Source organism: Burkholderia sp. Bp8991, from assembly GCF_003853795.1.
Lineage (GTDB): Bacteria > Pseudomonadota > Gammaproteobacteria > Burkholderiales > Burkholderiaceae > Burkholderia.
The window spans coordinates 1-43098 of sequence record NZ_QTQJ01000048.1 but is presented as its reverse complement, the minus strand read 5'-3'; the positions used below and the strand labels follow the sequence as shown (position 1 = coordinate 43098).

At 62.8% G+C, this 43098-nt stretch carries 36 protein-coding genes and 1 pseudogene; 24 read left to right on the top strand and 13 right to left on the bottom strand.

Annotation, left to right across the window (positions count from 1 at the left end; all coding sequences use genetic code 11):
* The 7 genes from DIE02_RS33255 to DIE02_RS33225 all read left to right on the top strand — a co-directional run.
* Positions 1–492 (top strand): transposase (locus DIE02_RS33255; RefSeq protein ID WP_148093148.1); only part of this gene is annotated, 492 nt, incomplete at its 5' end.
* Between the two features lie 66 nt (positions 493–558).
* Positions 559–1455 (top strand): hypothetical protein, encoded by an 897-nt coding sequence (locus DIE02_RS33250; protein WP_260441553.1) that lies wholly within the window; start codon positions 559–561, stop codon positions 1453–1455.
* Between the two features lie 231 nt (positions 1456–1686).
* Positions 1687–2598, top strand: a complete 912-nt coding sequence (locus tag DIE02_RS33245) for a 5'-nucleotidase (RefSeq protein ID WP_124530248.1) — start codon at positions 1687–1689, stop codon at positions 2596–2598.
* Complete coding sequence (locus tag DIE02_RS33240) at positions 2595–3422, top strand: Sir2 family NAD-dependent protein deacetylase (RefSeq protein WP_124530247.1); 828 nt, start codon at positions 2595–2597, stop codon at positions 3420–3422. The genes DIE02_RS33245 and DIE02_RS33240 overlap by 4 nt, the downstream gene beginning before the upstream one ends.
* A gap of 176 nt (positions 3423–3598) precedes the next feature.
* The gene (locus DIE02_RS33235; RefSeq protein WP_124530246.1) at positions 3599–4351 is read left to right on the top strand and encodes a hypothetical protein; all 753 of its coding nucleotides are present in this window, start codon (positions 3599–3601) and stop codon (positions 4349–4351) included.
* A gap of 944 nt (positions 4352–5295) precedes the next feature.
* On the top strand, positions 5296–5943 hold the full coding sequence (locus tag DIE02_RS33230) for an EcsC family protein (protein ID WP_124530245.1): 648 nt from the start codon (positions 5296–5298) through the stop codon (positions 5941–5943).
* A gap of 435 nt (positions 5944–6378) precedes the next feature.
* Complete coding sequence (locus DIE02_RS33225; RefSeq protein ID WP_124530244.1) at positions 6379–8016, top strand: ATP-dependent helicase; 1638 nt, start codon at positions 6379–6381, stop codon at positions 8014–8016.
* A gap of 104 nt (positions 8017–8120) precedes the next feature.
* Here DIE02_RS33225 and DIE02_RS33220 read toward each other — a convergent pair whose 3' ends face one another.
* From DIE02_RS33220 to DIE02_RS33200, 5 genes are all read right to left on the bottom strand, one after another.
* A complete protein-coding gene (locus DIE02_RS33220; protein WP_124530243.1) occupies positions 8121–8264 on the bottom strand; it encodes a DUF445 family protein in 144 nt (47 codons plus the stop codon).
* Between the two features lie 148 nt (positions 8265–8412).
* Entirely contained in the window at positions 8413–11880 is a 3468-nt protein-coding gene (locus DIE02_RS33215) for a helicase-related protein (protein WP_221623428.1), read from the bottom strand.
* The gene (locus DIE02_RS33210; RefSeq protein ID WP_124530242.1) at positions 11877–13877 is read right to left on the bottom strand and encodes a hypothetical protein; all 2001 of its coding nucleotides are present in this window, start codon (positions 13875–13877) and stop codon (positions 11877–11879) included. The genes DIE02_RS33215 and DIE02_RS33210 overlap by 4 nt, the downstream gene beginning before the upstream one ends.
* A complete protein-coding gene (locus DIE02_RS33205; protein ID WP_124530241.1) occupies positions 13874–15136 on the bottom strand; it encodes a hypothetical protein in 1263 nt (420 codons plus the stop codon). The genes DIE02_RS33210 and DIE02_RS33205 overlap by 4 nt, the downstream gene beginning before the upstream one ends.
* 202 nt (positions 15137–15338) lie before the next feature.
* On the bottom strand, positions 15339–16490 hold the full coding sequence (locus tag DIE02_RS33200; protein WP_311766919.1) for a WYL domain-containing protein: 1152 nt from the start codon (positions 16488–16490) through the stop codon (positions 15339–15341).
* A gap of 69 nt (positions 16491–16559) precedes the next feature.
* Between DIE02_RS33200 and DIE02_RS36270 the strand changes: the two genes are divergently transcribed.
* On the top strand, positions 16560–16928 hold the full coding sequence (locus DIE02_RS36270; protein ID WP_260441552.1) for a 5'-nucleotidase: 369 nt from the start codon (positions 16560–16562) through the stop codon (positions 16926–16928).
* A gap of 28 nt (positions 16929–16956) precedes the next feature.
* Positions 16957–17184: a 5'-nucleotidase gene (locus DIE02_RS36265; protein ID WP_260441551.1), complete on the top strand. Its 228-nt coding sequence runs from the start codon at positions 16957–16959 to the stop codon at positions 17182–17184.
* A gap of 139 nt (positions 17185–17323) precedes the next feature.
* Here the strand turns inward: DIE02_RS36265 and DIE02_RS33190 are convergent, their stop codons facing one another.
* Positions 17324–17800, bottom strand: coding sequence for a helix-turn-helix domain-containing protein (locus DIE02_RS33190; protein ID WP_260441550.1), 477 nt, complete (start codon positions 17798–17800; stop codon positions 17324–17326).
* 557 nt (positions 17801–18357) lie between these two features.
* Here DIE02_RS33190 and DIE02_RS33185 point away from each other — a divergent pair.
* Together DIE02_RS33185 and DIE02_RS33180 are read left to right on the top strand one after the other, a co-directional pair.
* Positions 18358–18768: a hypothetical protein gene (locus tag DIE02_RS33185; RefSeq protein ID WP_124530239.1), complete on the top strand. Its 411-nt coding sequence runs from the start codon at positions 18358–18360 to the stop codon at positions 18766–18768.
* 66 nt (positions 18769–18834) lie between these two features.
* The gene (locus DIE02_RS33180) at positions 18835–19647 is read left to right on the top strand and encodes a GTP-binding protein (protein ID WP_011880309.1); all 813 of its coding nucleotides are present in this window, start codon (positions 18835–18837) and stop codon (positions 19645–19647) included.
* Here DIE02_RS33180 and DIE02_RS33175 read toward each other — a convergent pair.
* Positions 19634–19837: a hypothetical protein gene (locus tag DIE02_RS33175; protein ID WP_124530238.1), complete on the bottom strand. Its 204-nt coding sequence runs from the start codon at positions 19835–19837 to the stop codon at positions 19634–19636. The two genes, DIE02_RS33180 and DIE02_RS33175, sit on opposite strands and share 14 nt — an antisense overlap.
* A 22-nt stretch (positions 19838–19859) precedes the next feature.
* On the opposite strand from DIE02_RS33175, the gene DIE02_RS33170 reads away from it, so the two are divergent.
* From DIE02_RS33170 to DIE02_RS33155, 5 genes are all read left to right on the top strand, one after another.
* Positions 19860–20120 (top strand): hypothetical protein, encoded by a 261-nt coding sequence (locus DIE02_RS33170; RefSeq protein WP_124530237.1) that lies wholly within the window; start codon positions 19860–19862, stop codon positions 20118–20120.
* Positions 20121–20162: 42 nt separating this feature from the next.
* Positions 20163–21950, top strand: coding sequence for a dynamin family protein (locus DIE02_RS33165; protein ID WP_185702679.1), 1788 nt, complete (start codon positions 20163–20165; stop codon positions 21948–21950).
* Positions 21937–23478, top strand: coding sequence for a GTPase (locus DIE02_RS33160; RefSeq protein ID WP_124530235.1), 1542 nt, complete (start codon positions 21937–21939; stop codon positions 23476–23478). The genes DIE02_RS33165 and DIE02_RS33160 overlap by 14 nt, the downstream gene beginning before the upstream one ends.
* 118 nt (positions 23479–23596) lie before the next feature.
* Entirely contained in the window at positions 23597–23749 is a 153-nt protein-coding gene (locus DIE02_RS35745) for a hypothetical protein (protein ID WP_165487683.1), read from the top strand.
* Positions 23750–24064: 315 nt separating this feature from the next.
* Positions 24065–25126 carry a YafY family protein gene (locus DIE02_RS33155; RefSeq protein ID WP_124530234.1) on the top strand — a complete coding sequence of 354 codons (1062 nt, stop codon included), beginning with the start codon at positions 24065–24067 and terminating at the stop codon, positions 25124–25126.
* Between the two features lie 21 nt (positions 25127–25147).
* Here the strand turns inward: DIE02_RS33155 and DIE02_RS33150 are convergent, their stop codons facing one another.
* Positions 25148–25678 (bottom strand): hypothetical protein, encoded by a 531-nt coding sequence (locus tag DIE02_RS33150; RefSeq protein WP_260441549.1) that lies wholly within the window; start codon positions 25676–25678, stop codon positions 25148–25150.
* 46 nt (positions 25679–25724) lie between these two features.
* Between DIE02_RS33150 and DIE02_RS36260 the strand changes: the two genes are divergently transcribed.
* The 7 genes from DIE02_RS36260 (at position 25725) to DIE02_RS33115 (ending at position 38818) form a co-directional block, all read left to right on the top strand.
* The gene (locus DIE02_RS36260) at positions 25725–26096 is read left to right on the top strand and encodes a hypothetical protein (protein WP_260441548.1); all 372 of its coding nucleotides are present in this window, start codon (positions 25725–25727) and stop codon (positions 26094–26096) included.
* Between the two features lie 273 nt (positions 26097–26369).
* A complete protein-coding gene (gene recC / locus DIE02_RS33140) occupies positions 26370–29999 on the top strand; it encodes an exodeoxyribonuclease V subunit gamma (protein WP_124530233.1) in 3630 nt (1209 codons plus the stop codon).
* A gap of 8 nt (positions 30000–30007) precedes the next feature.
* On the top strand, positions 30008–33799 hold the full coding sequence (gene recB, locus DIE02_RS33135) for an exodeoxyribonuclease V subunit beta (RefSeq protein ID WP_260441547.1): 3792 nt from the start codon (positions 30008–30010) through the stop codon (positions 33797–33799).
* A complete protein-coding gene (gene recD / locus DIE02_RS33130) occupies positions 33796–35919 on the top strand; it encodes an exodeoxyribonuclease V subunit alpha (protein ID WP_124530231.1) in 2124 nt (707 codons plus the stop codon). Before recB ends, recD begins: the two co-directional genes overlap by 4 nt.
* A gap of 32 nt (positions 35920–35951) precedes the next feature.
* Positions 35952–37475 (top strand): hypothetical protein, encoded by a 1524-nt coding sequence (locus DIE02_RS33125; protein WP_124530230.1) that lies wholly within the window; start codon positions 35952–35954, stop codon positions 37473–37475.
* A gap of 90 nt (positions 37476–37565) precedes the next feature.
* The gene (locus DIE02_RS33120) at positions 37566–37979 is read left to right on the top strand and encodes a hypothetical protein (RefSeq protein ID WP_124530229.1); all 414 of its coding nucleotides are present in this window, start codon (positions 37566–37568) and stop codon (positions 37977–37979) included.
* A 14-nt stretch (positions 37980–37993) separates the two neighbouring features.
* Positions 37994–38818 (top strand): Sir2 family NAD-dependent protein deacetylase, encoded by an 825-nt coding sequence (locus DIE02_RS33115; RefSeq protein WP_124530228.1) that lies wholly within the window; start codon positions 37994–37996, stop codon positions 38816–38818.
* Between the two features lie 75 nt (positions 38819–38893).
* Here DIE02_RS33115 and tnpC read toward each other — a convergent pair.
* The 5 genes and pseudogenes from tnpC to DIE02_RS33095 form a co-directional block, all read right to left on the bottom strand.
* Positions 38894–39753, bottom strand: a pseudogene (gene tnpC, locus DIE02_RS33110) (IS66 family transposase).
* Positions 39754–39861: 108 nt separating this feature from the next.
* Positions 39862–40149: a hypothetical protein gene (locus DIE02_RS36255; RefSeq protein WP_409364378.1), complete on the bottom strand. Its 288-nt coding sequence runs from the start codon at positions 40147–40149 to the stop codon at positions 39862–39864.
* A gap of 65 nt (positions 40150–40214) precedes the next feature.
* On the bottom strand, positions 40215–40997 hold the full coding sequence (locus DIE02_RS33105) for a hypothetical protein (protein WP_124530227.1): 783 nt from the start codon (positions 40995–40997) through the stop codon (positions 40215–40217).
* A complete protein-coding gene (locus DIE02_RS33100) occupies positions 40994–41308 on the bottom strand; it encodes a hypothetical protein (RefSeq protein WP_043292655.1) in 315 nt (104 codons plus the stop codon). The genes DIE02_RS33105 and DIE02_RS33100 overlap by 4 nt, the downstream gene beginning before the upstream one ends.
* Before the next feature lie 53 nt (positions 41309–41361).
* Positions 41362–42486 carry a hypothetical protein gene (locus tag DIE02_RS33095; protein ID WP_124530226.1) on the bottom strand — a complete coding sequence of 375 codons (1125 nt, stop codon included), beginning with the start codon at positions 42484–42486 and terminating at the stop codon, positions 41362–41364.
* A 132-nt stretch (positions 42487–42618) separates the two neighbouring features.
* Between DIE02_RS33095 and DIE02_RS33090 the strand changes: the two genes are divergently transcribed.
* Positions 42619–43068, top strand: a complete 450-nt coding sequence (locus DIE02_RS33090; protein ID WP_185702678.1) for a hypothetical protein — start codon at positions 42619–42621, stop codon at positions 43066–43068.
* Positions 43069–43098: the final 30 nt, after the last annotated feature.

The window sequence follows — 43098 nt, the reverse complement described above, 5'->3', positions numbered from 1 at the left end:
TACGGCCGCGAAGTAATCGATCGGGTGCGGGTCGATCAGGCCAATCAACTCCGACATGACAAGCCAGCCCGCAAGGTCCTGAAGTCCAGCCGCTGGCTGTTGCTGCGCAATCGCCACAACCTCAAACCGGATCAGGCCGTGCACCTGAAGGAGTTGCTGGCGGCCAATCAGTCGCTGTTATGCGTCTACGTGTTACGCGACGAACTCAAGCGGCTCTGGTTCTACCAAAAACCGGCCTGGGCGCAAAAGGCTTGGGAGCAATGGTTCGAGCAGGCTCAACAAAGCGGGATCGCTGCCCTGCAAAAGTTCGCCGAGCGCCTGCAGGGCTACTGGCACGGAATCGTTACTCGCTGCCGCCATCCGCTCAATACCAGCGTCGTTGAAGGCATCAACAACACCATCAAGGTCATCAAGCGTCGGGCTTACGGGTACCGCGACGACGAATACTTCTTCCTCAAGATCCGCGCCGCGTTCCCCGGTAATCCTCGATGAACCTTAAAATTGCCGCCTTGGGAAGGGCTGGCGTTGAGTCCGTTCCTTGAGGAATTGAAGCGACGAATGGAAGCAAAGGCAGTGCGGCTGCAAATGCTTTTGCCGGGTATCACTCCCGAGACCAGCCGTGACGCCATCGGCCGCGCGAGCGTGATGCTGAGCTGGCGCCGGGTTGAAGAGGTACTCAGCCACATCCAGACTCAGCAGAACCTTGAAGAACAGGCATGGGACCTGATCGACATGCTTCCGGCATGCTACGAGCCGGACGAATCCGATACCCCGCTCGCCGCGTTGCCCAGGGTGAGCGTCCGAACCTTCGCTAGTCGCCTTGAGGGGGCGTTGCGGCTTGACGCACCTCATGCTTATCAGTTGACTGCGGAGCTCTTCGGATCAAGAGACTGGCTGACGCTTGCCGGGCCAAAGCCGTTTCTTCCGATTGCAGAGCCGCTTTACCGCTACCGCAACGGTGTTGTCGCTGGTCGGGAATATGCGTGGATCGACCCTTGCGAAGCTGCCCGTCGCGCGGACGAGGAATTCGAGGCCATGGCGCAGTTGCGCCAGGAGATTTTCCAGGCGGACCTCGCCCAGAACGAGTTCATCGACCAGCCCGGCTTGCTGTGTGCTGGGTCGGTCGGCGCCGCTTCGCATCTTGTCAACCGCGAATACGATATCGCTGAATGGAAGGCTCGCTCGACGCTGCAGGCCATCGATGATGGCTTCCCAGGCGAATGTCGGCGGGCTCTGGCCCCGGGGCGCAGGACGCATCTATTTTACATCCGCCTCAGGGCGGTGCTGTACGCCGCACTTGTGCACTCGGGAAAAAGTGACGAGGCCGAACTGGAGCGCGAATGTCTCATTATGCGCGGCCGGGAATACCTTGTGGAATACGAGCGATTGCTTAAGGAGTGGGCACCGCGACGCGCGAAACCTCAACACCGAACTGCCCTACGCGTCGTCAGGTGATTCGGCTGGGACAACCGCGACTGAACCTGGCTTTGCGGGAAAGGGGAGCGCGGATGGCTATCGCTCTTGAGCCGGTGGGGACCCACCCGGGATGCGCGCATTGTCTTGCGGCGGCGACATCGGCACACGCCCGCAAGCGGTTGGGCCGAGGGTAACCGACGTTTCGAACGAGACATGAAATGTCTCAAATCCGCAGTACGATGACTTTGCCGTGCGTCGAGGGAGGTGCGAATGATTCCAGGCGAAAAGGTGATGGTCGCAGTGTCGGCGAGGGCGCTGTTCGACTTCGAAGAGGAGAACCAGGCATTTCGAGAGGACGACCCGTCCGCGTATCTTGCGCTGCAAGAAGGGAGGCTCGACCTACCGGCTCGCCCGGGCGCCGCGTTTCCGCTCGTGCGCAAACTCCTCGCCTTCAACGGCGGCGGTGCTGACAATGTCGAAGTCGCGATCCTTTCACGCAATGACCCCGTAACCGGCCTGCGGGTTTTCGCCTCGGCCCGGCATCATGGATTGCCCATCGGACGCGCCATTTTTACCAGCGGGGCGGCGCCGCATCGTTATCTCGGTCCGCTCGGAGCGAATCTCTTTCTGTCGGCGAATGCGGTCGATGTTCGTGCGGCCATGGCAGCAGGTTTTCCTGCCGCCCAAGTTTATCCCCAGCCTTCGGCTGCAACACGCCTGCAGGACGACGGCGAATTGCGTATTGCTTTCGATGGCGATTCCGTGCTGTTTAGTGACGAGGCGGAGCGCATCTTCAGATTGATGCAACTGGAGCAGTTCATCGACCATGAAGTGCGCAATGCACGCACACCGTTGCCGCCGGGCCCGTTGAAGCCTTTCCTCGATGCGCTTTGCTGGCTGCGGAACGGGGTCAAGTTGCCCGTTACCGTGCGGACGGCGCTTGTCACGGCGCGAAGCGCGCCTGCACACGAGCGCGCGATTCGGACGCTGATGTCGTGGGGTGTCGCGGTCGACGAAGCGATGTTTCTCGGCGGTCGGCCGAAAGCCCCTTTCCTTGCCGAATTTGGACCGGACATTTTCTTCGATGACCATCTGCGCAACTGCGAGTCGGCGTCGCGGCACGTCACAACGGGGCATGTGCCTTATGGAATCAACAACGAGCCGGAGGTTGCATTTCGATGATGGTGGACGCTGAATTGCTCGAGCGGGCGGCCGGCTGGTTACACGAAGCAGACGGCCTGCTTATCACCGCCGGCGCGGGAATGGGCGTGGACTCGGGCTTGCCGGATTTTCGCGGCAACCAGGGACTGTGGGCCGCTTATCCTGCACTCGGCGATGCGCGCATCGGGTTCGAGGGCATTGCGAATCCGGATGCGTTCAGGACGAACCCAGCACTCGCCTGGGGGTTCTACGGTCATCGCCTTGCACTGTACAGGCACGTCGAGCCTCACCCGGGCTTTGCCGTCCTTCGGCGCTGGGCCGGCCGGATGAAGAACGGGGCGTTCGTCTATACCAGTAACGTGGACGGCCAGTTCCAGAAAGCTGAATTTTCGGAAAGTGCCATTGCCGAATGCCACGGGTCCATCCACTACCTCCAGTGCATGGAGCCTTGCTCGGCCAACATCTGGCCGGCAGACGGACTTGTGCCGGACGTGGACACACGCGCGTGTCGGCTACTGAACGGATTCCCGCGCTGTCCGCGCTGCGGAGGACTGGCCCGACCCAATATCCTGATGTTCTGGGATTCGGGTTGGCTGGCGGACCGCACGGACAGTCAGCTCGTGAGACTTGACGGATGGCTGCGAGGTGTTAAACAACTTGTCGTCGTGGAACTCGGCGCCGGCACTTCGCTGCCTACGGTCAGGCGCTTCAGTGAGCGACACGGTCCGCGCGTTATCCGCATTAACGTGCGGGAACCGCACATAGATGCTGCGGATGTCATTGGCCTTCGCGGGACGGCGCTCGAGACGCTCGAGGCGTTAGACAGAGTTTTGCGTGGCGCCTGACGGGTATGGACGATTGAAGACAACTTCTCGCTTCGAGTAATCGGCACGCGCTCGTTCGCAACGGCGGCAAGGGGGCATCAATCAAGCTGATTGCTGGTTGGTCACGCAGGAAATGTTGTGTTCGCGTCGACGAAATATCGCGGTACAAGCCAAACACGAATTAAACAGGAGGACCCGTGGGGGAACTAACGTTGACGGCAGGCGGCAAACTCGAATATGCCGCACGGGTGCAGAATGAAGGGGGGGACGAACGCGCCTACGTCGCGCTCGACGTTACTGACAGCGCGGTTGCGTATGTGATGGAGCCGGTACGCTTTGTCGGGGAGATTTACGTACGTGACATCTTCTCGCTGCTTGACCGCAATCCCGTGTTAGTCGAAATGTTCAGCCGGGCATATGCGGCCGAATATCTGCGGGAGGCAAAGAAAGGAAACACACAGGCCTACACGGGCGATTACGACCCCGAAGGCATCGAATACCTCGAGTTGTTCTACGACTGGGAAAAGGACAGCCAAACGGAAGAGCTTCGCGGAGTTCACCGGCTGTGGGTTGGCGGTGCGGGTTACGAATTGCGCGATGACGTAGTCGAGGATGGTTCTCTTCGATACACAAAGGGAACCCGCATCCGGTGGGCCATCAAGTTTTCACCGGTCGGTCATATTTTTAACCTTCCCCTGCGGGTTAACGCCGAGGTAACCGTTGCCGACAGTCAGGACATTACGCGTACGCTTCACACATTTCAGGTGCCGAGTCCGACGCTCGCACAGGTTATCCATGCTGTGCTGTGGGAACTGTCGTGGGCGGGGAATCCCGAGGATACGGACGAGTTCGTGGAAATGATTCACGATGCTGCAGATGAGGCGAAAATGTCCGAGCCGATGACCGCAGAAGCTCTTATCGAGTGGCTCAAGGGAATGGATGCAGAATAGACCGCTGCACCGGGGCAATCGAGCGCAAGCTCCGCGATGTGGGAGTTGCCAGACGCTGCGTCGACAGGAGCGGTGGAAGTAGGCCTCCCGTTGATTTCGTTGCGTTTTACAGGAGTAGGATGGTCAAGCTGTGACAAGGCCTAGCGGAGAGTCCTCAAAATAGCGACCAGTGAAGAAATCTATTACCAACTACAGCGTCATCATTGCGCCAAACCAGCTGGCCGGAAAGTACGCCTGACCTTAGTTGCCACGACCGGCGTGAATCTGCTGACTTTCCAGATGCGAATGCACTCGCGATGTGGCGCGCGGGGTAGGCCGGCCCGCCCGCTCGCCAAGCGGTCGAACGAGCCCTTCTGGACCGCATCGGAGCAGGGCGATCGGCCCGAGGCGTGCTCGGTGGGATGCACCGCCGCCTCATGCAGATGGTCCGGCAGGTCGGCCGGCTCGATCTCGCGGACGTCCGACGCATCCCGACGATGAGCATTTTGGGGAGGCGAAAGCGGTCGAAGCGCTGCGCCACGCCCGCGAAAGACCCTGCAGATCAGCGACGCCTCACGACTGGTAGGCGCTCGGCTCCTGGGTAGGGCAACGGAATTCACGCTGCATTGCATTTCACGGCGCACAACCTCATGTTTTCGCGCGCCGCGCCGTTAACCTCGGTAACGCAATCGTGAGCCGCACATTTCACTTGGAATAGCGGACATACCCAAGCAGGCCACTGACAGAAACATCGCTGTCGATATTTGAGGAGGGCGAGGCCGATCTTGATGGAGATGTCAACGTTGTTCTAGAGGCTGCTCATTCGGGGTCCGCCAATCGGAAACGGATTTGCGGCGTGCCTGGAGGCGATCGTGTGCGCCAGCACAATTTCTGGCTGGGTTTCATTTTGATGTTTTTGTTATTAATTCTGCATTTTCCAGCCTTTTAAATTTCCGGGAAAAATCTTGGGCGATCTTATTACGCAAGAAAAAATCATCGAGGCTTTGCAGTGGACTTACGATAAAGCCGTTAATGGAGTTATGGGCACCGATTCGGCGGAAGAGATGGCCGCTGAATATTCGATGCAAGACGGGACGCTGGTCGAAAAGGTCGACTCGCTCATCCGTTGGCAAAATACGAAAGCCGGCGCTGCCGGCTTCGTCACGGGGCTTGGTGGCTTCGCAACGATGCCGGTTATGATCCCGGCCAACCTGGCCTCGGTGTTGTATGTGCAAATCCGGATGATCGCCGCCATCGCAAAAATGGGTGGTCATGATCTAAAGAACGACAAGATCAGAACGCTGGTGCTGGCTTGTCTGGCCGGCGACGGGACAATGGAGATCCTGCGCGATGTCGGCATCCAGGCCGGCAAGAAGGCCGCTCAGATCGCCATCAACAAGATTAGCGGGGCAGTCATCACCAAGATCAATCAGGCGGTGGGATTCAGATTGGTCACAAAGGCCGGCAGCACTGGCGTGGTTAATCTGACGAAGATGGTTCCGTTCCTTGGTGGTGTGATCGGCGCGGCGTTTGATGCCACGGTAACTAACATGATCGGTAATGCAGCGCGCGATATCTTTATTACCGGAAAGATTGTCGAAAACGTCGAGTGACAGCCTTGATGATAGACCGAGTTGGAGTCGGTCTGTTCCTGGCCCTAGTTCGAATCGCGGGCAGAGTCCGAGGCCAAGAAACTGATGCTCCGCATGTGCCTTGGCAATTTGCTCGGGCGGCAGGCAGCCGAGCGGGCCGTGAGGCCGCTCGGCGTGGTATCCGATTCACCGCGCCTTGATCAAAGCTCCGGTGCGACAGATCGATACGAACCGGTGCTCGTTGCAAGCGTGAAGTGGCAGGTGATCCTGCACCAAGCCACGGCGCACCATGGGCATGACAAAGCGATAACCCGAGATCATCGCTCGGGTTGTCGGGCAAAAAAGGCAGAGCACATTTGCTCGCGGTTCTGGTAGGTTTCAGAGATATCGGAAGCACAGGCTCCGCATGATTGCTTGCCAATGCATCACGCGTGAGCATGATCAACCGGAAAGAACATGGCCAAAGTTCATCCTCCACTTTCAGAAATTCATGTGACGTCCGCAGGCGAGCATGTCGAATTCGATGTGCTCCGGCGACTGGCCGACGGCCTGCCCGAATGCTACGAGTTGTTCCATGGCGTCGACTGGACACGTGCCGAGCCTCATCACGACAGCCATGGCGAGCTTGACATCGTGGTCATCAACAGCGCCGGTGACATCGCGGTGCTGGAGGTGAAGGCGGGAGAGATCGAGGCGAACGTCGATGGCATGTTTAAGCAATACGGCGCACAACGGAAGGATATCGGTCGGCAGGCTGGCTGGCAGTTCGGCTCGATCTTACAGCGATTGAAAACGGAAGGTCTCGATGTGCGCCTGTTGCATTGCCTCGTGTTGCCTCATTACCGTATCGGCGATGCAGGCACAATCGGCTACCCGCGTGAGCGAATCGCGGACGCGGATGACTGCAAGGACCTTGTTGGTTTCATACAGCGCCGGCTAGGGGCCGGCCGGCCCGATCCGACCAAAGAGCAGGTGCGGGCGTTCCTGCTCGACCGCATGCCCGTCCAGCCCGACATTTCGGCGCTGGTGGGGACGCTCCAGCGGCGAGTCGACGCCATTTCCGGCGGCTTGGCGCGGTGGGTACCGCGCATTCACGTTGCGAGCGGTGTCTTCCATGTGCGGGCGACGGCGGGGTCGGGCAAGACTCAACTGGCGCTCGCGCTACTACGACAGGCCCGAGTCGCCCGGAAAGAGGCATCCTATGTCTGCTTCAACCGGCCGCTGGCCGATCAGATGCGAGAGTTCGCGCCATCGGGCGTCGAGGTGAGCAGCTTCCACCAGCTGTGCTGGAAGGCAGCAGGTCGACCGCGCATACAGCCAGACTTCGAAGAACTCGCAAGGCGCTACCTTGACGAGCAGGAGCGAGCCACCCCGGATCTCGACGTGCTGGTGATCGATGAACTGCAGGACATGCAGGCGGAATGGGTGCAGTCATTGATCTCGCGCGTGCACGAGAACGGTCGCATTTACATGCTCGACGACCCCGAGCAATGCGTCTACCCGGATCGGGCCGAGATCGAAATCGGCGATGCCGTGGTAATTACCGCCCGGGAAAACTATCGAAGCCCGCGCAGAATCGCCGAGACGATCAATCTTTTGCGGCTGACCGACGAGCCGATTGCGTCATGTGCGCCTCTGACCGGAGTGCCACCGGAATTTTCGGTCTATGGCTCAGACAAGAAGAGCGTTGCGCACGCGACCGCCGATGCGGTTCGCAGGTGCGTGCAACTCGGCTACCCGCTCCAGGACATTGTCGTGTTGTGCTGGCGTGGACGGGGGCACTCGGAACTGCTCGTAAAAGACACGCTGGCGGAATGGACGTTTGTGAAATTCACGGGAGACTATGACAAGCTCGGGCAACCTGTCTACTCCGAGGGTGACCTGACGATCGAAACCGTGCGTCGGTTCAAAGGGCAGTCCGCGCCCGCAATTGTGCTCACCGAGGTCGATTTCGATCAATCCGACGCGCTGTGGCCGCGTCTGCTGTTTGTAGGATTGACGAGGGCGCGCATGCACGTGGAAGTCGTGATGTCCGAGGCGGCAGCACAGGCGCTGGAGCGGCGCCTGGCTGCCGCGGGAAATCCTGACGCCTGAGGGCGCGGATTACCCGGCCGCGTTCGGGAAGATCCCTGTTGAAAGGACGCGTGCGAATGATCCTGACGAGAATTGGCATCATTCGCGCGCCACCCCACGTCGTCCTAATGCAGGACCACGGTAATCGTGTGGATCAGCAGCCCGATGAGACTGCCGATGAGCGTGCCGTTCAGACGGATGAACTGAAGGTCACGACCGATGTTCAGCTCGAGTTTCTCCACGATCTCGTGATTCTTCCAGTCTTTCATCTTGCTCGAGATGAAGCCACCGATCCTTGGGCGCAGTTCGTCCGGTATCGTTCAGGTAATCGACGACGGGTAAGCATGCAGGACGCAAGCGCCATGGTTGCGCTCATCGCCGCGGCCGCCACTCGCCAGTGCGTTTGAGGCCTGGATTTCATCGGGCAAGGGACAAGTCAACGGATAGCCATTGCAAAAATCCCTCGGGCAATGATGGGGACGGCTCGTCGTTAGTGGCATCGAGATCTGCCTCGAGCTCCTTCACATCACCGTCGTTATCGTCCCCTGATTCCTCGTCCAGGGAATTCAGCTCGAAGTCAGGCTTCCCCAGCAGCACTTGGAAGCGTTGGGCGCGCGCAAGCAGCACGCTGTATTGGAACCTCTCGTAGCTTTGCTCCTGGAACGGTATGCCGACACGAACCCATTGGCCCGATGTTTCTGCGAGGCTGCCGACGCGGTCGACACGTCCGATGCGTTGTTCGAGCTTGGCGGGGTTCCATGGCAGGTCGTGATGAATGACCTCCGCGCACTCCTTGTGAAGATCGATGCCCTCACTGCCGATCGAGGTGCAGATCAGAATGTCGGGGGCAAGGGGGGAGTTGAACGCTGCACACAGGACAACGCGCCGATCCGGCTTGATCGCGCCGTATAGAGTTTGAACTGCGAAATCATCGTCTCCGACCTTCGCCTCCCCTTCGTCATCGTTGGCGCCATGGCGAGTCGGCTGGATATTGACTCCGCGCCACAGGCTGCGGCGCTGGGTATTGGTCGACGCATGAGGATTGATGCTGCCGTTGGCTTCAACGAGTGCACTCACAAATCGGTGCATTCGGCTCCACGGCGATTCACCCTCGCCGCGCGGCGCACGAATGCCGAGGTATACCGCGTTCGCGAGTTGCTCCGGGGCGATGGCGGCGCGATCGGACAGCACCACGTCCTTGACGTATTCGCGGAACAAGTCCGGGCGCAGGATGACCTTTCTCAGTCCTCGCTGCAGTGCTACGTAGGTGTCGTAGAACGATCTTGCGACATCCGCTGGCTTACCGTCATTCTGCAGCAGCATGGCCGCTTCGTTTTCGAGCAGGCGCCATATCAGACTGTAGAACGCCGCGCTATCTGTTCCCTCCCAGATATTGATCGTATCGGCAAACCAGGTTTCGGCATGTGGTAGTACTTCCGTGCGGACAGCCGCGACGTCGGCCGGTTTTCCGATCTCGGCGCCGAGAATTGACCGCACCAGCCCATGGTCATATTGCTGCTGGTCATGAAAGGCATCGCTTAGCGCAGCGAGAAGCGTATGAGTCGCCTTCGGAGGTGCAAAGCGGCCCCTTACCTCGGTGACGGCCCAGATATCCATCAGACGATGCACACGACGTGGCGTAACGTTGACCCCGATGCACGCCAGCGTACTTGCCGCAAACTCCATCGCTGCCGGTTGAATCCCTGCAACCCTGGTTGAGAATTCGTCCGTACCGGATGCGGAGCGGCATAGCCACAACATGCGCATCAGCCGCATGTCGACGAGTTCGGAACGTTCGAGCATTGTTTTGCGCCGCTCGACAAATCCGGACGCTCCGCTGGATGATGCCTTCTCCATGCCGTCGCGCAGCAGGCCTTCGATCTCCTTGAGCGTGTCCACGCGTTCGCAGAATATCAGCGTCTTGCGTCCATTCCGGTAATTCGCGAGCGCTTTGTCCACCGTGGCGCGAACCTTCGGGTGCTCATGATGCTGAAGCGCGTTGTCGAACATGGTGATGTAGCCTTGCGTGACGGCATCCACGTGCACCGGGATATCCTTGAGCGCCGTCGCACTGCTTTTGAAGGCGGACTTGCTCGATGTCAGTCCGCCCATCAAATGTGCGTTGGCTGTGTCGATGGATTTGCCGCGGATGCGAAGCTGCTGATCGAGCCGCATGGCGAGGTAATGGATAAACGCGTCGGCATTTTCGGCCATGCCGCGAGTTTCATACAGTGCCGTTCGCTGCGGTTGCAGATCGATCTTCGTAAAGTCTTGACCTGCGTGGAAGGCGCGATGAGCTCGGGACTTCGTGTGGCGGATCACGATCGAGCGTTGAGCATCGGTCAACTTGTGGACCGCGTCGCGGTACTTCAATGCTTCATCGCACATGGCGCGCACATTAGGATTGGCCAGCCGGTCTTCGGCGAGCACCTTGATGCGCTCGCTCATGATGGCCGCGGAAGCGCCGGTGGTCGTCTCGTGCAGTACCGATACTGCATCGGGATCGTCTGCCAGACGGTCCCATTGCTTGCGAAAGCGGTCATTGGCCGCCAGGCATTGCGTGACGACACCTTGTGGTGCGTAAATTTCGGACAGGACCGCCTGGGTTCGGCTGCCCGGCATGGCCGCGCGATCGAAAACGCGGCGCATCTCGCCTTCGGCAAGCTGGAATGGTGTGGCCGACATCAGCAGCTTGTGACGAATGGACGGGGCGAAGACTGTCTTGAAGGTGTCCCCCCCGTTGTTGCCGTCCTTCCAGTTGTGCGCTTCGTCTACCACGGCCAGCTCGATGCCGGATTCGGCGATCTTCTCCAGGATGACTGCATCCATTAGCTCCCTGAAAAACGCGCGAATGGCGTGTGCATCCGGGTTGGCGCGCAGTCTGTCCCATTCGCTCGACAACCTCTCGCTCTTGTCCATGACACGCTTCACGCAGTGGCGTGTTCTGTACAGATCGGCGCGCTCGAGCTGCTTGAGCTTCTCGCTGGTCATCCCGGACACGATTACGTTCTCGTCGTCCAGTGCCTTGATGATGGGGTCTCGCGTCTGTTTCCACGCGCCTGCGAGGAGGACGCCGAGCAAGAAGGTACAGAATCGTTGCGTTTCCCACTGATTGAGCTTTGGTCGCCGCAGCCCGGACATCCCGAGAATGAGAACTTCCGGAACATAGCGGCTCTGTTGCGCAGTGAACTCCCTGAAAACGCCGTTGAGCCATGCGAGTGCGTCGCCGTATTCATACGTCTGAAGCCGGGATGCCATCTCGCGAACCAACGGCTCTTGAGCCGCCCTGAGCGCATCCAGAAAGGCCCACCAACCGGAGATCGATATTTCTGAAGTAAAGGTCAATGCGGCCTCCGAGTTTCGGTCGTAGCCGTCGTTAGCGCGAAAGTTCGTATTGGGATGGCGCAATAACTGATTGGTCCTGCACCAGATCCAGAACGAATTTAGAACGCTTCCCTGGCGTCGGTCCGATACTCGACCCACCGGATCGTTGTCGTAGTCGTGCAGATTGGCCACCAACTGCCAATAGTCCCTGACGATCAACGGCCGCAGCGGTGCCACCTTCTTGCCTTCGGTGCCGAGATACGTGTCGCCAAAGCTGCGTAGCTCCTGCTCCCACTTCGAGCGCAGGACGGCACTGGGTGGCGTGATCAGGAGCGCGCGGCGTTGACTCCTGGGTTTTCCTCTCAGCATCGCCCCGAGCAGCGCCATCGCCACATACGTCTTGCCCATGCCGACCTCATCGGCAAGGAGCTGGGTATCGAAGCCGTCTTCAAAGCGTGACAGGAATGCCTTGGCGGTTTCGCGTTGCCGCGTCCAGTCCGCCTGATATTCGCGCCGAGGGGCCGTCGTGCGGATGATCTTGTCGAAGTCTATCGATGTCATGGCTGGATTTGCGAATGGCAGAACCGAAGGTATTCACTAACGACGCGGTCGGAATCGTCGGCAGGCAGCATCGCGCGGAGGCGATCGAGCAGCGGCTTGCCCGCGTTGTGGATCGATGCAAGCCTGGAGGCGAGCAGTGCAAGTTCGCCGAGCTTGAAAGCGGTATCGGTAGACGTGGGCGCCGCCTTGCTTTCATGCGCGATTACCTCGGCAAAGGTAACAAGCGGCGATGCAATCTCCCGCTCCCATCGTTCGGCAAGCTCTGAGACGGTCGTTTCGGCGCAGGACTTCGCACGCTTGCCGAATTCCTTTTCGATACGCGAGAACAGATTCAGGTAGCCCTGCATGCGAATGACCGGGTTTTGGTCGCGGGTTGCCGCGGCAAGGACCGCCGGATCGTCCTCGATAGCCGGTGAGTCGCCAGGTATGTACTCGTCGGGGTCGCGATCGAGCGGCTGGTCCGGGTAGAGGTGGTGGTACATCCAGTCCTCGGCCGTCGGAAAGACATAGTGCTCGCGGTGCGCGAATAATTCCGTCGAGTGCCGGAATGGCAGATAGTGGTGCAGCGACGGATTGTCACGCAGGCTGAATCGCAGGTTTCGTCCGCCCAGTAGGCAACGGGCCAGCAGCCCCCGGTCAAGAGCCTGCGATAGACCGTCGTGGAAACGTAAATCAACAGCGCCCCACGTGACGTTGTATAGGGAGAGTCGATCGACCTGGTTTGCCGGCGCCTTCACGACGAACACCATGTGATCGGGCGTCTCCGAGGTGCGCAATTCGATACCTTGCACGAAGTCGGGATAGTGGGGTAGCGATACGTAGTCGTCGTCGGACGGCGCAATGGCTGCCGGCTGAGTGGCCGGCAACGCGTGGAAGCGGTCGGATTCGTCGACCGACAGGCTGCGGCACAGGCTTTTCAGCAGTGAGTCGACGTTTCCGCGACTGGGGCGCGCAACGCCGAGCTCGCGATTGCCGCCGTGCCAGGCCTTGCGCGTGAAATTGCCGCTGCCGAGATAAACGAGCGCGTCGTCGCCGCGGGCAAGGATCACGATCTTGGCGTGAAGCTTGCGTTCGATTGCATGGTCGGTCGTGTCGATCGGCTGGTTCGCTTGTTCGATGCGCGTACGTTCCTGACCGGAAATACTCTTCGGGATCAAAGAAAGCCGCGTAGACGCGAAGCCATGGAAGTGACGCTGACAGAGATACGCTGAAACGGCTTCGTCCGTGATGACGTCAAGCTGCGTCAGTTGCGGGAAAGTCTCGCGCATAACGTCGACCAGTACCCGACCTTCCGGCGTGCTGTCGAAGAAGGGCGATACGACAATGATCCGTTCGGGCGAAGCGTGATATCCGTAGGTCGCCGTCCACTGCTCAGCGAGAGCTGCGAGGCCGTGCCGTGCGTCATAACCCTGGTGAATCAGCACGGCTTGACCCGTGTCCGGAAGATCGCGCCAGCGCTCGAGGCGCCGCTCGATCTCCGTGAGTGCTGCGGCGAGCGGTGCGGAGTCGAACGGCGAGTAGCCGTTTCGCAGGATTCTTGCAAATTCAGCCAGCACCCCCCGATCTTCCGCCTCCTTGTCGGTCCAGCGGAATGTGTCGAATACCTCGCGATTGGCAAACAGACCCGACCGCGTGAGGTTCATCGAGCCAATCACCAAATGGATGCTTGAAGCGGTGATGACCAAGTAGGCCTTGGGATGATGGCAGGTGTATGCCGGCATGCGGACGGGCAACAACTCCATGAAGTGCGGCAGCCTCAAATCGGCACCGGTCTTGCGCGCGTCATAGATCATGACCGGCACTGTCTGCGCTATCCGCGCCAGATGCGTCATGCGCGGCTCGAACGGCTTGCCGAGTGGCTGGAGCGCGCTCAGGTTGAGCACCTGCTGGTCGTCAAATTCGTAGGTGAGGGCGACAATATGCTGGATCGGATCGCGATCCGAACGCTCGAAGATTTCACCGAAGTGATCTCGCAGCGAGGCAATCCGGGTTGTCATTGCTGGGCCTCCGTCCGATCTTCGGCCCAGTCGTACCAGTGGCGGCATTTGTCGAAGTGCCATTGGCGGCGATACCGGAACTGGATCCTGTCTAGGCAATCTTTCATGTCGTGTGCTTTCTGCGTGTCTGAGAGGGTCTGACGCATCGTCTCGGCGTCGACACGTCCCATCACGATCAGCTCTTCGTGATCGATGATCGGCGACGTGCCTTTGGCGCGTTGGTGCTCGATGTGATGCTCGACGATGCATCGTGTCAACGCGTGATAGTCGGGGCGGCAATCGGACAGGGTCCGGAAAAGCGCTCGCGCATCCTGGAACACGGGTGCTGTCATGTATGCGCTGGCCAACGCGACAATATGCGCGGCCAGGGCGTGAGGGTCGGGCGGTGTAGCGTTCTCGAAGCCGCCGCCGAATTCCATGGATGCGACGCGCAATTCAAATATGAATAGCGAGGCCGCCGAAAGGCGTTCGAAGTTCCAGAGTGCATCGATCTCGTTCTTCAAGCCGGGGTACGTGTGGCGAAGCAACTGGAAGAAGGCGACGTAATCCGCGTGCCCGGCATCTTTGGCCGAAATGTCGCCGCTCTGGATGGGCGCAATCCAGAGCGGCGCCGTTCGCGGATTCTTGGCGCACCAATCACGGATGACTTGCTTCCACGTTTGCTGTTCGCGCGATGACGCGGGCGCGGTGATGCCAAAATTCCTGCCGAATGCCTCCATTTCCTCCGGCGAGAACGATTCGGCGCGAGCCCAGCGTGTGAGTGCGTCGCGCAGCGGCACGCTGGAGCGTCTGGACGAGAAGCCGTCCGCCAGCGCGGCGCCATGTGGTTCCAGGCGCTTGCCGTGCTTGTCGACGAGCCCCCATCGGATTGCCGCGCTGGTGTAATGGCCGAGCGTGCCATACGACAATCGCTGATAGATCGAGTGTCTCTTCGGAATCGCCGAGAGCTTAATATCGCCTTCGCACAGCTCCCGGTATTTGGTGATATTGATCACTGGGGCGTCCGCCTTCGCGTTCGCGATGCCCCAGAAGATTTCCAGTACGCGGAACCGACGCGCGAAACCGGCCGTGTCGCCAAGCTCCCCTTCGTCGAGGATCTTGAGAAAGCAACACAGCGCGCCGAGGTACGCCGGACGCAGTGTCAGTACCGTGAACTGCGGAAACAGCAAGTCCTGCAACGCACCAGCGGGCCGACGAAATCCTAATGGATCGATGGCCTGCGCCGCGCGATCCAGCACGACATATTCCGTGAACTTCATATGGGATCTTTCACATCCAGAGGTCGTTTTTTATTGAGAACAGGTAGCCATCCGGGCAGGATGCCGTTGTGCGGATTCATTTCCGGCGTGCAACGCGAGAGCGTGTGTTGACGTGAGCGCGCAGCGTCCTGAATGCCGGCCCGTCAACCTGCACGCGGTATCCGCATCTGAGCCGGTATGACCGAAGGGCTGCCTGCAGCCGTTAGCCGTTCATCGGCCCGTAGCGCTTAGCCAGTTGCGCGTAATCGCGCGCGAATTCGTCACGCAGTGCCTGCGGCGCGAGCACTTCCACGGCGGAACCCAGCGAGCGCAACCACCATCTCAACTTGAGACTCGGAACGACCATGCCTGTTATTTTTAATCGACCATCCGGCATCGTTTCATCCTTCTGGTCCTTGGCTATCGGCGTGTCCTTCAAGTGATTTCCCGCACTCCCTTCGAACGCGAGCTCCAGCAGTGCCGGGGGTTCCGGCAGGAAGTCGAAAACCTGTTCCGCGTCGATATAGGCACGTAACCTGAAGTCGTCCGGATAGTCGAAGGTCTCGCCCGATTCGACAGCGGAGGTGATGCGATCCAGGCGATAAAGCGTGCGCAGCCACTTCGTCTTGCCGGCCTCGGGCCGCGGAGCATGGGCGGGATTTTGCGCGACCATGTACATGACGCCGCCCGACTCGACGAGCGCCAGTGGCCACAAGGGGCTCGGTTTAGTCTCGTCCGGTGGGTCGGCCTTGTATGCGGGACGGTACTGCACAAGCAATTCCCGTTCGAAGAACGTTGCCGTGACGACGGTCTGGAAAATCTCCGAGTTGAGCGGGGGGCGTCTGAGCGCAAAGTTCCCATCGACCGAATCGACCTTGTCCGCCCATGCGCGATAGCGCCGGCTGTCATCCTTTTCCCGTGAAAGGCGGATTTCCGCCGCCTTGAAGAGCGGCTCAATGTCTTTGGTCACCGCGTTGGGCAGCTTGTCTCCGGCAAAGCGCTGAAGGATGTGAAAGGCCACGGCTTCGGAGGCGCTCATCAGGCTGACTGCTTCACGCGTTCCCCCCAGCCACGGCTTGCGCTGCCAGAGCAACTCACGGCCGTTCTCGATCGAGACGACCAGGTTGTCCTTTTCCAGTGTCGCGAGATGTCGCCGAACCTTCCTGATGTAACCGACCCGGTGCCCGCGGTCCTCCAGGCGCCGATGTACCTCGGGTGTCGCAAGCCATGGTTCCGAATCCCGTTCTGTTGGAAGGATGCGAAGTATTGCTTCGTCAAGATTCGAGGTGGCCATGCCTGTTCCCGTTGAATGTGGTCGTTGTCGTTGTTTTGGCCTTTGGGCCATTTTTAACGATTGTATGGTGAACAGGGTCATTCAGTGTCCCCTTTTCGATCAGTGAGACGGCGAAATCGGCGAGACGGATCGGGACGATAAATGTCCCGAATGCAACGCAAGATGCGTTGTCAGCCGACGGAAGGTTCGATGAATGCAATTGGTAATGTGACGGTTGCCGTGTTCGCACGGGTGCTCTTCGATTTCGCGGAAGAAAACAGGTTGTTCCGGGAGGACGACACGGCCGCGTATTGCGCGATTCAGGCGGCGCGACTGGAAGTGCCGGCCGGTCCCGGGGCCGCGTTTCCGCTCGTGCGCAAGCTGCTTGCATTCAACACGAACGGCGCGGAAGACGTCGAGGTCGCGATTCTGTCGCGCAACGATCCGGTGACCAGCCTTCGGGTGTACACGTCGGTACGGCATAACGGGCTCGCAATCGGGCGTGCGATATTCACGAGCGGTGCGGCGCCGCATCGTTAGCTGGGCCCGATGGGCGCCAGCTTGGGGCGTGACCATCGACGAGGCGATGTTTCTCGGCGGCCTGCCCAAGGTGCCTTTCCTCGTCGAATCGCGGCCCGACATCTTCTTCGACGGCCACGTTCGCAATTGCAAGCCAGCGTCGCGACATATAACGACGGGGCATGTGCGCTACGGCATCAACAACGAGTCCTACAGCGCGCTGCACCAAAGGTTGCCGAGATTGAATCGGGCGCCGGGCCGCCCGTCGCTCGTTTAGATTCCGGCATGCATCGAATCGATTTCCAGGCCGATTGCCTGTCATTTCCTGTTCTGCTTCGCCGGCACTCGGCTGGCTCGTATGGTAGCTGCAACCTCGCGCCTCTGAAATCGCGTCCGGCGCGAGGACTTCGTTCGCATCAGCGGCCGGCAGCGTCACCGCGCGAAAAAGGTTCGGGTGCGTCGCTTGCGCAGTCGCGCTCCGCTGCCCGCATGCCCGCATGCGCATGTGCTCGCCGATATTCGATCGGGGTCTTGCCGAAGTGCTGGCGAAACAGGCGCGCGAGATGCTCGCCGCTCCCGAGCCCGCAACGTCGAGCGATCGAGTCTGCCGGGAGTGCGGTGAATTCGAGCATCGCGCACGCACGTGCCAGCCTGGCACGCATCAAATAGGCGCTGGGTGTCACGCCGATTTCGCTCGTAAAGTGACGCAGCAGGGTGCGCTCGCTCATCGCGACGAGATCGGCGGCCTGTCGCACCTTGACGGGTTTGTCGAAGTTGCACGCGATCCAGTTGGCCACATGCTGCATTTTCTCGGACATGGGCCGCTCGTTCAGTGGAATTTTCATGGCGGCGGGGTTGATTGCCCCGTGATTGAAAGTGAGGTCGTCAGCCATCGGTTGGTCTCGCCGTGCATTGATAGACAGATGTACTTTGTTATCCGAATCGTCTTTCGGGAGGCAGTTCCAAGCCTGGAACGTCGAGCACCGCATGTCCGATGAGAATGGCATCGAGAATATTGTCCTGTTGTTGTCGAGTGGGTATTGTCGATGCCCGTTCGGACATACGGTGTCTTGATGTCGAATGAGGTTATGCATCGCCGGCACCGGAGTCGTGATCGATGCATACACATCGTTGTTCATGCCGCCGCGGAATCGAATCCGCCATCGGGACACCAATTGTCCGAATCGCACGGCACACTTCCTCCCTGGGCCCGTTCGCCGGCGTGAATATCCGATTCGCCCTTCCAGCAGCAACACGAACGAGAAATTTGACTGGGCTCTATAAAGAAATGCATATTGCATTCCGTTAACAAAACGTTGCCTTGTTCCCAGATTCCGGACGATCCAGCATGAATGAGATTCGTTCGTGAAATCGTGTGGCTATGGCGTTGTACCGGGAAAACCCGTTGCATCTTCGGGTGCACGGTTCCCGCACATGGAGAGCATGAAAAATGTCCTCGCAGAAGGTGACGAGTCAATGTGAGTCCTCCACGGTGATTTCCCGGAAGGCGAACCTTGAAGAAGTTCAGCAAGTACTCGACGAAATAGGGGCGAGCATCACGAAATATCGCTTTACGCCGGAGCAGGTATTCGGTTATCGCGGCAAAGCGGCTCCAGCAAACGTTTCCCCCGGCCCCGATTCATCGCCTGTCACCGCTTCCGCGACCAAAAAGGTGGCGCCCCGGAAGTCTCCCGATCCATCGCGCACGCACTGCGGCAAATCGATGAAGCCGAAACGCGTAGTCAGGGGCTCTCCGACAATGACGCCTGACGTACCCGCATCGCAGCAGCCGGTGGTGGGCGCCAAGACAGCCCTCAACCCTGCCGCCGCATGGCCATTTCCGACCGGCAGCCGGCCCTGACCGGGTGCATTGCCGCGCGCAGCTGCATCGCGCGCTCCTTGTGTCGTCATTCAAACCGTTGATTTCATGAATTTGACAGCAATTCGAGCGTACTTTCCCGGACGCGACGCGGAAATCTCGCGTCTCGAGCAACTGGCGGATGCCGATAGGCCGCCGGTCGTCACCGTGCTGGGGAAGTTCAACCACGGCAAGAGCTCCTTGCTGAACGAGCTGATCGGCGAAAGCGTGTTCGCCGTATCCGATGCGCGACAGACCACGCAACTGGACGCGCTCGAGCAAGACGGCGTGCGCTGGCTCGACGCGCCGGGCCTCGATGCCGACGTTATGTCCGAAGACGATCGCCTCGCGCTGAGCGGTACGTGGGAAGTGGCCGACATTCGCCTGTTCGTCCACTCGGTTCGGGAGGGCGAACTCGATGGCAGCGAACAAGCGCTGGTCACCGACCTTGCCGCCGACGCCACGCATTCGGGGCGCGCGGCGCTGGTCGTGCTGACCCAGATCGACCAAGTGGACGAAGCCACGCTCGCCAACGTGGAGCGCATCGTGCGCGACCAGGTCGGCGCGCTGGAGGTCTTTCCCGTCTCGGCAACGCGCTACAAGCGCGGGCGCGAGGACGGCAAGCATCTGATGATCGAAAAGAGCGGCATGCGCGCGCTGAAGAGCCGGATCACGCAAGTCGCCGCCCACGTCCATGCGGCGCGCGCCGGCGAGTTGCTGACGTGCTGCAATGTGCTGCGCGGTCATCTCGTAATTGCAGATGCCGCGCTTCGTGACCGGCTGGCCATGCTGAAGCTGGATCGAAACCAGATGATTGCGGAATTCAAGCGCGAATTCTGGCGGCTTGAAGCCGACGTTTACAAAAAATTCAGCGAGGTATGACCATGGCCTTCTTCTCGACATTGACGGATTTGCTCGAATCGGCGCTGGAATCCGTCGCCGACGGCATCAACAGGATCGCGGACGCCATTCCTTCGCCTTCCGACTCCTCGTCGTCGAACCGCATCGTATCCACGTCGGCGCGCGACGCGCTGCGACTCGCCGCCGAAAAGGAGTCGGCCATCGCGTTCAAGAGCTTTTTCCAGAAACACCGGATGACGATTCCCGATGCGCAAATCGATGCGCTGGTTCGCGCGTGCTCGGCCAGTCCGGATGCCGGCGTCTACGCGGCGTTCGAACGTCGCTTCGAAGACACGGCGAAGATGTGTGCGAATCGCGACTCGATCGACGTCGTCAAGACGGAAATCGACCGTCTGGAAGACGTCGCTCGGACGTTGCGCGCGCTCTCGTCGAAGAGCGAAGCGGCGCTGGCTGCCGCGCCGGAAACAGGCGACGCGCGATCCGCCCACGCGTGAGCGTACCGCATGCGAACAACGAATAGCCAAGGTGGCCTGGAAGTGAAAGAAATCGCGAAACCGCAAACCCAGGAAGCATGCTTTGTCCGCGAACTGGAAAAGTTCGAGCACGTCGCCCGTGCGATGAAGGACGATCTCGTCAAACTCGACGGGTGGTCGTCAAGGCTGGCGCGCCGGCTGGAGATGGAGCCTGCCGAGGCGCGCGGACTCAAGCAGGGCAGTGCGCTGACCGGACAGGTCGAGGAACTGCGCAAGCGGATCGCGGAATGCGTTGCAGGCTGGGCACGCGATCGGGACAGCAGCGCGCCGATGAGGCGTCTGAGCGAAGCCTTCGGCGACAAGGCCGTCCTGCTGGTGTTCGGCAAAGTCAATGCCGGGAAGAGTTCGTTCTGCAATTTCCTTGGCGAACGCTTCAGGCACCACGGAGAACGGGTCCAGTATTTCTACCTCGTAGCCGACGCGATTGTCGACGCTCCGGGGCCGTTCGTCGAAGCGGCAACGGAAGCCACCGCCCGCATTCAGGGCGTCAAGCTCGGGGAAAAGCTGATCTTGCTCGATACGCCGGGATTGCATTCGGTCACGAAGGAAAACGGCGACCTGACGAAGCGGTTCACGGACAGCGCCGACGCGGTACTGTGGCTCACCAGTTCCACGTCGCCCGGCCAGGTGCAGGAGCTCGACGCGCTGAGCGCGGAGTTGAAGAGCCGCAAGCCGCTTGTCCCGGTCATCACCAAAAGCGACGTCACGGACGAAGACGAGGTTGACGGCGCAATCGTCAAGGTTCTGCGGAACAAGTCGGCGCAAAACCGTGCGTTGCAGGAAAGCGACGTGCTCGAGCGCGCGCGGACGAAGCTCCATCAGTCGGAGATGGACGTCGAATTGGTTCGCAGGCCGGTGTCGGTCTCGGCCCATGTCGTTCGCTCAAGCGGCGATCCGGATGCGGCGCTCGACGAAGCGGGCTTTCAGCGCCTCTACGAGGAATTGCGTGCAACCTTGAAGAAAGCCGCGAAGTACAAGGAGCGCAAGGCCGTCGAGCTGACGATCAATCACCTCGAAAGAAACGTGGCCGGCTCGCTGCAGAAGGAGATTCGCCCGTATCTCGACACGGTGAAGAACACGGCGCATGACGCCGTCCAGGCGCTCGACAAGAACGGCCCGCACATTGCGGCACGCGTCGTGGACGAGGTCCTCGGCGAACTGCCCGGCCTGCTCGAGCGCCACAAGCAGCGTCGCGACGCGCAAGCGGTGTACCAGGAACTCTCAGCACTGAGCCGGAACGCCATCGACGAACACCTGGCGCGCGAGCTCGAGGAGTACGCGGGCGAGATCAACGCGGCACTGCTCGCGATGAGCGACGGGCAATATGGTGGCTTCGACGATGTCAGCGAGGAATACGAGGAAACCAGAGGCCGCTGGAAGAAAGCGGCCGCTGCGGGCGCGGCCGGCGCAGCAGGCGCAGCGCTCGGCGCCGTGCTCGGCTCGATCCTGCTTCCCGGCCTCGGAACCTTCGCGGGCGTCGGCGTGGGCGAAGCCGTCGGCGGCCTGTTGGCCGGCGCGGCGAGCACGTTCCTCGGCGAGAAGGGGGGTGACTACCTCGTCGACACCGAGCGCAAGCGCGTAACCGTCGGCGTGAGCTACGAGCGATTGCATGCCGCGATCGAACAGGACTTGCGCAAGCGCCTGCCGAGCGCGGTCACTGCATATGTGGAAAGCTGCAAGGCGTCGATCGAATTGATGATGCGGGAAGTCGAGCGCGTCGCTCAGGTCGTATCCGCCAGCGAACGTGAACTGGAAGCGTTGAAAGAGGAGATTGCACATGAATCCGTTTGAACAATACAAGACGCTGCTCGACGAGGCACTCCCGTTGGCGCAGCGATACATGCCGGGTGCGCAAGCCATTGCCGCCGACTGGCACGCGCGGATCGACGAGCGGAAGATTCACGTCATGCTGTTCGGCGCGTACAACGCAGGCAAGAGCACGCTGATCAACTCGCTGGTCGGGCGCGAAGTCGCGAAGGTCGGAGACGTTCCCACGACCGATGAGGTGCATGTCCATGACTGGGATGGCCATGTACTGCTCGATACGCCCGGGATCAACGCGCCCATCGAGCACGAAGCGATCAGCCTCGCACAGCTCGAGCGCACCGACCTGATCGTATTCGTGCTGCGCCAGGAGGACCAGGATTCGAGCGACATCATGGGCCGGATCTTCGACCTGCTGGAACGGAAGCGGCCGCTTTTCATCGTGCTCAACTATGAGGACGGCACCCCCGGGCACATCGAGGAGGTTCAGGCGCGTTTCGCAAAAGCGATGCTGAACCATGCCGAGCAGCGGGGATTCGACACGCAGCGTCTCGATGCGATCCCCACGATTCTGATGAACGTCAAATCGGCTTGCCGCGCGCGGCTCGAAAACAAGGCGGTGTTGCTCGAGCACGCGCGCTTCGATGTGTTCATGCTCCGGTTCCGGCAGTGGCTCGTCGATTACGACGGGGAGAGGAAACTGCTGCAGCAGATCCATGAAGGCCTGGACCGTTCGCTTTTGAAGCCCGTTGCCGACGCGATCGACAAGGAGGCGCCCGCGCAAACCGACATGCGTGCGGTCGATGCGCAGATCGACCACGTCACACGCGAATTCAGGCTGCTGACGAATGCGGCTTCGAACAAGATCCGCAGCGAGCTGACGCTGAAGCGTCCGGCGATCGGCGACGCCATTGCGCGCGGCGGATCGAACGACGCCATTCTCGCCATGTTGACGCAGGTCGCCGAATCGGTAAGCGAGACGATACAGACGTGGCTGCAACAGGAGCTCAAGCGCAACATCAAAGGCCGGATCGGCGCTGCGCTGGCCGCCGACGGGCTCCAGTATCCGCTCGCGGAAAACGAATGCGGTGGAGAGTTCACCGGCAAGATGCTCGACGCCGCGCTCGGCAGGTTGCGCGGCGTCCACCAGGACGAAATCAAGACGCTGCTGGAATTCGGGCGCAAATTGAAGATTCCCGGGCTCAAGGGGCGCTGGTCGAAGACGCTCGGCTCATGGGCGAACAAAGCCGCACCGGTGATTCAGCTGGCCGCGGTCGCGATCGATGTCGCACGCGAATATCACGGCGAAGAGCGTGACAACCAGAGCCGGCACGATCGGGCGCTGCAACGCGGCCAATGGATCGAGGAGGCGTGCTCGCAGCTCCATTCGGGGCTGATCGAAAGCGTCGACGAAGTCATCGCGCTCGCCTTGCACGAGCAGTTGCAACCGCTACAGACGAAGCGGGACGAATTGCGGTCGAGGGCCGGTGGGCTGGAACGGGATCGCAGCGACTGGGCCGCGCGCGTGACCGCCTTCGCGGCCATCGGGTTTTAGTCCGGCCGGTTTGCGGCATCGCATCGCCCCGTGCATCGTGACACGAAATGTCGCGATGCACGGCTATCCTCCGAACGGACTCAACGAAGCACGCATGCACACCCACGGAGCATCCATCATGCTGAACAACAATTCACCGCTCGAGAGCCTTGCCGCATTTGCGATCACGTTTGCGGTCGGCGTCCTTTCCACGGTTGCGTTGGGCAAGTACATCGAGAAAGTACGCCGGGACGCCGTGAACGCCGCGAACGGCGCATCGCACCCGGCCTGACCGCCTAGTTGGGGTTCGCGCCATGCCGATTCCCGTTTCCCCGATCAGGATAACGTGCCGCACGTGCGGCTGGCACTGCGTGGTGAGGCCGCGCAGCGACGTGGTCATCGTTCCGCCCGAATGTCCGGCATGCGGTAGAGCCGCCCTGGATCTGCGCCCGGCGGGTCCGCTCGATGCACCGTGTGCACTGCTCGATCACGTGCTGCGTCGCCTGAAGGGCTTGCTTCGCGCGAAGCGTTGATGCGACGCGCTCAAGAATTCGCGTCGCCGGCCGATATACCGTGATCGACCCTTTGCGAGCAACGCTTACCCATCATGTCCGATCTCGATCGCGAAATCATGCGCGCGTTGCCCGACGCGGCGACGCACAACGACTACATCAGCACCCCCGACATTCACCGCTGGCTGTCGCGGACCGCGCTGGACACGCCAACCGTCAGGACGATCAACCGGCGCCTCGCAAAACTCGAGCGCGACGGGCTCGTCGAAGTGCTCGAACGCGGCACGGCGCTTGTGTGGCGCAAGAAGGCGGGCGCGAGCGGCATGGCCGCGAAGGCGGGCTCGATGATGACGTTCGACGAGGCGCTCGCGCTGCAGACGTTGCGGCGCTTTTCGTCGCGCCAGATTCCGGAGCTGGTGGCCGAATCGCTGTCGTCGATGTTCGACGTCGCGGAGGCACGGCTGAAGCGGACGAGCAATGAAACCGAGCGGCGCTATTCGCGCTGGGCGAGCAAGGTCGCGGTCGAAAGCGGCGGCTTCTCGCTGCATTACCCGGTGATCGACCGGGAACTGTTCGCAATCGTGTCGCGCGCGCTCTTTGAAGAGCGCAAGCTCGAAATCGTCTACCGCCCGCGTCACAACACCGACAACGACCGGGCCAGGATCATTCTCCCGCTCGGGTTCGTGGAGGTGGGCGGGCTCGTATACCTGGTGGGCGGCACCCCGGGCAAGACCGAACCGACGATGTACCGCATGGACCGCTTCACGCGTGCCAGCGCGCTGCTCGAAACTTTCGACTATCCGCCGACCTTTTCGCTCGATGCCTATGTGAAGCAACAGCGTCGCTTCGACTTCATGGTCGAGAAGGAGGTGATGCTCAAGCTGAAGTTCGTCGAAGGTGCGGGCGAGCATCTACTCGAAGCACCGATGTCGAAAGATCAGGCGCATACGCGCGACGGCAACGCGCTTTTCGTCAAGGGCACGGTGCTGTTGAGCCAGCGGTTGCGGTGGTGGTTGCGCTCGTTCGGGCCGAACGTCGAGGTACTTGCGCCCGCCGGCTTGCGTGCCGAGTTCGTGCGGGAGGCGAGCGAGCTTGCGCGTATGTACGGCAAGCCGGCCGATGCAAGCCGCGCCGACGCAGCGGAGCGGCCGGAGTGACCGCTTGACGCGCGAAGCCATTCAGGCCATGTCCAGATCGCGCGAGATCAGGCGCATTAGCGTGCGCCGCACCGGCGGCTGCGTCTGCCGCTGCGGCGCTGCGCACGCCGCGATCAATCGGCCGAGCCTTGCAAGCGCTGCGGCCGGCGGCAATGCCCCGGCGGCGACCCAGTGTCCGACGCGCTCTGCCGGCATCTGATCCGAATCGCCGATCAGAAGTGCGAGCTCCGTGCCGCACGCCGCGAGCGATTGCCTGAGCGCATAGTTCGCACCGATGCCGTTCCAGCAGAACTCGCCGCGCGCTGCCGGCGCCGGCCTGACGACGTGGACCACGATATCCGCGCCGGGCGCCCGTCGATCGGTCGCGATCTCCCACGCGATAGCCCGATCCAGCGTGGGCAGTGCGTTGATCCACGACTGGACGATGCAGGCATCGAATCCCCACGGGCGCAATGCGAGACGCAGCGCTGCGGAATCGTTGCGGTGGCAACGAGCGAGTCGCGCCAGGTCGGCGCGCTCGCCGCTCGCCGGTTTCGTCATGCGGGTATTCACGTGTGCATCTCCTGTTCCTGAATCTGACGGACAGTGTGCGACGTGCTTGCGACATACCCTGTCGCGAATCACGCAATCGCTTTCCGCTCGTTGCGACACGGGGCCGTCGGCGGGACACGAATTGTCTCGTTGCCGGCCTATCGTTCTTGCCGACGGAGGCGCCGACTCGACGCTTTCATGCAAGCCCGAACAACGCGACAGGGGATACCAGATGGCAATCGAATATTTGCGCGACGACCACTTCCGGATCATCGGCACGATCGAGGCTGCATCGGACGGCAAGCAGATTGCGCGCGATGCGCGTCACAAACGAGTCGGCGAATACGATCCGAAGGCGGACCGGACGCGCGACGACCGCTACCGGATCGTCGGCGTCGGAAATCAGCTTGCGGCGCTGATCTGGCGGGCGCACGAATAGAAGTGACCGGCACATGTCCTGACGACAGGCGAGCGCGACCCGCGTTAAAGAATCCGCGCCGCGTGCCGTCAATTCGTTCGCAGCGCTCCGAACGCGCTCCATCGCAGTGCACCGGCCTTCGGCCGCCAATGGGGGCCGCTGAAGCCGCAGGTGCGTCGAAGGACGCACGCTGCACGCCCCAATTCAAGACCACGCGTCATTCGCGAACGGACCGTGGCCACGCGCCGCTCACGTCGGCCACGCCGTTCGCCAGCGCTCATGGAGCCATCCTTGATGTCGAATATCATTTCCCCGGCGCTGATGCTGATCCACGGGAATCGATCCGAGCAGCTTCGCGACCTGCTCGTCGAATGGATCAAGCACTATCCACTCGCCCCGCTCGAGAGTGAGACGATTCTCGTCCAGAGCAACGGCATCGCGCAATGGCTGAAGCTCGCGCTGGCCGCCGACCGCGATCCGGCAACTGGCGAGGGCGGTTGCGGGATCGCCGCCGCGCTCGACGTTTCGTTGCCGTCGCGCTTCGTGTGGCAGGCGTATCGCGCCGTGCTCGGTGCAGAATCGGTTGCGGAAGTGTCGCCGTTCGACAAGTCGCGACTCGTCTGGCGCCTGATGCGTATGTTGCCCGCGCTGGCAGCCCGGCCGGCGTTCGAGCCGCTCAGGCGCTTCATCAGCGACGACGACGATCGGCGCAAGCGGTTCCAGCTCGCCGAGCGCCTTGCCGACCTGTTCGACCAGTACCAGATGTATCGCGCCGACTGGCTGGCGCGTTGGGCGGACGGCGACGCGGTCGTGCTCGATGCACGCGGCGGCGAGCAGCCGTTGCCCGACGAGCAGCGCTGGCAGGCCGCGCTGTGGCACGAACTGGTGGCCGACGTGGCGGGCAGCGACGCGTCCCGGGAGATTTCGTCGAGAGGCGGGCGGGCTGCGGTGCACGAAGCGTTCATGCGCCGGATCGCCGCCTGGGACGACGACCGCGGGCCGGTGGGCATTCCGCGGCGCATCGTGATCTTCGGCATTTCGAGCCTGCCGCACCAGTTGCTGGAAGCGCTGGCCGCACTCGCGCGCTGGAGCCAAGTGATGATGTGCGTGGCCAATCCATGCGCCCACTACTGGGCCGACATCGTGCCAGACCGCGACCTGCTGGGCCGGCGTCAGCCGCGTCAGCAACGGCGAACCGGGATGCCCGCCGAACTCGACCTCGACACGCTCCACTTGCACGCCCATCCGCTTCTGGCGTCGTGGGGCAAGCAGGGGCGCGACTTCATCGGCCTGCTCGACGCGTTCGACAACGCCGATGCGCGCGAGCATTACGGTTCGAAATTCGCGCGCATCGGCCAGCGCATCGACCTGTTCGAGTCGCGCGGCGCATCGACGCTGCTGCAGCAGTTGCAGGACGATATCCGCGATCTGCGTCCGCTGCGCGAGACGCAGGAGACGTGGCCGGACGTCGATCCGGCGACGGACGGATCGATTCGCTTTCACGTCGCGCACAGCGCGCAGCGCGAAGTCGAAATCCTGCACGACCAGCTGCTCGCGGCATTCAACGCGGACCCGAGCCTGCGGCCGCAGGACGTCGTCGTCGTGGTGCCAGACATCGAAGCCTACGCGCCGCACGTGCAGGCCGTCTTCGGCCTGGTCGACCGGAGCGACCCGCGCTACATCCCGTTCAGCGTGGCCGACCGCGAACAGCGCAAAGCCGATCCGCTCATCGGTGCACTCGAGATGCTGCTCGGCTTGCCGAACGCGCGCCTTGCCGTCAGCGATCTGCTCGATCTGCTCGACGTGCCGGCGCTGCGCAAGCGCTTCGGTATCGACGAAACCGACCTGCCAAAGCTGCGTGCGTGGATCCGCGGCGCAAACATCCGATGGGGTTTGCACGCGCAGCAGCGCGCGAGCCTCGGCTTGCCGCTCGACGAGCAGGCCGCCGCGCCCCATACCTGGGCGTTCGGCCTGCGGCGGATGCTGCTCGGTTATGCCGTCGGCAGCGAGGCGGGCGCCTGGCACGACATCGAACCGTTCGACGAGGTGGGCGGACTCGACGCGGCGCTGCTCGGCCCGCTGGTCCGGCTGATCGATGCGCTCGACCACGCGTGGCGCTCGCTCGCCGAGCCTGCGAAGGCGCCGGACTGGTGCGAGCGGCTGCGGAATCTGAAGCAGACGTTCTTCAGCGCGCACGACAGTGAAGACGCGTATACGCTCGCGCGCCTCGACAACGTGTTGCAGGCCTGGCTCGACGCATGCACCGAGGCTCGACTGACCGACGTGCTGCCGCTGTCCGTCGTCAGCGATCATTGGCTGAGCCAGCTGGATGAGGGCGGGCTCTCGCAGCGCTTCTTCGCCGGCGCGGTGACGTTCGCAACCTTGATGCCCATGCGCGCGATTCCGTTCCGTCGCGTGTGCCTGCTCGGCATGAACGACGGGGACTATCCGCGTGCGCGCGTGCCGATGGATTTCGACCTGATGCGACTGCATTACCGGCCGGGCGACCGGTCGCGCCGCGAGGACGACCGGTATCTCCTGCTCGAGGCGCTGCTGTCGGCGCGAGACCATCTTCATGTGTCGTGGGTCGGGCGCAGCATTACCGATAACGGCGTGCGCCCGCCGTCGGTTCTGATCGGCCAGTTGCGCGACCATCTCGCTGCCGGGTGGCGCCTCGCGGGTGCGAGCGGTGCGGGGCCTGACGCACTCGTCAAGGCGCTGACGGTCGAGCATCCGTTGCAACCGTTCAGCGTCGCGTATTTCCCGCCCGACACGAATGATGCGGCGGCGCTCTTCACGTATGCCGCCGAATGGCGCGACGAACCGCGCGCGTGCCGCGATCCCGCGCCGCCGGCCGCGACGCACGTGCCGGCAATCGTCCGCGACGATCCATTGTCGCTTCGCGAACTCGCGGAGTTCCTGGCGAAACCGGTCAAGACGTTTTTTAGTCAGCGACTGCGCGTGGCGCTCGACGTCGACGAGACTGCCGTCGACGACGAAGAGCCGTTCGAGCTCGATTCGCTCGACGCCTGGAAACTGCAGGACGAGCTGATCGGCGTGCAGGCCGCGCACATGCACGACGACGACGCGCTCGTGGCCGCACGCGACGCGCGCATGGCCGCCATCCGCCGGCGGGGCGACGTCGTGCCGGGCGGCTTCGGCGATCTCGCGAGCGCAGCATTGCTTGAGCCGATGGACGAACTGTTCGCCGCATACCGCAAGCAACTCGCGCGATGGCCCGTTGCCATCGACGGCGAATGCGAGGTCGCATTTCAGATCGCTGGGGAAAGCCGGGTGCCCGGCCTGAGCGACTGGCTCGGTCAATGGCGCGAGGACAGCGAAGGCCGGCGTGCGCGACTGGTGCTCGAGACGAGTGCGCTCGTCGAGAAGGGCGCGTACCGATATCACAAGCTGGTCGGCCATTGGGTCCGGCATCTGGCGGCCAACCTCGCGGGGCGGCACGTAACGACCGTGATCGTCAGCAAGAAGGGCATCGTCGAATTGCGACCGCTCGCCGGCGGCGACACCGAAGCGCATCTCACGGCGTTGCTGCAGGTGTGGGACGCAGGGATGCGCGAGCCGCTGCCGGTCGCGGTGGAGTCGGCTTTCGCATGGCTGGTCCGGCGCTTCGGCAAGGACGGCAACGGTGCGGCGCCGGAGGACACGCGCGCGGCCGCCGAAAAGGCCGCACGTTCGAAATACGCGGGCGATGCGTACAACAAGGGCGAAGTTGCCAAGAGCGCGAGCCTCGGCCGCGCATTTCCGGATTTCGATGCGCTATGCGCGGACGGCCGGTTCGAGGCGCTTGCCGAGTCCTTGCTGTTGCCGCTGTTGCGCGCCATCGTCAGAAGCGACACGAAAGAACCAAAGAAAGACGCGAAGCAGGACAAGGCCGCACCCGACGCGGCGGGAGTCGACGAATGAATGCAACGATGCCAGCCCCGAACGCGACGAACGCGACGAATGCGCCGCAGCCGCTCGACCCGCTGCGCTTTCCGCTGTCCGGCCGCAGTTTGATCGAGGCCAGCGCCGGCACCGGCAAGACCTTTACGATCGCGATGCTGTATGTTCGCCTCGTGCTTGGACATGAACCGCCGGGTGCGCGCGCGGAGCCGTTGACGCCGCCCGAGATTCTCGTCGTGACGTTCACGGATGCGGCGACCAAGGAGCTGCGCGACCGGATCCGTGCGCGGCTGAACGAAGCCGCAGCGTGCTTCCAGGTCGAGGCCGATGCGGTGACGCCGCAAGGTGCCGGCGAAACGGACCTGCTCCACGCGCTGCGCAGCGACTATCCGCCCTCGGACTGGCCGGCATGTGCGCGCAGGCTGCAACTGGCAGCCGAGTGGATGGACGACGCGGCCGTATCGACGATCCACGGCTGGTGCAACCGCATGCTGCGAGAACACGCGTTCGACAGCGACAGCCGGTTCAGCCAGGCGCTCGAAACGGACCAGACGGAACTGTTGGCCGAGGTCGTGCGAGACTACTGGCGCACGTTCATGACGCCTCTCGGCGCGACCGACGCAGCCGCCGTCGCCAAGTGGATTCCCGGTCCCGGAGCGCTGCAGGCGCAGTTGCGCAACCTGCTCGCACTTGCGTCGCAGTTGCCTGCGGCTGCCGCGCCCGACGTAGCGCTGGCGGCGTTGCGCAACGAACGCGCTCGCAGCCTCGCACAGCTGAAGGCACCGTGGCATGCATGGCCCGACCAGATGGCGAACGTGCTGGATGCCGCGCGAGACGACGGGCATTTCAGGCCCAGGAACCTGCGCAAGGGCGATTGTGATCGCTGGATCGACGCGCTGCGGCGTTGGGCCGGCGATTCGTCGAGCGAGGAGCCGTCGCTGATGAGCGGTTGGGAAAAGCTGACGCCGGACGGACTCGCGGACGCATGTGAACCAGGCGCGCCGGTTCCCGCGCATCCCGGATTCGTCGCGCTCGAGACGCTGCGCGACGAACTCGCCGCGCTGCCGACGGCCCACGCCGCCTTGCTGTCACATGCCGCGCAATGGGTGGCCGCACGCTTTGCGGCCGAACAAGCCCGCCGCGCGCAAATTGGCTTCGACGACCTGCTGACGCGCCTCGACGCCGCGCTGCGCGGCCCGAACGGCGAACGTCTCGCCGACGTCATTCGCAAGCAGTTTCCGGTCGCGCTGATCGACGAATTTCAGGATACCGATCCCGTTCAGTACCGCATCTTCGATGCCGTGTACCGTGCAGATACAGCCAATGCATGGCGCGCGCTCATCCTGATCGGCGATCCGAAGCAGGCCATCTACGCGTTTCGCGGTGCGGATATCCACACGTATCTCGCGGCACGGCGTTCGTGCGACGGTCGGCTCCATACGCTGGCGAAAAACTTCCGCTCGAGCCGTGCGATGGTCGACGCGACGAACCACTGCTTCGCCGTCGCGGAGGCAAGCGCCGGCGAAGGCGCATTCCTGTTCCGCCGCAGCGGCGACAACCCTGTCCCGTTCTCCGCCGTCAGCGCGCAAGGGCGCGCCGAGGTGTTCGTCGTGAACGGCGCCGCGCCGCCGGCGTTGACCGCCTGGTGGCTGCCGCCCGCCGACGACGGCAAGCCGACGACCAAGGCCGCGTACCTGGAATCAATCGCGGCGAGCTGCGCGACGGAGATGGTGCGCCTGCTCAACCTCGGCCAACGTGGCGACACGGGGTTTGCCGGCAAGGACGGACTGCAACCGCTGCGGCCTGCCGACATCGCCGTGCTCGTCAACAATCGCGGCGAGGCCGACGCGATCCGCGGCGCACTGGCGGCGCGCAATGTGCGCTCAGTCTACCTGTCCGACCGGAGTTCCGTGTTCCAGTGCGCGCAGGCCGCAGAGCTGCAACACTGGCTGGCCGCCTGTGCGGATCCCGACGATGGCCGGCTCGTGCGTACGGCGCTCTCAACAGCCACGCTCGGGCTCGGCTGGGCGGAGCTCGACGCGCGCTTCGGCAGCGAGATCGCGTGGGAGGCGTGCGTGCTGCAGTTCCGCGGCTATCACGAATGCTGGCGGCGTCAGGGCGTACTGCCGATGCTGCGCCGGTTCCTGAACGATTTTGGTGTTCCCGCACGCCTGCTCGGCACACACGCGGACGGCCGCCAGGGCGTGCCGGGCGGCGAGCGAAGCCTGACGGATCTGCTGCACCTGGCCGAGCTGCTGCAGCAGGCGAGCGCGATGATCGACGGCCTGCACGGCCAGATCCGTTATCTCGCCGACCAGCGTGCGGCATCGGAAGACAGCGATGCCGGTAGCGACGCGGTCCAGACCCGTCTCGAGAGCGACGGGGACCTCGTCAAGATCGTGACGATCCACAAGTCGAAGGGGCTCGAATATCCGCTCGTGTTCCTGCCGTTCGCATGCGCACACAGGCCGGCGAAGGCGACGGACTTGCCGCTCAAATGGCACGACGAGAACGACGAATTGCGCATCTCGCTCGACGGCGGGCGTGGCGCGCTGGAGCAGGTCGATCGCGAACGCCTCGGCGAGGATCTGCGCAAGCTCTACGTCGCGTTGACCCGCGCCCGTCATGCGACGTGGATCGGCATGGCACCGCTCGAGGCGCTCGAGCGCACGGCGATCGGCTACCTGATCGGCGGGACGCAGCCGCTCGCGGCCGGCGGGCTCGAAGATCTCCTGCAGACGGCGTTCGGCGCTTGCGAGAACATCGCCGTCGTTCCTGCGCCGGAGCCGGGCGGCGAACGGTACACGCCGCGCATCGACGAAGCGCGCCGCGGCGCCGCCAGGCAGTCGGCACGCGTGGTGCGCGAACCGTGGTGGATCGCGAGCTATTCGAGCCTCAGGACGGCCGGGAAGAACCATCGTGAGCTTGCCGCGCCGGACACGCCGGGCGAAGACGGATTCAACGAGGCGAGCGCCGCCGAGCACGACGTCGACCAGGAGCCGGCGGCGGAAACACCGCGCCATGCGCCGATGCCGGATGCGAACGCCAGCACGCTGCACGATTTCCCGCGCGGATCGGAGCAGGGCAGCTTCCTGCACGATCTGCTCGAATGGGCTGCGGCGCATGGATTCGCGCGCATCGCCGCCGATCGCGACGCGCTGCGGGAAGTGGTGGCGCGGCGATGCAGCGTGCGCGGCTGGCAGAGCTGGATCGATCCATTGACCGATTGGGTCATGCAGATCGTGTCGACGCCGCTCGTCTTGAGGGGCGGGCACGGGATCGAGCCGACGTCGATCGAGCTGGCGGCGCTTGCGACGACGGTCGGTGAAATGGAGTTCTGGTTCGCGGCGAAGCACGTCGATACGGCGGCGCTCGACCGGCTCGTGTGCGCACGCACGCTGGACGGGGCCGAGCGTCCGCCGCTCGATCCCGCGACGCTGAACGGGATGCTGAAGGGCTTCATGGATCTCGTGTTCGAGCACGAGGGCCGCTATTACGTTGCCGACTACAAGTCGAACTGGTTGGGCGCCGACGACACGGGCTATACGGCCGAGAAGATCCGCGCGCAGATGCTGCGTTCGCGCTACGAGCTGCAATACGTGCTGTATCTACTCGCGCTGCATCGCCTGCTCAAGGCGCGGCTGCCGGACTACGACTATGACAAACATGTCGGCGGAGCGATCTACCTGTTTCTGCGCGGCCTGAACGCGCCGACGCAGGGCATATTCGCCGAGAAGCCGCCGCGCGAGCTGATCGAACGGCTGGACGCGCTCTTCGCGGGCGCCGCCCACATCCAACCTCCTGAAACGGAAGCCCAATGAACGCAACGTTTTCCGATGCGCCCGGTGCGGCGCGCCACCACCCGGCATCCCGCGAGCAGATGGAGCGGTTGCTCGCCGAATGGGTCGCATGCGGCTGGTTGCGTGAAGTCGATGCCGCGTTCGCGCGGTTCCTGGCGAGCGAGGCGCCGGATGCGCACGCGCTGCTGCTGCTTGCCGCCGCGCTTGCGAGCCACCAGCTGGGGCGCGGTCACGCATGCCTCGATCTGCAAGCGACGCTCGCCGATCCGGCCTTCGTGCTGTCGCTGCCACCCGATGGTCCTGCGCCGCGCGACGCCGATGCGCCCGTCATGTTGCCGTCGCACGTGCTGACCGGCGTCACGGTCGCGCACTGGCAAGCCGCGCTGGGCCACGGCGATCTCGTCGGCGACGGCGCGGGTGCGACACCGTTGGTGCTGACGGGTACGCGCCTGTATTTGCGCCGCTACTGGCAGTATGAGCAGCTCGTGTGCGACGCGCTCGACGAACGCCTCGCCAGGTCGGTGGAACTCGCCGATGCGGTACCCGCCGACCGGCTTCGCGATGCGCTTCGCACCCTGTTCCCGCTTCGTCACACGCGCGCCGAACCGGCAGGCGAGCGGCATCCCGACTGGCAGAAGCTCGCATGCGCGCTCGCTGCGCGCAGCGCGTTCAGCGTGATCACGGGCGGCCCCGGCACGGGCAAGACGACCACGGTGGTCAAGCTGCTCGCGTTGCTGCAGTCGCTCGCGCTGATGGCCGGCGGCGACGGGCGAGCGCTGCGCATCCGTCTCGCGGCGCCAACCGGCAAGGCTGCCGCGCGCCTCAACGAGTCGATCGCGGGTGCGGTCGCGCAACTGCCGTTCGACGATTTCCCGCAAGGGGCATCGGTGCGCGCGGCTATTCCGGTATCCGTGACGACGCTGCATCGCCTGCTCGGCACGCGCCCCGACTCGCGGCGTTTCCGGCATCACGCAGGCAATCCGTTGTCGCTTGACGTGCTCGTGATCGACGAAGCGTCGATGGTCGACCTCGAAATGATGCATGCGGTGCTCTCGGCGCTGCCGGCGCGGGCGCGGCTGATCCTGCTCGGCGACAAGGACCAGCTCGCGTCGGTGGAGGCCGGTGCCGTGCTCGGCGAGCTGTGCCAGCGTGCGCGCGCGGGGCATTACACGCCGCAGACGCAAGCATGGCTGCAGCAGGTGACGGGCGAGCAGGTCGGCGCGGCGCTCGTCGATCCGGCCGGCAGCGCGCTCGACCAGTCGATCGCGATGCTGCGTTTCAGCCACCGGTTTTCGGCGGAAAGCGGAATCGGCAAGCTGGCCGAAGCCGTCAACATGGGCGAGCCGGCAGAGGTCGCCCGCGTATGGGCGCACGGCTACGCCGATCTCGCGCTGCTCGACTGCTCGGAGAAGCCCGACGCGGTGCTCGGCGCGCTGGTCGTGGACGGTGTCGCGGACGACGACGTCGAGCGCGAATCAGCGGACGGGCAGGCGCGGCGCGGCTATCGCCACTACTTGCAGACACTTCGCCGGGAACAGCCGCCTTCCGGTGCGGACCAGGCCGGCTTCGACCGGTGGGCGAACGCGGTGCTCGATGCGCACGGCGAATTCCAGCTCCTGTGCGCGTTGCGCCGCGGCCCGTGGGGCGTCGACGGACTGAATCGGCGCGTCGAGCGCCTGCTTCATGCGGCGAACCTGATTGCGCCCACCGGCGAATGGTATCTGGGGCGGCCGGTGCTCGTCACGCGCAACGACTACGAACTCGGCCTGATGAACGGCGACATCGGCATCACACTCGCGCTTCCCGCGCCGGATGGCGAGATGCGCCTGCGTGTCGCGTTTGCGGCCGGCGACGGCTCGGGGCGGATCAAGTGGGTGCTGCCGAGCCGCCTGCAGGCCGTCGAGACCGTGTTCGCGCTGACCGTGCACAAATCGCAAGGCTCGGAGTTTGCCCACGCGGCGCTGGTGCTGCCCGACACGCTGAGCCCCGTGCTCACGCGAGAGCTGGTGTATACGGGCATCACGCGCGCGCGCCGGTTCCTGACGATCGCAAGCGCGGGCGGGCGGGCGATCATCGAGCAGGCGGTGCAGATGCGCGTGTTGCGCGCGAGCGGCTTGTCGGCCGGATTCGATGCGCGGTGAGTACCATCCCCATCGTTGAGAACAGGAATTCGATGGATCGCACTGCATTTCTCGAGCAACGCCCGGTAGCGGAGTTCGTGACCTGGCTCGTCGAGCATCTGCCGACACTGCCCGTGCGGCTGCGTTTTGCCGGCAGCAGGTTTGTTCCGGGCGGGCTCGATGTTCAGGTGAACGGCATCGAAGACGTGCTCGCGCATTACTGCTGGCGCAGCGCGTGGATCGATCCGGACACGGGGCGACCGATCGACTCGCACAATTGGGAAACGACGCGCGCGTCGCTCCAGCGGTTGAGCATCATGCTGCGCGCGAGCGTTGCCGGCGGCGACGACGGGCGAGCCGGCGCAGCGGCGTGCGAAGTGTTGCGTTGGGGCGGCGTCTCCAGCGCGATTCCGTTCATCCGGTCGAAAGTTCGGCAACGCACGTTCTGCACGTACCTGCAGTCGCTCGCGCCGCTGTTCGCGCTCGATGGTTCACAGAAGACCGACGACTTGCACGCACGCAACATCGAGCGTTTCGACTCCGGAATGACGAAGGTGCATGCGGTGTACGACACGACCGGATCGCCGATCTACGACAGCCGCGTCGGCGCGGCCCTGGCGATGCTCTACGAGCTGTTCCGGCGCGATGCCGAACGCACCGGCATTCGACACGATCTTCTCGGCTTCCCGTCGGGACAAGCGCGCGGGGCCCAGATTCGCGATCCGGGGGAGCTTGGTTTTGCGAGGGCACCGCAGTTCTATACGAATCAGGTGCCGCGAGCGTGGTGGGCGCGCTGGCAAGTGCGCGCAGGCTGGATCATCCGTGCGGTGCTCGAGCAGACTACGTTGTTCACAGAAGAGCCGCACGTAGGCGGCACGCCCCCGATCCAGACGCGGTGTCACGCGTTCGAGGCCGCGCTCTTCATGATCGGGTATGACATTCGGAGCCTGGCTGGTGGCGGCGGCATCGTCGTTCCTGACGACGCATCGATGGCGCCCGGCGAAGGGGGGAACTGGGTGCCATCGGGTCATCCGTTCAGCCGTGTGCTGAGCATTTATCGCGCATATCGCGAAACCGAGCCAGCGAATTCCAATGCCGAGGACTTCGAGCAGTGGCTCGGAGCACCGGAACACGCCGCGCGATACGACGCGTTCAGACAGAATTTCCGGAACTACTGTTACCCGTTCGATGAGCGGGAATTCGATCTGCATGTTCGCTCGCTCAAGGAGATTCAGTCGATCGAGAACGGTAGCGAGCATGGCTTGCGCGCAGCGAACAATGGCGAGCCTGAGTTCGTCGCAGGCGCCGAGCGAGTCCAGGTTTGCTTTGTTTGCGCGGGACTGGCTGGGTATTGCATGTTGATTGAAACAACCCCAGACGCGCGCAAGCAACGCCTGATCAAGAAAGGATTCGCGGGCACGAACAACTCGGCGGGCACGCTGATGTCCGTTGGACGGGGTGTCGGCCGGCATTTTGGGTTGCTGGACAACCGGAACCGTCCGACGGCACGATTCTTCAGTTTCTTCGGTGAGGGTTTCGACGACTTTCGCGACCGGTTGGGCGTCGATCGCTACTAGGGTCCGCGCAGATCGGCTGCGCCGCATCGGGACGGAAAATGTCCCGATGCGGTGGCAAGATTGCGTCACTCCATTCCACCGAGAAACGCCATGCCGAGCATGATCGAGCATATCGACGCGATCGCGCGCCGCAAAGCGCGCGATACGCTTTTCGTCTCGTTCTTCGACGACCCGGCGGGCGAGCGCTCGCCATACCGCTGGCAGGCGCATCCGGCGCGAGCGGCGCTTGTCGCATGGCTCGACGCGAACGGCATCGCGTGGACGCCGTGCGGCGAGGTCGCGGACGAGCGCGTCATGCGCAGCTATGGCGGATCGATCTACATCGACTTGCCATTCGACCGCGATGACGCGACTTACCGCGCGCTCGAAGCGTTTCTCGAACATCCGGACGGTTCGCTGCGCTTCCCGCACATGCGCTTCCTCGTGATCGACCTCGACTACGCACGCAAGAACGCCCACCACGACGAACCCGGATTTTGGGATCGCTGGGCGGACAATTTCTGACCGGGGCACAGACCATGAACGAATACGACGGTATCCGCCGCGCGGTGGACTGGATCGCCGACGCGGACGGCATCGTGATCGCGGCGGGTGCAGGCATGAGCGTGGATTCCGGCCTGCCGGATTTTCGCGGCACGGGCGGGCTCTGGACTTCGCTTCTGCCTGCGGGGATGAGCGAACGCGACGTCGACTCGTTGACCCAAGGCGACTGCTTCGTCGACAGGCCCGTCGATGCATGGCGATTCTACGGGCGCGCGCTTCAGGTATGCCGGCACGCGAGTCCTCATGCCGGCTACGCGATGCTGCGGCGTTGGACGCTGCGTGCGCGTCATGGCGCGTTCGTATTCACGAGCAACGTCGACGGCCATTTCCGGTCCGCGGGCTTCGACGAGGACAGGGTGCTCGAATGCCACGGCACGATCAACTTCATGCAATGCGGCGAACCGTGCGGCGACGCGATCTGGTCAACCGGCACGCTGATGGACGACGTCGACATCGATACGCTCGAGGCGCCCGATTTGCCACGCTGTGATGCGTGTGGCGGTCTCGCTCGACCGAACTTCCTGATGTTCGACGATCGGCGCTGGATCGGCACGCGAACGTCGCGCCAATGGGCGTGCATGCAGGAATGGCTCGGCTCGGTTGCGCGGCCGGTCGTGATCGAAGTGGGTGCCGGAACCGCCGTTCCAAGCGTGCGGGTGTTTGCCGAATCCCTGCGCGGGCCGCTGATCCGTGTCAACCTCGACGCTAGCGATGTCAAGGCCAATGGCGTCGGAGTCGGCATTCGTGGACGGGCGCTCGATGTGCTGAGCGCGATCGACGACGCGATGCGTGACGCCTGATCGATCGCGACGAGCGGCACGCAAGCGCGCCTTGATCAGCGGCAGGGCGGCGATGTGGTTGAGATCTAAACGCGCCTAAACCGCATACTTTCCCTCCGCGCGCCCTCGAAGAGGTAATTGCGTCTTCCGATGGCTACCGCGCGCGCGCTCGACCGACGGGTTGTCGATCGCCAGTCGGCCGTCGTCGCAATAGTGTGTGAGCGCCTCCCGCCGGTTCAGGGCGTACTGGATCGCTCGACTCGTGTCAGATTTGCGCGAGAGTACCTCCAGCGTGGCGGTCAGCCACGCGTGGAGATGATCGAGTAAGGGACGGGCTTGCGCCTGTCGATACGCCCGGCGTTCGTCGGGTGGTTTGCCCCGGATCTGCTCTTCGACCTTGTAGAGCGCGCCGATACGTTCCAGTGCCTCGGTATTCAAGGCATTCGGGCGCGCTGCATGCAATTCGTAGAACTGCCGCCGAGCATGGGCCCAGCACGCAGCTTCAGCAACCCGTCCCGTTTCGTAGATCGCCTGGTAGCCGCGGTACGCATCGCCGTGCAACGTCCCGTTGAACGATGCAAGATGCTGCTGCGGGTGGATGCCCCTGCGGTCCGGCGTATAGGCAAACCAGACGGCCGGCGGAGTGGCGTCGCCCGACGCCCGGTCGTCACGCACGTACACCCCCACAGGCGTCCGGCATTGGTCTTGCCGTTGCCTGGCGCGAGCACCGGCACGGGCGTATCGTCGGCATGTAGCTTCGTCGCCGCCATGACGTGGCGACGAAGCGCGTCGACGAGCGGTTGCAGCAACGCCGCACTGCGACCAACCCACTTCGCCAGCAACGAGCGATCCAGATCGACGCCTTCACGCGCATAGATCGCCGACTGTCGGTAAAGCGGCAGGTGATCTGCGAACTTCGAGACCAGTACGTGAGCTAGCAGTCCCGGGCCGGCCATACCTCGCTCGATGGGACGACTCGGCGCAGCAGCCTGGGCGATGTGATCGCAGCATGAACACGCCGGCTTCGGCCGCACATGGCGGATGACCCGGAAGCTCGCCGGCGCTTATTCGAGTTGTTCGGCGACGTCCTCGCCAAGCTGCTTCATCGGCGCACCGCATACCGTGCAGGTTTCACGTGATTCGGGCCAATGGGTCTGGATCTCCCGCGGAAGGTGGTCCGGCAACGGCTTGCGTCGTACCTGTTCCGGTGCCGTGCGCGGCGTCCTGGGGATCTCGATGGGGGCAGCGCCTTCGTCAGCCTCGAGCTCTTCCAGGCGCAGTTCGAGCTGTTTGATCTGGCGGTCCAGCTTCTCCGAGCGGCGACCGGACTGCATGCGGCGCAGCTTTGCGATCAGCAGCCTAGCCCGCTAAAGCGCAGCAAAATAAAGGGGCCCCCTACAAAGCCCTCCTGCACACTCTAGCGGAGCTTCAGCACGCGGTCATTGAGATCACGATTGATCGAGTCCAGTCGAGTTGCATCCGTCTTTGCAGACAGTGCTGAACGGGCTTTTCGACCAAGGAAGTAGGCGATGCGCTCGGCATTGGCGCCGGAAGGATGGGGCAGGCCGTGCAGGATTCGGTCTGCTGGCATCACGCCACGACTGGCGAGCCAGTCCAGTCCTTCGCTGACCCTCGGCCCCAGCGGCACGAAAACGGCCTTGCTCAAGGTCTTGGCTTCCTCCGCAAAATGCGCCTCGATCTGCTGCTGCAGGAACGGGGTGCGCACCATGCCGGGCGTGCCGTTGTAGTTCGTGCCGTCGACGAACACCGGGTGGCGCAGGATCGACGTGGTCTGCACCAGATGGGCTGAAGCGCCAAACAGTTGGTCGCAGCTGGCCAGACCCAGCCAGCGGTGCAGGCCGATATGGTCAAGCAGCGCAATCAGGTTTGGCCGCATCGCACCACTGAACGCCCCGGTGCGCTTCGCGGCAAGATGAGCGGCGTCCATCGATGCCCCGGTAGCGAGCTGACGTTGTGCCTCACGCATCGCGTTTTTCCACTGCGTGAATCCCGGGGTGATCCCGACCAGCACCAGGCGCGCAGTCGTATTCAGATAGTCGAATGGGATGTAGTGGCTCGTCAGCGCACCGTCACGCCCCAGCGTAAAAGTGGCCGGGATATCGGCCGGCTTGCTGATGCGATCGAGGTCGAGTGTCTGGATGGTGGAAGCAAAATGGGCGAAGCGGTTGTTGTGTTTCATGGTCTCTCGCGTAATGTGTAATGGGAAACAGCCCAGTGTTTGATCTGTTGGGTGCGGTGGGCGGCGGTCACGATCGTGCCTTCGGCGCCGGTCACCGCGTAACAGTCGAGGTGGGCTTCGAGCAGGGAGGCCAGCTGGCCGGCATACGACCGCAGCCGACGCCGGGCGGGTTTGTCCAAGTAGTGCTTGGTGGTGCCATCACCGGATTTCTCGGTGACGCCGAACTCCAGCAGCAGATCGACGACAAGCGGCGCGATACCGCGTTGCTGCAGGCGAATGGCTGCGTGCTTGCTCAGATCCAGGATTCTCATAAGCACTCTTTTGTAAAAGTCGCTTCCGTAAGGTTGGAGTTTGATGGTCAGCCTCAGTCTTGTTTGTTGTCCGGTTGCTGGCTCAATGCTTTCAGCTCGCGCTCTACCTCGGCGAGTCGGGCCAATGTGGCCGCTTCACGGGCGCGTAGTACCAGCCATGGGGCAGGTAGTTCGAGCAGTTCGGCAAGCGTGGTCATGAACACCGCATCGTCGAAGCGGTCGATGACATCGAATGCGAGGTACTGGCCATCGTGGCCTTTTTCCAACTGGACCCCGGCAGCGAGAAGCGCAGTGTCGAGCGTATTGGTCTCAAGACGGGCGAGAAGTGATTTGCGCCGCTGATCGAGCGCCTCCAACAGATCATGACGATCTTTGAAGCGGCGTTTCTGGAGGTCAACGTCGCCGGCGCTCCAGTAACGCACGACCGGAATGTAGCGATCCTTGGCCTGCAACCAGGCTTTGGCGACATCGCGGGTGATGCGCGTACCTTCGGGGGTGGTGTATGTCTGAAGCGGCGTGGCGCGCTTGGGATTGGCGGCGGCCCGAACACTCATCTCTTCCATATTGGCGAGTAGCGCCAGCTGCCCAACGGTCAGGCTATCAAGATCGTTTCGCTCTTCCTTCTTGCCGCGACGGCGAGAGAAGTAGGAAAACCCTTCGCCGTTTTCCAGAATGTGGCGGGCGTTCGCCAGTTCCGTGACTTGAAGGCAACGGTTGGCGCTCTCGCTGATGAATGTGCCTCCGCCACCTACATACGAATCCCATTGTTCCGCGATATGCCCATCGGCGGCGTCCATCAGCAGATCGGCGATCCACATGTACTTGCTTTCATAGGTCATCGTCTCAACGCTGGCATCGAGCCTGCCGTGAATGGCGAATCCGTAGAGCACTTCCATGCAACGAGCGAGGGCGGTGTGGCGAATGTGCTCGTACGTCAGCTCGATGTCGGCTGCTGTGTTATCGGGATTGAAAAGCTCGGTGGCTCTGATTCCCAATTCGATCTGCGGCAGGCGCCACTCGTAGTTAAACTCATCCGCGCCAATGACTCGGGCGATGGTTCGCATGTAATGGGCGAACACCGTGGTGATGTCACCGCGGATCGTATCGAGGGGGTACTTTGTGGCTAGCTGCTGCTCGAAGCTGGGGTTTGCGGCCAGTCCAATGTTGCCGTTGTTCATATAGTGCATATGGTTGATATCGATGCGGCGAATTCTAATGCACCCACCCCGGATGTCAAGCATCGATATGCACGATATGCACACAATGTGTTTATTGGATTATGTCCTTTATCCCATATAGAAGGAGACCGCATGATGGCCCGTTCCTCTGTCGTGATCGAACGCGGCATCGCCCGCCTGCAGGAACGGATCGACGCGCTCAAGGCATTCGACTTCCAGGTTCCCAGTAATGGGATCAAGCCTGAGCTGGCTGCACTGTCGGCGGCGATCGAGGACACGCTCGAGCGATGTTTCGGCAAGGACACGCCGGCCTATCGGCGCTACAGGCCAGCGAGCACGCTGAGACCGATACAGCCTGAAAGCTACCGCGACGAATTCTATTTCCGGCAGGAAGCCCGGGAACATGTCGAGCGTTCCGTCGCCCTTCTGCAGGACGCGCAGCGGGCACTTCGCGAGGATCTGGAGGATGCTGAACATGCCGCCCCTCAACCGGTCGTGCCGGCGACGCCGCTATCCCGGCGGGTGTTCGTGATTCTCTGGATCAGTTCGCCCAGGCACGCGCGTCGTGCCCGTGGCTGGTAGACCTTCGGCGGCCGCTGCCGGCGCGGCACC

Bases quoted from the DNA above. Each gene is read 5' to 3' on its own strand.
- DIE02_RS33180 (WP_011880309.1), top strand. From the start codon at position 18,835: ATGAATTTGACAGCAATTCGAGCGTACTTTCCCGGACGCGACGCGGAA.
- DIE02_RS33185 (WP_124530239.1), top strand. From the start codon at position 18,358: ATGTCCTCGCAGAAGGTGACGAGTCAATGTGAGTCCTCCACGGTGATT.
- DIE02_RS33225 (WP_124530244.1), top strand. From the start codon at position 6,379: ATGGCCAAAGTTCATCCTCCACTTTCAGAAATTCATGTGACGTCCGCA.
- DIE02_RS33215 (WP_221623428.1), bottom strand. From the start codon at position 11,880: ATGACATCGATAGACTTCGACAAGATCATCCGCACGACGGCCCCTCGG.
- DIE02_RS33245 (WP_124530248.1), top strand. From the start codon at position 1,687: ATGATTCCAGGCGAAAAGGTGATGGTCGCAGTGTCGGCGAGGGCGCTG.
- DIE02_RS33155 (WP_124530234.1), top strand. From the start codon at position 24,065: ATGTCCGATCTCGATCGCGAAATCATGCGCGCGTTGCCCGACGCGGCG.
- DIE02_RS33220 (WP_124530243.1), bottom strand. From the start codon at position 8,264: ATGAAAGACTGGAAGAATCACGAGATCGTGGAGAAACTCGAGCTGAAC.
- DIE02_RS33200 (WP_311766919.1), bottom strand. From the start codon at position 16,490: ATGACCCTGTTCACCATACAATCGTTAAAAATGGCCCAAAGGCCAAAA.
- DIE02_RS33115 (WP_124530228.1), top strand. From the start codon at position 37,994: ATGAACGAATACGACGGTATCCGCCGCGCGGTGGACTGGATCGCCGAC.
- DIE02_RS36270 (WP_260441552.1), top strand. From the start codon at position 16,560: ATGCAACGCAAGATGCGTTGTCAGCCGACGGAAGGTTCGATGAATGCA.
- DIE02_RS33210 (WP_124530242.1), bottom strand. From the start codon at position 13,877: ATGACAACCCGGATTGCCTCGCTGCGAGATCACTTCGGTGAAATCTTC.
- DIE02_RS35745 (WP_165487683.1), top strand. From the start codon at position 23,597: ATGCTGAACAACAATTCACCGCTCGAGAGCCTTGCCGCATTTGCGATC.
- recD (WP_124530231.1), top strand. From the start codon at position 33,796: ATGAACGCAACGTTTTCCGATGCGCCCGGTGCGGCGCGCCACCACCCG.
- recC (WP_124530233.1), top strand. From the start codon at position 26,370: ATGTCGAATATCATTTCCCCGGCGCTGATGCTGATCCACGGGAATCGA.
- DIE02_RS33240 (WP_124530247.1), top strand. From the start codon at position 2,595: ATGATGGTGGACGCTGAATTGCTCGAGCGGGCGGCCGGCTGGTTACAC.
- DIE02_RS33120 (WP_124530229.1), top strand. From the start codon at position 37,566: ATGCCGAGCATGATCGAGCATATCGACGCGATCGCGCGCCGCAAAGCG.
- recB (WP_260441547.1), top strand. From the start codon at position 30,008: ATGCCAGCCCCGAACGCGACGAACGCGACGAATGCGCCGCAGCCGCTC.
- DIE02_RS33170 (WP_124530237.1), top strand. From the start codon at position 19,860: ATGACGATTCCCGATGCGCAAATCGATGCGCTGGTTCGCGCGTGCTCG.
- DIE02_RS33205 (WP_124530241.1), bottom strand. From the start codon at position 15,136: ATGAAGTTCACGGAATATGTCGTGCTGGATCGCGCGGCGCAGGCCATC.
- DIE02_RS33160 (WP_124530235.1), top strand. From the start codon at position 21,937: ATGAATCCGTTTGAACAATACAAGACGCTGCTCGACGAGGCACTCCCG.
- DIE02_RS33250 (WP_260441553.1), top strand. From the start codon at position 559: ATGGAAGCAAAGGCAGTGCGGCTGCAAATGCTTTTGCCGGGTATCACT.
- DIE02_RS33095 (WP_124530226.1), bottom strand. From the start codon at position 42,486: ATGAACAACGGCAACATTGGACTGGCCGCAAACCCCAGCTTCGAGCAG.
- DIE02_RS33090 (WP_185702678.1), top strand. From the start codon at position 42,619: ATGATGGCCCGTTCCTCTGTCGTGATCGAACGCGGCATCGCCCGCCTG.
- DIE02_RS33100 (WP_043292655.1), bottom strand. From the start codon at position 41,308: ATGAGAATCCTGGATCTGAGCAAGCACGCAGCCATTCGCCTGCAGCAA.
- DIE02_RS33105 (WP_124530227.1), bottom strand. From the start codon at position 40,997: ATGAAACACAACAACCGCTTCGCCCATTTTGCTTCCACCATCCAGACA.
- DIE02_RS33125 (WP_124530230.1), top strand. From the start codon at position 35,952: ATGGATCGCACTGCATTTCTCGAGCAACGCCCGGTAGCGGAGTTCGTG.
- DIE02_RS33190 (WP_260441550.1), bottom strand. From the start codon at position 17,800: ATGGCTGACGACCTCACTTTCAATCACGGGGCAATCAACCCCGCCGCC.